Origin of the sequence: Pontibacterium sinense, from assembly GCF_015209595.1 — a bacterium.
In the GTDB taxonomy this organism is placed as follows: Bacteria; Pseudomonadota; Gammaproteobacteria; order Pseudomonadales; family Balneatricaceae; genus Pontibacterium; species Pontibacterium sinense.
In genome coordinates this window covers 1-57,671 of sequence record NZ_JADEYS010000023.1, presented here as the reverse complement: position 1 = coordinate 57,671, position 57,671 = coordinate 1, and the positions used below count along the sequence as shown (strand labels likewise).

The 57,671-nt window shown below is 50.4% G+C and carries 53 protein-coding genes; 23 read left to right on the top strand and 30 right to left on the bottom strand.

Annotated elements, in window-relative coordinates:
* The first annotated feature begins 3 nt into the window (after nucleotides 1-3).
* Complete coding sequence (locus IOQ59_RS18250; RefSeq protein ID WP_193954905.1) at nucleotides 4-165, top strand: hypothetical protein; 162 nt, start codon at nucleotides 4-6, stop codon at nucleotides 163-165.
* Between the two features lie 23 nt (nucleotides 166-188).
* Here the strand turns inward: IOQ59_RS18250 and IOQ59_RS18245 are convergent, their stop codons facing one another.
* Nucleotides 189-956, bottom strand: coding sequence for a ParA family protein (locus tag IOQ59_RS18245; RefSeq protein ID WP_193954929.1), 768 nt, complete (start codon nucleotides 954-956; stop codon nucleotides 189-191).
* 365 nt (nucleotides 957-1,321) lie between these two features.
* Between IOQ59_RS18245 and aroQ the strand changes: the two genes are divergently transcribed.
* From aroQ to IOQ59_RS18200, 9 genes are all read left to right on the top strand, one after another.
* Complete coding sequence (aroQ, locus tag IOQ59_RS18240; RefSeq protein ID WP_193954904.1) at nucleotides 1,322-1,759, top strand: type II 3-dehydroquinate dehydratase; 438 nt, start codon at nucleotides 1,322-1,324, stop codon at nucleotides 1,757-1,759.
* A gap of 36 nt (nucleotides 1,760-1,795) precedes the next feature.
* Nucleotides 1,796-2,254: an acetyl-CoA carboxylase biotin carboxyl carrier protein gene (gene accB / locus IOQ59_RS18235; RefSeq protein ID WP_193954903.1), complete on the top strand. Its 459-nt coding sequence runs from the start codon at nucleotides 1,796-1,798 to the stop codon at nucleotides 2,252-2,254.
* A gap of 33 nt (nucleotides 2,255-2,287) precedes the next feature.
* Nucleotides 2,288-3,631 (top strand): acetyl-CoA carboxylase biotin carboxylase subunit, encoded by a 1,344-nt coding sequence (gene accC, locus IOQ59_RS18230; RefSeq protein ID WP_193954902.1) that lies wholly within the window; start codon nucleotides 2,288-2,290, stop codon nucleotides 3,629-3,631.
* Nucleotides 3,632-3,791: 160 nt separating this feature from the next.
* On the top strand, nucleotides 3,792-4,685 hold the full coding sequence (gene prmA / locus IOQ59_RS18225; RefSeq protein ID WP_193954901.1) for a 50S ribosomal protein L11 methyltransferase: 894 nt from the start codon (nucleotides 3,792-3,794) through the stop codon (nucleotides 4,683-4,685).
* A 248-nt stretch (nucleotides 4,686-4,933) separates the two neighbouring features.
* A complete protein-coding gene (gene dusB, locus IOQ59_RS18220) occupies nucleotides 4,934-5,917 on the top strand; it encodes a tRNA dihydrouridine synthase DusB (protein WP_193954900.1) in 984 nt (327 codons plus the stop codon).
* A 20-nt stretch (nucleotides 5,918-5,937) separates the two neighbouring features.
* Complete coding sequence (gene fis / locus IOQ59_RS18215) at nucleotides 5,938-6,222, top strand: DNA-binding transcriptional regulator Fis (RefSeq protein ID WP_371871895.1); 285 nt, start codon at nucleotides 5,938-5,940, stop codon at nucleotides 6,220-6,222.
* Nucleotides 6,223-6,270: 48 nt separating this feature from the next.
* Nucleotides 6,271-7,848 (top strand): bifunctional phosphoribosylaminoimidazolecarboxamide formyltransferase/IMP cyclohydrolase, encoded by a 1,578-nt coding sequence (gene purH, locus IOQ59_RS18210; RefSeq protein ID WP_193954898.1) that lies wholly within the window; start codon nucleotides 6,271-6,273, stop codon nucleotides 7,846-7,848.
* A 67-nt stretch (nucleotides 7,849-7,915) separates the two neighbouring features.
* Nucleotides 7,916-9,205 (top strand): phosphoribosylamine--glycine ligase, encoded by a 1,290-nt coding sequence (gene purD, locus IOQ59_RS18205; RefSeq protein WP_193954897.1) that lies wholly within the window; start codon nucleotides 7,916-7,918, stop codon nucleotides 9,203-9,205.
* Nucleotides 9,206-9,375: 170 nt separating this feature from the next.
* Nucleotides 9,376-10,788, top strand: a complete 1,413-nt coding sequence (locus IOQ59_RS18200; protein WP_193954896.1) for a tetratricopeptide repeat protein — start codon at nucleotides 9,376-9,378, stop codon at nucleotides 10,786-10,788.
* A 78-nt stretch (nucleotides 10,789-10,866) separates the two neighbouring features.
* On the opposite strand, the gene IOQ59_RS18195 is transcribed toward IOQ59_RS18200, so the two are convergent.
* Nucleotides 10,867-12,075: a L,D-transpeptidase family protein gene (locus IOQ59_RS18195; protein WP_193954895.1), complete on the bottom strand. Its 1,209-nt coding sequence runs from the start codon at nucleotides 12,073-12,075 to the stop codon at nucleotides 10,867-10,869.
* A 328-nt stretch (nucleotides 12,076-12,403) separates the two neighbouring features.
* Between IOQ59_RS18195 and IOQ59_RS18190 the strand changes: the two genes are divergently transcribed.
* From IOQ59_RS18190 to IOQ59_RS18155, 8 genes are all read left to right on the top strand, one after another.
* Nucleotides 12,404-13,444 carry a Leu/Phe/Val dehydrogenase gene (locus tag IOQ59_RS18190; RefSeq protein WP_193954894.1) on the top strand — a complete coding sequence of 347 codons (1,041 nt, stop codon included), beginning with the start codon at nucleotides 12,404-12,406 and terminating at the stop codon, nucleotides 13,442-13,444.
* A gap of 21 nt (nucleotides 13,445-13,465) precedes the next feature.
* On the top strand, nucleotides 13,466-14,557 hold the full coding sequence (gene pdhA, locus IOQ59_RS18185) for a pyruvate dehydrogenase (acetyl-transferring) E1 component subunit alpha (RefSeq protein ID WP_193954893.1): 1,092 nt from the start codon (nucleotides 13,466-13,468) through the stop codon (nucleotides 14,555-14,557).
* Complete coding sequence (locus IOQ59_RS18180) at nucleotides 14,547-15,533, top strand: alpha-ketoacid dehydrogenase subunit beta (protein WP_193954892.1); 987 nt, start codon at nucleotides 14,547-14,549, stop codon at nucleotides 15,531-15,533. Before pdhA ends, IOQ59_RS18180 begins: the two co-directional genes overlap by 11 nt.
* Nucleotides 15,530-16,663: a dihydrolipoamide acetyltransferase family protein gene (locus tag IOQ59_RS18175; RefSeq protein WP_193954891.1), complete on the top strand. Its 1,134-nt coding sequence runs from the start codon at nucleotides 15,530-15,532 to the stop codon at nucleotides 16,661-16,663. Before IOQ59_RS18180 ends, IOQ59_RS18175 begins: the two co-directional genes overlap by 4 nt.
* Nucleotides 16,664-16,824: 161 nt before the next feature.
* Nucleotides 16,825-18,747 (top strand): PrkA family serine protein kinase, encoded by a 1,923-nt coding sequence (locus tag IOQ59_RS18170; protein ID WP_193954890.1) that lies wholly within the window; start codon nucleotides 16,825-16,827, stop codon nucleotides 18,745-18,747.
* Between the two features lie 120 nt (nucleotides 18,748-18,867).
* Nucleotides 18,868-20,157: a YeaH/YhbH family protein gene (locus IOQ59_RS18165; protein ID WP_193954889.1), complete on the top strand. Its 1,290-nt coding sequence runs from the start codon at nucleotides 18,868-18,870 to the stop codon at nucleotides 20,155-20,157.
* Nucleotides 20,154-21,671: a SpoVR family protein gene (locus IOQ59_RS18160; RefSeq protein WP_193954888.1), complete on the top strand. Its 1,518-nt coding sequence runs from the start codon at nucleotides 20,154-20,156 to the stop codon at nucleotides 21,669-21,671. The genes IOQ59_RS18165 and IOQ59_RS18160 overlap by 4 nt, the downstream gene beginning before the upstream one ends.
* Before the next feature lie 64 nt (nucleotides 21,672-21,735).
* Nucleotides 21,736-22,107, top strand: coding sequence for a histidine triad nucleotide-binding protein (locus IOQ59_RS18155; RefSeq protein ID WP_193954887.1), 372 nt, complete (start codon nucleotides 21,736-21,738; stop codon nucleotides 22,105-22,107).
* A gap of 105 nt (nucleotides 22,108-22,212) precedes the next feature.
* Here IOQ59_RS18155 and IOQ59_RS18150 read toward each other — a convergent pair whose 3' ends face one another.
* From IOQ59_RS18150 to IOQ59_RS18130, 5 genes are all read right to left on the bottom strand, one after another.
* On the bottom strand, nucleotides 22,213-22,680 hold the full coding sequence (locus IOQ59_RS18150) for a DM13 domain-containing protein (protein WP_193954886.1): 468 nt from the start codon (nucleotides 22,678-22,680) through the stop codon (nucleotides 22,213-22,215).
* 206 nt (nucleotides 22,681-22,886) lie between these two features.
* Nucleotides 22,887-23,921 carry a DUF2333 family protein gene (locus tag IOQ59_RS18145; protein WP_193954885.1) on the bottom strand — a complete coding sequence of 345 codons (1,035 nt, stop codon included), beginning with the start codon at nucleotides 23,919-23,921 and terminating at the stop codon, nucleotides 22,887-22,889.
* Nucleotides 23,922-24,060: 139 nt separating this feature from the next.
* A complete protein-coding gene (locus IOQ59_RS18140) occupies nucleotides 24,061-24,636 on the bottom strand; it encodes a GNAT family N-acetyltransferase (RefSeq protein WP_193954884.1) in 576 nt (191 codons plus the stop codon).
* Nucleotides 24,637-24,736: 100 nt separating this feature from the next.
* Nucleotides 24,737-25,993 carry a DUF2252 family protein gene (locus tag IOQ59_RS18135; protein WP_193954883.1) on the bottom strand — a complete coding sequence of 419 codons (1,257 nt, stop codon included), beginning with the start codon at nucleotides 25,991-25,993 and terminating at the stop codon, nucleotides 24,737-24,739.
* Between the two features lie 98 nt (nucleotides 25,994-26,091).
* Nucleotides 26,092-27,687, bottom strand: a complete 1,596-nt coding sequence (locus IOQ59_RS18130; protein WP_193954882.1) for a methyl-accepting chemotaxis protein — start codon at nucleotides 27,685-27,687, stop codon at nucleotides 26,092-26,094.
* Nucleotides 27,688-27,958: 271 nt separating this feature from the next.
* Here IOQ59_RS18130 and IOQ59_RS18125 point away from each other — a divergent pair, with 271 nt between their 5' ends.
* The 4 genes from IOQ59_RS18125 (at nucleotide 27,959) to IOQ59_RS18110 (ending at nucleotide 33,164) form a co-directional block, all read left to right on the top strand.
* Nucleotides 27,959-28,897, top strand: a complete 939-nt coding sequence (locus tag IOQ59_RS18125) for a bifunctional enoyl-CoA hydratase/phosphate acetyltransferase (RefSeq protein WP_193954881.1) — start codon at nucleotides 27,959-27,961, stop codon at nucleotides 28,895-28,897.
* A 4-nt stretch (nucleotides 28,898-28,901) separates the two neighbouring features.
* Complete coding sequence (locus tag IOQ59_RS18120; protein ID WP_193954880.1) at nucleotides 28,902-30,083, top strand: acetate/propionate family kinase; 1,182 nt, start codon at nucleotides 28,902-28,904, stop codon at nucleotides 30,081-30,083.
* Nucleotides 30,084-30,317: 234 nt separating this feature from the next.
* Nucleotides 30,318-31,391 (top strand): substrate-binding domain-containing protein, encoded by a 1,074-nt coding sequence (locus IOQ59_RS18115; RefSeq protein WP_228051000.1) that lies wholly within the window; start codon nucleotides 30,318-30,320, stop codon nucleotides 31,389-31,391.
* A 12-nt stretch (nucleotides 31,392-31,403) separates the two neighbouring features.
* A complete protein-coding gene (locus IOQ59_RS18110) occupies nucleotides 31,404-33,164 on the top strand; it encodes a sensor histidine kinase (RefSeq protein WP_193954878.1) in 1,761 nt (586 codons plus the stop codon).
* A gap of 150 nt (nucleotides 33,165-33,314) precedes the next feature.
* Here IOQ59_RS18110 and rlmB read toward each other — a convergent pair whose 3' ends face one another.
* The 21 genes from rlmB to rpoE form a co-directional block, all read right to left on the bottom strand.
* A complete protein-coding gene (gene rlmB, locus IOQ59_RS18105) occupies nucleotides 33,315-34,052 on the bottom strand; it encodes a 23S rRNA (guanosine(2251)-2'-O)-methyltransferase RlmB (RefSeq protein ID WP_193954877.1) in 738 nt (245 codons plus the stop codon).
* A 2-nt stretch (nucleotides 34,053-34,054) separates the two neighbouring features.
* Entirely contained in the window at nucleotides 34,055-35,065 is a 1,011-nt protein-coding gene (gene hemH / locus IOQ59_RS18100; RefSeq protein WP_193954876.1) for a ferrochelatase, read from the bottom strand.
* A gap of 168 nt (nucleotides 35,066-35,233) precedes the next feature.
* Nucleotides 35,234-35,890 carry an adenylate kinase gene (gene adk, locus IOQ59_RS18095; protein WP_193954875.1) on the bottom strand — a complete coding sequence of 219 codons (657 nt, stop codon included), beginning with the start codon at nucleotides 35,888-35,890 and terminating at the stop codon, nucleotides 35,234-35,236.
* Between the two features lie 326 nt (nucleotides 35,891-36,216).
* Entirely contained in the window at nucleotides 36,217-38,826 is a 2,610-nt protein-coding gene (gene ppc / locus IOQ59_RS18090; RefSeq protein ID WP_193954874.1) for a phosphoenolpyruvate carboxylase, read from the bottom strand.
* Nucleotides 38,827-39,044: 218 nt separating this feature from the next.
* Entirely contained in the window at nucleotides 39,045-39,422 is a 378-nt protein-coding gene (locus tag IOQ59_RS18085; RefSeq protein ID WP_193954873.1) for a hypothetical protein, read from the bottom strand.
* 11 nt (nucleotides 39,423-39,433) lie between these two features.
* Nucleotides 39,434-40,255: a nucleoside triphosphate pyrophosphohydrolase gene (gene mazG / locus IOQ59_RS18080; RefSeq protein WP_193954872.1), complete on the bottom strand. Its 822-nt coding sequence runs from the start codon at nucleotides 40,253-40,255 to the stop codon at nucleotides 39,434-39,436.
* The gene (gene relA, locus IOQ59_RS18075) at nucleotides 40,255-42,516 is read right to left on the bottom strand and encodes a GTP diphosphokinase (RefSeq protein ID WP_193954871.1); all 2,262 of its coding nucleotides are present in this window, start codon (nucleotides 42,514-42,516) and stop codon (nucleotides 40,255-40,257) included. Before relA ends, mazG begins: the two co-directional genes overlap by 1 nt.
* 259 nt (nucleotides 42,517-42,775) lie before the next feature.
* Nucleotides 42,776-43,675 carry a cysteine synthase CysM gene (gene cysM / locus IOQ59_RS18070; protein ID WP_193954870.1) on the bottom strand — a complete coding sequence of 300 codons (900 nt, stop codon included), beginning with the start codon at nucleotides 43,673-43,675 and terminating at the stop codon, nucleotides 42,776-42,778.
* A 198-nt stretch (nucleotides 43,676-43,873) separates the two neighbouring features.
* Complete coding sequence (locus IOQ59_RS18065; protein WP_193954869.1) at nucleotides 43,874-44,290, bottom strand: universal stress protein; 417 nt, start codon at nucleotides 44,288-44,290, stop codon at nucleotides 43,874-43,876.
* 173 nt (nucleotides 44,291-44,463) lie between these two features.
* Nucleotides 44,464-44,841 carry a holo-ACP synthase gene (gene acpS / locus IOQ59_RS18060; protein WP_193954868.1) on the bottom strand — a complete coding sequence of 126 codons (378 nt, stop codon included), beginning with the start codon at nucleotides 44,839-44,841 and terminating at the stop codon, nucleotides 44,464-44,466.
* Complete coding sequence (pdxJ, locus tag IOQ59_RS18055) at nucleotides 44,838-45,611, bottom strand: pyridoxine 5'-phosphate synthase (RefSeq protein WP_193954867.1); 774 nt, start codon at nucleotides 45,609-45,611, stop codon at nucleotides 44,838-44,840. The genes acpS and pdxJ overlap by 4 nt, the downstream gene beginning before the upstream one ends.
* Nucleotides 45,612-45,672: 61 nt before the next feature.
* The gene (gene recO / locus IOQ59_RS18050) at nucleotides 45,673-46,365 is read right to left on the bottom strand and encodes a DNA repair protein RecO (RefSeq protein WP_193954866.1); all 693 of its coding nucleotides are present in this window, start codon (nucleotides 46,363-46,365) and stop codon (nucleotides 45,673-45,675) included.
* The gene (gene era / locus IOQ59_RS18045; RefSeq protein ID WP_193954865.1) at nucleotides 46,365-47,306 is read right to left on the bottom strand and encodes a GTPase Era; all 942 of its coding nucleotides are present in this window, start codon (nucleotides 47,304-47,306) and stop codon (nucleotides 46,365-46,367) included. The genes recO and era overlap by 1 nt, the downstream gene beginning before the upstream one ends.
* Nucleotides 47,306-47,965 (bottom strand): ribonuclease III, encoded by a 660-nt coding sequence (gene rnc / locus IOQ59_RS18040; RefSeq protein ID WP_193954864.1) that lies wholly within the window; start codon nucleotides 47,963-47,965, stop codon nucleotides 47,306-47,308. Before rnc ends, era begins: the two co-directional genes overlap by 1 nt.
* Nucleotides 47,966-47,985: 20 nt before the next feature.
* Nucleotides 47,986-48,363 (bottom strand): DUF4845 domain-containing protein, encoded by a 378-nt coding sequence (locus IOQ59_RS18035; protein ID WP_228050998.1) that lies wholly within the window; start codon nucleotides 48,361-48,363, stop codon nucleotides 47,986-47,988.
* 13 nt (nucleotides 48,364-48,376) lie between these two features.
* Nucleotides 48,377-49,189, bottom strand: a complete 813-nt coding sequence (gene lepB / locus IOQ59_RS18030) for a signal peptidase I (RefSeq protein ID WP_193954862.1) — start codon at nucleotides 49,187-49,189, stop codon at nucleotides 48,377-48,379.
* Nucleotides 49,190-49,198: 9 nt separating this feature from the next.
* Nucleotides 49,199-50,998 carry a translation elongation factor 4 gene (lepA, locus tag IOQ59_RS18025; protein ID WP_193954861.1) on the bottom strand — a complete coding sequence of 600 codons (1,800 nt, stop codon included), beginning with the start codon at nucleotides 50,996-50,998 and terminating at the stop codon, nucleotides 49,199-49,201.
* A 153-nt stretch (nucleotides 50,999-51,151) separates the two neighbouring features.
* A complete protein-coding gene (locus IOQ59_RS18020; protein ID WP_193954860.1) occupies nucleotides 51,152-52,564 on the bottom strand; it encodes a DegQ family serine endoprotease in 1,413 nt (470 codons plus the stop codon).
* A gap of 37 nt (nucleotides 52,565-52,601) precedes the next feature.
* Complete coding sequence (locus IOQ59_RS18015) at nucleotides 52,602-53,036, bottom strand: SoxR reducing system RseC family protein (protein ID WP_193954859.1); 435 nt, start codon at nucleotides 53,034-53,036, stop codon at nucleotides 52,602-52,604.
* Between the two features lie 3 nt (nucleotides 53,037-53,039).
* Complete coding sequence (locus IOQ59_RS18010) at nucleotides 53,040-53,885, bottom strand: MucB/RseB C-terminal domain-containing protein (RefSeq protein WP_193954858.1); 846 nt, start codon at nucleotides 53,883-53,885, stop codon at nucleotides 53,040-53,042.
* A gap of 40 nt (nucleotides 53,886-53,925) precedes the next feature.
* A complete protein-coding gene (gene rpoE / locus IOQ59_RS18005; RefSeq protein ID WP_193954857.1) occupies nucleotides 53,926-54,513 on the bottom strand; it encodes an RNA polymerase sigma factor RpoE in 588 nt (195 codons plus the stop codon).
* A gap of 270 nt (nucleotides 54,514-54,783) precedes the next feature.
* Here rpoE and nadB point away from each other — a divergent pair, with 270 nt between their 5' ends.
* Nucleotides 54,784-56,379, top strand: a complete 1,596-nt coding sequence (gene nadB / locus IOQ59_RS18000) for an L-aspartate oxidase (protein WP_193954856.1) — start codon at nucleotides 54,784-54,786, stop codon at nucleotides 56,377-56,379.
* Nucleotides 56,380-56,386: 7 nt separating this feature from the next.
* Here the strand turns inward: nadB and IOQ59_RS17995 are convergent, their stop codons facing one another.
* Together IOQ59_RS17995 and IOQ59_RS17990 are read right to left on the bottom strand one after the other, a co-directional pair.
* A complete protein-coding gene (locus IOQ59_RS17995; protein ID WP_371871894.1) occupies nucleotides 56,387-56,836 on the bottom strand; it encodes a protein YgfX in 450 nt (149 codons plus the stop codon).
* Nucleotides 56,820-57,074 (bottom strand): FAD assembly factor SdhE, encoded by a 255-nt coding sequence (locus tag IOQ59_RS17990; RefSeq protein WP_193954854.1) that lies wholly within the window; start codon nucleotides 57,072-57,074, stop codon nucleotides 56,820-56,822. The genes IOQ59_RS17995 and IOQ59_RS17990 overlap by 17 nt, the downstream gene beginning before the upstream one ends.
* Nucleotides 57,075-57,671 lie beyond the last annotated feature (597 nt).

Here is a 57,671-nt window from a genome sequence, read left to right as displayed (position 1 = left end):
ATCATGACGGAAGTCGTCATTCTGGTCGTATCGACCGCTCTGCTCTTTCTCTGGCTGATCAGTTTACGAACGAAAGCAGCCGAACTACGTCGTCAGCGTCTATTGCAGACGGGGTATGCAGACAACCAGCAGAACTACCGCGAATCAGACCAACACTCAGCCTGACTCGCGACCTGCTGCGTCAGACGTTATTTCTGTAGATCATCAAACAGCGCAAGGAACTCTTGGGTCATCTTGTGTTTTGGCGCTAGGTGAATCAGCGGAATGCCTTCGTTATGAGATTCTTTCATCTTAACAGATGATGAAATCTTAGACTCCAGCACCGGTAGATCATCCGCCAGCAATTCATCCACTATGGCCTGCGGCAACGTGGCACGTGGCTGAAACTGGTTCACCACAATACCTTCAATCTGTAACGCTTCATTGTGATCCATCTGAGTTTCCTGGATATTCGCCAGTAGGCTGTATAAAGCCTGGCGGGCAAACTCATCACAATCAAATGGGATCAGGCAACGCTCTGCCGCTACTAATGCCGATAAGGTAAAGAAGTTAAAAGCCGGTGGGGTATCGATATAAACTGCATCGTAACTCGCTTCCAGCTTTTTCAATGCATCACGAAGCTTATAGATCTTGTGCTTGGATTCCAGCTTGGATTGCAGGTCGCCCAAATTGTAGCTGGCCGGCAACATATGCAGATTTTCGTAGCGCGTTTCGTGAATGAAATCCTGCGGATCAGCAGGATTAACCTGAAAGCTCAAGGTCTGTTCAAAGAAGTCCCGAACCGTCGGCGACAGATCCATATAATCATCGCCCATCAGATAGTGACTGGAGTTGCATTGCGGATCCAGATCCACAACCAATGTGCGTAATCCACGGGCTGCACTGATCGAAGCCAGGTTCACGGCGATGCTGGATTTACCCACGCCCCCTTTCTGGTTAAATACAACGCGTCGTATCATCGTAATCGCTCCTTTCCGTTGCCTGTCCGTCACTTGCTACAGCCAGTTCACCGAACTGCCTTCAGAATCAGGATATTGCAGTGCAATATCCATAATATTGAAGCGAACGTCAATCTTTATGTCTGGAATGAGCAGCAAACTTCCAGAAAACAACCAGTTAGAGCGCCGTAATATAAATTGCTGCAAAAACAACCAAGACTTTAGTCAAAACAAGTGGGGAAATCGCGGCGAAATTCGGGAAAGTTGATAGAAAACAACTAAAACTTGCCCACATATAGACAACCCTTTCTGAGTTGTGCAAACTATACCGCTAAATCACTCTCTGTGGTGCTATTCAGCGCGTTTGCATTAAGGCTGCATCGATGGCAAAAATTCTTGTATTACATGGTCCAAACCTGAACCTTCTCGGCACTAGGGAACCCGAAGTGTACGGTTCAACTACGCTTGCGGACATCAATCAGGAACTCAGCCAGACAGCCAGCAACGCAGGCCACGACCTCGACAGTTTTCAGAGTAACGCCGAATTTGAACTGATCGAACGCATTCACCGGGCGCAAAATGAAGGCGTTGCCTTCATCATTATCAACCCGGCTGCATTCACTCATACCAGTGTTGCTTTGCGCGATGCCTTATTAGGCGTTGCCATTCCTTTCATCGAGGTTCATCTCTCAAACGTGCACGCACGTGAGGCATTCCGCCATCATTCCTACTTCTCGGATAAAGCCGTAGGCGTGATTTGTGGTTTGGGCGCCCAGGGATACCAATTTGCACTGCAATCTGCTTTTACGCAGCTTGCGTGATACCGAACAGCAACAGTTAAAGAGACAAGACCCAGAATGGATATTCGCAAAGTTAAAAAGCTTATCGAACTGCTTGAAGAATCCAACATCAACGAAATCGAAATTAAAGAAGGCGAAGAGTCTGTTCGCATCAGCCGTGGTACCAGCGTAGCAGCAGCACCTGTTGCATACGCTGCACCTGCCGCGCCTGTTGCAGCGGCTCCTGCTGCACCTGTTGCAGCGGCTGCACCTGCTGCAGAAGTAGAAGCACCTTCACATACAGGTCACGTTGTAACGTCTCCAATGGTAGGTACTTTCTACCGCTCCCCATCTCCAAGCTCTCCAATGTTCATTGAAGTTGGACAGACTGTAAAAGTGGGTGACGTTATCTGTATCGTTGAAGCGATGAAGATGATGAACCAGATCGAAGCGGATAAAGCCGGTGTTGTGGAAGCAATTCTGGCCGAAGACGGTCAGCCGGTTGAGTTCGACCAGCCGCTGGTTACCATCGTTTAAGTGCTCCCACAGACCTGATTCAAGGACATCCAGATGCTGGAAAAAGTAGTCATTGCCAACCGGGGTGAGATCGCACTGCGTATCCTGCGTGCCTGCAAAGAGCTGGGCATCAAGACCGTAGCCATTCACTCCACGGCTGACCGCGACCTGATGCATGTACGTCTTGCAGATGAAGCTGTCTGCATTGGTCCGGCGCCATCCCCACAGAGTTACCTGAATATCCCTGCCATCATTGCTGCAGCCGAAGTCACCGACGCTATGGGTATCCACCCAGGTTACGGTTTCCTAGCGGAAAATGCAGATTTTGCTGAGCAGGTTGAGCGTTCAGGCTTCCAGTTCATCGGCCCTCGTGCTGAAACGATTCGCCTGATGGGCGATAAAGTTTCTGCAATCGAAGCGATGAAGAAAGCAGGCGTACCAACTGTACCGGGCTCTGATGGCCCGCTGCCAGTTGATGATGGCCCGGCAATGCAGAAGATCGCCCAGCGTATCGGCTATCCGGTGATCATCAAAGCTGCCTCCGGTGGTGGTGGTCGTGGTATGCGCGTTGTGCATTCCGAAGCCTCTCTGTTGAACTCCGTACACATTACGCGCTCCGAAGCTGCCGCAGCATTCGGCGACGATACCGTGTACATGGAGAAATTCCTGCAGAACCCTCGCCACGTTGAAGTTCAAGTTCTGGCTGATGGACAGGGTAACGCTGTTCATCTGTATGATCGTGACTGCTCCATGCAGCGCCGTCACCAGAAAGTGGTAGAGGAAGCTCCAGCACCTCATCTGGATCCTGCTGCGCGCGCAGAGGTTCTGCAATCCTGTGTCGATGCATGTATCGAAATCGGTTACCGCGGTGCAGGCACGTTCGAGTTCCTATACGAAGATGGTGGTTTCTACTTCATCGAAATGAACACCCGTGTGCAGGTTGAGCACCCGGTGACTGAGATGATTACTGGCGTTGATATCGTTAAAGAACAGCTTCGCATTGCGTCTGGCCTGCCGCTGTCCCTGAAACAGGAAGATATCGTCGTACAGGGCCACGCTTTCGAGTGCCGCATCAACGCGGAAGACCCTAAATCATTCCTGCCAAGCCCGGGTAACGTGAAGCATTTCCACGCACCGGGTGGTCTGGGTATTCGTGTAGATTCTCACTTGTACTCGGGTTACACCGTACCTCCGCACTACGATTCACTGATCGCTAAACTGATCAGCTACGCGGAAGACCGTGAAACCTCGTTGATCCGTATGCGTAACGCACTGGACGAAGCAGTGATTGATGGTATTCGCACCAATATCCCACTGCATCAGGAAATCGTACGTGATACCCATTTCCAGGAAGGTGGTGTAAACATCCACTATCTGGAAAAGAAACTGGGCCTGTAATCAGACCCGTTTCCATCACACTATAAAAGCCCGCCCACGTGCGGGCTTTTTTGTGCCTGCTCACTATCTGCGTTTTTTCTGCCTGATCCTCTGATCGCCATCTCCCACCTCAACGTATAAGTCGATATACTGGCATCTCTCTCGTGAACTGGAACACATCATGCCTTGGCTACAGATAAAACTTACTACGACCCCTGAGCACGCAGAACAGTACGAAGATCTGCTACTTGCTGCGGGCTGCGCGTCTGTCACTTATCAGGACAACAAAGACCAGCCAATCTTTGAACCCGAGCTGGGCACAACACCCTTGTGGGATAGCACTATTGTGACGGGCCTGTTCTCTGCCGACCACGATCTGGACGCCACTCATCGTTTTATCCGCCAGGCACACGAGCAGCTATTCCCAGACGCACCCTTTCCCCCTATCAAAGCAGAAATTCTGGAAGATAAGGACTGGGAACGGGAATGGATGGATAGCTACCACCCGATGCAATTTGGCAAACGCCTTTGGGTCTGCCCAAGCTGGCGCGAAGCCCCCGACCCTGATGCCGTCAATATGATGCTGGACCCGGGTTTGGCCTTTGGTACGGGCACCCACCCGACAACCGCACTGTGTCTGGAATGGCTCGATGCACAAGATCTGGATGACTGCGAGGTTGTCGATTATGGTTGCGGCTCCGGCATCTTAGGCATTGCCACCCTGCTACTTGGGGCGAAACATGTCACGGCCGTCGATATTGATCTGCAAGCACTACAGGCAAGCAAAGATAACCTGGCACGCAACAAACTGGCTGAAAACCGCCTCAACGTTTTCCTGCCGGAACATACGCCAGATATCGAAGGCGATGTGATCGTGGCCAACATTCTGGCCGGCCCACTGGTTGAACTGGCACCGACAATCGCCAAACACGTGAAGTCGGGTGGTCGCATGGCACTGTCTGGTCTGCTGGAAGATCAGGCTGAAGCTATCAACACCGCCTATGCACAATGGTTTGACCTCGAGCCACCTGCTGAGCGTGAAGGCTGGATTCGCATCTGCGGCATCAAACGCTGATCAATCTCTGTACAGCAACAAAAATTATTAGGGACGACACCTATGTTGTCCCTGATCCCAGCTATGACGCGCCCTGCGACAAGACCAAAAGACAAATACAGTCAAGCCAAAATCGTACAAAAAACCATCAAAAACGGCTTGGACCTATGCGTCTGAAGCGTTATCATTGTCCGCCTTCCTTGTTTTAAATCTGCTTTGGGGCTCTGTGCAGCTTCATGGTGTTTTTTTACCCAAAATTAAGGTAATCCATGTTCCGAATCGGACCTTATACCATTGATAACCAGACTATTCTGGCGCCAATGGCAGGCGTCACGGACCGACCGTTCCGGCAACTTTGCCGGCAGTTTGGTGCGGGCTTGGTTGTGTCCGAGATGGTTACCTCTGATACCCGTTTATGGAAGTCTCGCAAATCCAGCTACCGTCTTAATCATCAGGGTGAAACCGAGCCTCGATCTGTACAGATCGCTGGCGGAGACGCACATATGATGGCTGAGGCTGCGCGGATGAACGCAGAACGGGGGGCCCAAATCATCGATATCAACATGGGTTGTCCTGCAAAGAAAGTGTGTAACAAAGCCGCTGGTTCCGCCTTACTGCGGGATGAAGCTCTGGTTGCCGACATTTTGCAGACAGTGGTTGCGGCGGTCGATGTACCTGTCACGCTTAAATTCCGTACCGGATGGGATCATGAAAGTCGTAACGCGCTCAATATTGCGCGGATGGCTGAAGACGCCGGTATAGCAGCACTGGCATTACATGGCAGAACCCGCGCCTGTGGATACAAAGGCGACGCCGAATACGACACAATTGCAGCGGTTAAACATGCCGTGTCTATTCCGGTATTCGCTAACGGCGATATCGATACACCCCAAAAGGCCAAACAGGTCATCGCACACACCGGTGCCGATGCCGTGATGATTGGCCGAGGCGCACAGGGACGCCCCTGGTTATTCAGGGAGATCAACCATTACCTGGCAACAGGTGAATTAATGGAAGAACCCTCACTGGAAGAGATTAGAAAAATTCTGCTGGGGCATTTGCAGGAGCTACGAACCTTTTACGGCGACTACCTAGGCGTTCGGATCGCAAGAAAGCACGTAGGGTGGTACCTGCAAGCACGGCCGGAAGGAAAATCCTTCCGCAAGGAATTCAATGTATTGGAAACAGCAGAAGAGCAAACGTCAGCGATCGAGCGTCATTTCGATCGTCTGTCCGACCCTCTGGCTGCATGACAAACTGGATACGTAATACTGTGGAATATAAAGAAATCACTCAGCCGACTCTCACTCAGAACGCAACTGCAGAGACCGGAAGCACCCTTCGGGATAGCGTGCACCTGGCACTAAACAACTACTTCCGTCAGCTCGACGGACAGCCGGTAACCGACGTATACCAGATGGTATTGTCCGAGATCGAAGCACCTTTGTTCGAATCTGTAATGGCATATACCAAAGATAATCAGACCAAAGCTTCTCAGGTTCTTGGCCTGAACCGCGGTACGCTGCGCAAGAAGCTGAAACAATACGGTCTGCTGTAACCGCTTTTTATTAGTGCTTTTTACTAGTTAATGGGAACTCCAATCACCATGGCAGAGAACACCACTCCTGTACGCCGCGCGCTGATCAGCGTGTCAGACAAAACCGGCATTGTAGAATTTGCTCAGGCACTGAACGCTCAAGGTGTTGAAATTCTTTCCACCGGCGGCACCTATAAGCTGCTGAAAGAAAACAACATCCCTGCAGTTGAAGTATCTGACTACACCGGTTTCCCGGAGATGATGGATGGTCGTGTTAAGACCCTGCACCCGAAAGTACACGGCGGCATTCTGGGCCGTCGCGGTACCGACGATGCAGTCATGAACGAACACGGCATCACACCAATCGATATGGTTGTTGTAAACCTGTATCCGTTTGAACAGACCATCAACCGTCCTGATTGCGATCTGCCTATGGCGATCGAAAACATCGACATCGGTGGTCCTACCATGGTGCGTTCTGCAGCTAAAAACCACAAAGATGTGGCGATTGTTGTGAATGCATCGGACTACGACGCAGTCGCAGCAGAACTGGGTAACGGTGGTCTGAGCCACAAAACCCGTTTCGACCTGGCAGTAAAAGCGTTCGAACACACCGCTGCATACGATGGCATGATTGCCAACTACCTGGGTGCGATTGTTGAAGGTGAAGAGGAGGAGCCAGCAGACTTCCCTCGTACGTTCAACACTCAGTTCCTGAAAGCACAGGATATGCGCTACGGCGAAAACCCACATCAGCGTGCAGCATTCTACGTAGAGGCCAACCCGGCTGAAGCCTGCGTAGCAACCGCTCGCCAGATGCAGGGCAAAGCACTGTCTTTCAACAACGTTGCTGATACAGATGCAGCGCTGGAATGCGTAAAACCATTCAAAGAGCCAGCCTGTGTCATCGTTAAGCATGCCAACCCTTGTGGCGTAGCGATTGGTGCAGACATTCTGGAAGCCTATAACCGCGCTCACCAGACTGACCCAACCTCCGCATTTGGCGGCATCATCGCGTTCAACCGTGAGCTGGACGCTAAAACCGCACAGGCCATCATCGAACGTCAGTTCGTTGAAGTCATCATCGCACCTTCTGTATCTCAGGAAGCGTCTGATCTGGTTTCAACGAAGCCAAACGTACGTCTGCTGGAATGCGGCGAGTGGGACGCTAACCGTGCCCACGGTTTCGACTACAAGCGCGTGAATGGCGGCTTACTGGTTCAGGACCGTGATCTGGGAATGGTTGATGCATCTGCATTGAAAGTCGTATCTCAGCGCCAGCCAACTGAACAGGAAATCCGTGATCTGCTGTTCTGCTGGGAAGTGGCTAAGTTCGTTAAATCCAACGCAATTGTATACGCGAAAGATGGCCAGACTATCGGTATCGGTGCAGGCCAGATGAGCCGCGTATACTCTGCGAAGATTGCTGGTATCAAAGCGGCTGACGAAGGTCTGGAAGTCAAAGGCTCCGTCATGGCATCTGATGCATTCTTCCCATTCCGTGATGGTATTGATGCAGCTGCTGCTGCGGGTATCAATGCGATCATCCAGCCAGGTGGCTCTATGCGCGACGAAGAAACTATCGCCGCCGCTGACGAACATGGCATGGCAATGGTCTTCACGGGTATGCGTCACTTCCGTCACTAAGATGTGATCAGCGAATACACCTGTAGCCCGGCATGTCCGGGCTATTCTGTGTTTAGAGGATATATACATGAAAGTACTGATTATTGGTTCCGGCGGCCGCGAACATGCTCTGGCATGGGCGGCAGCACGCGACAACAAAGTTACCGACATTTTTGTAGCACCGGGTAACGCTGCAACCGCACAAGAAGACAAGATGCAGAACGTTTCACTCGACGTGATGGATCTAGATGGCTTGCGCGATTTCGCAAAAGATAATGCGATTGATCTGACCATTGTCGGCCCTGAGGCACCATTGGTTGCGGGTGTTGTGAACCACTTTCAGGCTGAAGGCCTGCGCATTTTCGGCCCAACCGAAGGCGCTGCGCAGCTGGAAGGTTCCAAAGCTTTTACCAAAGATTTTCTGGCACGCCACAATATTCCAACCGGCGAATACGCTAACTTCACTGAAATCGAGCCTGCACTGACTTACGTACGTGAGAAAGGTGCGCCGATCGTGATTAAAGCCGACGGTCTGGCAGCAGGCAAAGGCGTTATCGTTGCGATGACGCTGGAAGAAGCAGAAGATGCCATCAAGGATATGCTGGCGGGTAACGCATTTGGTGATGCGGGTAGCCGTGTTGTTATTGAAGAGTTCCTTGACGGTGAAGAAGCGTCTTATATCGTCATCGTTGACGGTGACAATGTACTGCCAATGGCCACCAGCCAGGATCATAAACGTGTTGGTGATGGCGATACTGGCCTGAACACAGGCGGCATGGGTGCGTACTCCCCTGCTCCGGTTGTCACCGCAGAGATCGACCAGCGTGTTATGGATGAAGTGATCATGCCTACCGTTAACGGCATGAAAGCTGAAGGCAATGAATACACCGGCTTCCTGTACGCGGGTCTGATGATCGGTTCTGACGGTACACCTAAAGTGATCGAATACAACTGTCGCTTTGGTGATCCTGAAACCCAGCCAATCATGCTGCGCCTGAAATCCAGCCTGGTTGATATGTGCAATGCCGCGCTGGATAAGAAGCTGGATCAGACCACTGCAGAGTGGGATGAGCGTAAATCTGTCGGCGTTGTTATGGCTGCAGGTGGTTACCCAGGCAGTTACGGTAAAGGTGACGTGATCAGCTTGCCGGCGACATGCCCGGAAGGCACCAAGATTTTCCACGCGGGTACTCAGCTGGATGATGCAGGCAACGTTGTAACTGCAGGCGGACGTGTCCTGTGTGTAACGGCACTGGGTGATACAGTAACGGAAGCGCAACAACGTGCTTACGAGCTGCTGAAGGACGTCAGCTGGAAAGACGCGTACTTCCGTAACGACATTGCGTACCGCGCAATTGCGCGCGAACAGGGTGAATAACCTGTCGTTATAGCGTTGAAAAAAGCCTCCTTATGGAGGCTTTTTTGTGGGCGCAACTGGAAGGTTGTGGATTTTTTTTAATCAGCTGATCCACATACCCTGCCTTTGCTCGCCGAGATGTTTATAATGTCGGCTTCCGATATTTTTCTTCTGACTAGTACTGAACATACATGGCTTCGTTACAAAACGCTCCTGGAAAGAAAAGATGGCTTCCACTCGCAATTGCGGCAGTAATTGCCGGTGTCGTTGCGTACAGCGTAATGGACAGTTCGGACAACAGCTCCTCGCCTGCGCCTCAAGTAACATCTGATGCGACCGACCTGCAGAGTTTACAGCAGGCCAACCGTTACCTGCGCAACGGCCAATATCAGAATGCGATGACTGCAGTCGATCAGGTACTGGCGGCCGATGAAGACAACATGGATGCTCAACTGCTCAAAGCCACATTGCTGTCAAAAACGGGGCGCTCCGCTCAAGCAGAGACATTGCTGAACGAGCTGCGAGAACAATACCCTGATCGGCCGGAACCGCTCAATAACCTTGCTGTGATGTATGCAGAAGCAGGCGACAACAGCCGCGCGATCCAAACATTGCAAAGTGCATTCAAAACCCATCCCAGTTATGCACAGGTATACCAAAACCTGAGTGACATGTACGCGGTACTGGCAGCAGAAGCCTACAACAAAGCTCTGGGGGTATCCGGGACCGACCGAGGGCCACAGCTGGTCTCCCTGAGTCAGTTTGGCTACCCAACGGCCATCGGCATGCATTCAGCGCCTCTATTTGAGCCAAAACCTGAATTGCAGGCACAGGAAGAAACGCCCGCGCCTGAAGTGGCAACTGTTGTAGACATTCCCTCAGCTGCCCCGGAACAAGAACCAGAAAATATCGAACTCAATATTCAGGCGGCAGAGAACCTGACAACAGACAATGACCTTGCAACGGAAGAGCTTGCCGTCGCTGAAGCAATCGGTATTTCAGAGGCAACACCAGCCACACCATTGCCTTACACAAACGTGGTGATGAACCAGGCCGATTCTGAAGCAATTTCAGCAGCACAAAATCCAGCACAGACCGACCGTAATGATGCTGGCACCGATACAATGGCACTTAGCGCTTCCCCTGAAGAGCTTGCTATTGCCCGCGAGACAGAGCGTGCAGCAAAACTTCTGGCGAGCCTCGAAGCAGATCAGCTATCTGAGCGGGAGAACGAGCGTACAGCGGTAAAGGAAACACCTCCAGCGCCAGAAAAAATCATCGAAGGTCACCTGAAAAGCTGGGCGAAAGCATGGTCTGAACAAAACGTTCAAGCGTACGTTCGCGCCTACGTTGCCGGTTATAAACCGAATAACGGAGTATCTCACAAGCAATGGGTACAGACCCGTACCAACCGTCTGACTAGCCCTGACTACATTAAGGTCGCCCTGAGCGATATTGATGTGGTGATGCTATCCGACAGCCGGGCCGAAGCCACTTTCCGTCAGAGCTACCGTTCCGACCGTTACCGTGATGTCGCTCGTAAACGGATAAGTCTGATGCGCCGTTCTTCAGGTTGGAAAATTGTCCAGGAAGGCTCTCTCTAATCTTAACGGAGTGATCCCTTTTCCAAAAAAAAGCTCTTCATATGAAGAGCTTTTTTTTATCCGTCAGCAGTATTCTACTTAAGGCTTTCCACGCGACGGCGCACCTTCATAGGCGATCTTCCAGCCACTGTTTTCCCTTACCCAGTACTGACGCTTAACCGAGTCACCTTTATAGTTGCTGCTTTTATACGACTGACGGAATGTCGCAACTAACAACTCTGGCTGGTCGGGATAGGTAAACAGGCTTAGCTGATCGATACCAACCTTTATGTATTTTTTGCCCGCATTTACGCGGCGTTTATGGGAAGAAAAACGCTGATAGTCCCAGTTTCCATTTTTGTAATCGGTCGAGTAGTGAGCTAAATACCGATCACTGTTTTTACTCTCCCAGTCACTGCGCCAGCGATCAATCAACTGACGATATCCAGACTGCTGCTGCAACCAGTCGTTACGCTTCATCCAACGGACATTGTGTCCCACCAACACTGGGGTGTTGCGAATATCCACCATATCGTCCAGTTCAGTGAAATCGATATTACTCAGGGATATACAACCTTCACTCGCTTCCGGTGGACGGCTGTAGGTTTCAAAAGGAGATCCATGTACCCAGATACCATTGCCGGTGCGACCATGACGCTCATCCCATACATTCGGGTAGTTCAGCGGTAAAGCACCGGTGCCATAACGCTCCGGTAGCTGGGCATCGGAGAAACGGCCGGTGACAAAGTATACGCCTAGCGGAGTTTTCAGATCACCACGTCGCTCTTTCCCTACACCACCACGCCCATAAGATGCGTAATAGTCCTTAATCAGCGTTGGCACTCCCATCTTATTCTCAAATAAGAACAGTCGGTGCAAACGGGTATCCATGACCACCGCATACTTCTGTGACGGTGCGAGCTGAATCATAGAAGCTGGCACCATATCCAATGCTGGCTTCTCTTTCTCAATCAGTAAACGTGCCTTCGCTTCTGAAATAAGACCCGACAGTTTTTTATCATCAATAGCACGGTTGCGGCCAACATCCTGCAATGGCGCACCCTGTGCAGCCATCAAATCCGCATAAATTAACTGTGCAAGGCGGAAATCGGGTTGCTGATTCGTAAGTGTACGCAAATCCTGCAGTGCCGAATCAACCCGCTTTTCTCGCAGGTGCCGCAAGCTGCTAAGCAGCAACGCTTCATTGTCTGGCTGCAACTGCGCAGAGGCACTCACCGGCGACTCGGCATGCAGCGGCTGAGCTGCAATCGCGCTGGCTAACAGTATCCCTGAAAACAGCTTATACATGATTCGATGGACCCAGTCTGATGATGATAAAGAAAACGATTATAACCGCATCTGCGCAAACACCCCAGATCAAAATTTGACCCGGATGCCGCACTGCCAAAAGCAGTGATCGGCTACCGCCTTATGACCGTAACTTGTTAGAAAAATTCGTAAAAATTATCTGAACTTTGCGAAAACCTGTGCTATCCAAAATAGGAGGATACGCTTTGAAGCACTAGGTAAAAACCCTACAAAATCAGAGTTATTTACCCGATCACTCTGGCAGGAATAACCACTTTGGTGCTTCGCGTTCAGGTTTTCCAAGACAACGAGTACGGAGGATCCCGTCATGTTTGAACAGATGGAAAACGCGGGCCTGGAGAGGCTGCATTTTGCCTGCGACCCAGAAACCGGGTTACGTGCCATTATCGCAATACATTCCACATTACGTGGACCTGCCATTGGTGGTTGCCGCTTTATTACTTACCAAAGTGAAGCCGACGCGATTACCGATGCAACTCGTCTTGCACGGGGAATGAGCTATAAAGCGGCTCTGTCCGGCTTACCCCACGGCGGGGCAAAAGCAGTATTGATTAAACCCAGCCACAACTTCGACCGCAAGGCGTTGATGGAATCTTTCGGCCGCTTTGTACAGGATCTGGGAGGCCGTTACATCACCGCGATGGACAGCGGCACCCTGACCAGTGATATGGATTCAATCGCCCACACCACCAAGTGGGTCACCTGTACAAGTCAGATAGGGGATCCCTCCCCATATACCGCTATGGGAGTTTTCGAAGGCATAAAAGCCGCGCTTAAACATCTGAACGGCAGCGATTCCCTGCAGGGTACTCATGTCGCACTGCAAGGACTGGGACACGTTGGTTATGCGGTCGCCCAGATGCTGTATAACGACGGCGCTCACCTCACGGTTTCCGATATCGATCAGGTAAAGGTTCTGAAAGCCGTGAACGAACTTGGGGCAAAGGCTGTCGCCACCGATAAGATATACAGCGTAGAGGCAGATGTGTTTTGCCCCTGCGGACTGGGTGCAATCATTAACGATCACAGCATGCAGCAGCTCCGCTGCCGTATCGTTGCGGGTTCCGCCAATAACCAGCTAGAGCGCGAAGAACACGGGGAGCTGTTGCGCAGACGCAACATTCTGTACGCCCCGGATTATCTGATTAACGCAGGTGGTCTGATTTTCGTCGCGATGCAACATGCGGGTCAAACTGACGCTGCCATTTCCGCCAAGGTCAGACAGGTTGGTACCTCACTCAGCCAGCTATTCCAGCAAGCCGATCAGGAAGGACGAAGCACACACTGCATCGCCAATGAGCGGGCTGAGACAATTATTGCCCGGGCAGCGCTGCATTCCGCGGCCTGATCGAGACCAGGAGAACACCCTATGGACACTGTATTTGAAGGCGAAATTCGTTACCGCCAATATCTCAGCAGCCAGGGCGATCCACTGAGCGCATTACCCGTCTGGGCACAGCAACCCGAATGGCTCACCCACTGCTACCGGAATATGGTACTGGCACGCACGATGGACAATAAAGCCGTTGCCCTACAACGCACCGGCCAGTTGGGCACTTACGCCTCACTGCTGGGTATTGAAGGGATTGATGTACCCTTAGGCCTGCTGATGCATCCTGAAGATGTGTTGATACCTTACTATCGAAATCACGCCTGCCAGATGCTCAGGGGCATGCCAATGGAAGAGATATTGCTCTATTGGGGTGGCGATGAGCGGGGCAATGCTGCTGAACAACAAGGTGAAGATTTTCCTAATTCGGTCCCCATCGCAACCCAATCGATGCATGCTTGCGGCGTTGCCACCGCACTAAAAATACGTAATGAAAAACGGGTTGCCGTCACCCTCTGTGGTGATGGAGCAACATCTAAGGGCGACTTTCTGGAAGGCCTTAATGTCGCAGGTGCCTGGCAACTACCGGTCGTTTTTATCGTCAACAATAACCAATGGGCGATATCTGTTCCCCGCGCCCTGCAAAGTGGCGCACCAACCTTGGCGCAAAAAGCGATCGGCGCGGGTATCCGGGGCGAACAAGTTGACGGAAACGACGCGATTGCGATGCGTGAAGCGATCGAAATAGCACTGGAGCGCGCCCGAGAGGGGAAAGGGCCGTCACTGATAGAAGCGATCAGTTACCGTCTGTCTGATCATACAACTGCCGATGATGCTACGCGCTATCGCAGTAATGATGAGCTGAAGAAAGCCTGGGAGCATGAACCGGTGAAGCGTTTACGCACCTTCCTGCACAAACAGGGTTGGTGGGATGAAACCCAGGAAACCATCTGGCAGGACGAGGTCAACAGCATGGTGCAATCGGCTGTTGAACGCTATTTGGCCACGCCACCTCAACCGGTTGAGTCTCTCTTTGATTACCTCTATGCCGAACTTCCTGAGCAGCTGCGCGAGCAACGCGAATGGGCGATGGTCAAAGCGATGAAAGGAGGCACTCACCATGAATCATGAAGCAATCACTCTACTTGAAGCGGTGAATCTGGCGCTCGCACATGAGATGGAACAGGACGAAAACGTTGTGATCCTTGGCGAAGATGTGGGTACCAACGGGGGTGTTTTTCGTGCAACAGCCGGTTTAAAAGAACGTTTTGGCAACCGTCGCGTGATGGATACGCCGCTGGCTGAAGCCATGATCGGTGGTTTAACCGTGGGTATGGCAGCGCAAGGCCTGAAGCCGATCGCTGAAATTCAGTTTATGGGATTTATATTCCCCGCGCTGGAGCACATCATATGCCACGCAGCTCGGATGCGTAACCGCACCCGTGGCCGTCTCAGCTGCCCGCTGGTGATCCGTGCACCTTTTGGTGGCGGTATTCATGCACCAGAGCACCATTCAGAAAGTACCGAGACCCTACTCGCCCACATTCCGGGATTGCGTGTGGTCGTACCCTCCTCTCCAGCACGCGCCTATGGCCTATTACTGTCAGCCATTCGCAACCCAGATCCTGTCATTTTTCTGGAGCCTAAGCGGATCTACCGCGCCAGCAAACAGCCGGTTCTGGATAACGGCGCCGCACTGCCGCTGGATACGTGCTTCACCCTTCGAGAAGGCTCTGACATCACGTTGGTCAGCTGGGGCGCGATGATCAAAGAAACACTGGAAGCGGCTGAGCAACTGGCCGAGGATAACATCAGCTGCGAGGTCATTGACGTCGCCACCATCAGTCCACTGGATATGGACACCATTCTTGCATCGGTCGCCAAAACCGGCCGCTGTGTCATTGTTCATGAAGCATCCCGTCACCTTGGCGTAGGCGCAGAGATTGCTGCGACACTCGTCGAGAAGGCGTTGATGGATCTACAAGCCCCGCCTCTGCGTATCACGGGATATGACACGGTGATGCCCTACTTCCGATTGGAAAATCACTTTATGCCCAACACCGCCGACATTAAGGATGCGGTCAGACAGACACTGGAGTTCGTATGAAATACTTCAAACTGCCGGACCTGGGAGAAGGATTACCCGAGGCCGAAATAGTGGAATGGCATATCAAGGAAGGCGATGAGGTAAAAATTGACCAGATATTGGTATCGGTTGAAACCGCAAAAGCCATTGTCGAAGTCCCTTCCCCCCAAGATGGCGTTATCGCTCACCTCTTCGGTGCAGCGGGAGACACCATCCATACCGGCGAGCCTCTGATCGAGTATATCAGTGAAGAGGATGACGACACCGGGACGGTGGTCGGAGAAATTCCGGACGCCGAGGGCAACGAAGCCGGAGATGACTTTATTATCGGCGCAGCTCCCAGCACCCGCGCCCATCAGTCGGCACGCGCAACACCCGCAGTCAGAGCGCTGGCACGGCGGTTAAATGTCGATCTCAATGGACTGCAGGGCAATGGACGAAATGGCGCCATCACCCCGGAGGATGTAGAACAAGCCGCCAGCATGAATAAAGTGCACGGCCACGCAGAACCCTTGCGCGGCGTACGAAAGCAGATGGCCAAAACCATGGCGCTGGCGCACGCTGAAGTGGTTCCTGTGACGCTATGTGAAGATGTGGACATCCACAACTGGCCCTCCGGTACCGATGTAACCATGCGATTGGTCAACGCCATTGCCGCCGGATGCAAAGCCGAACCGGCGATCAATACCTGGTTTGATGGCGCAAGCCTGAGTCGGCGTCAGCACAGCAAGATTCATTTGGGTGTCGCGGTTGACACTGATCAGGGACTGTTTGTGCCCGTTTTAAGAGACATTGGACAACGCAGTACCGAGGAGCTACGTAAAGGCCTGGATAAGATGCGCGCAGACGTCAAAGCCCGCACAATCCCACCCAAAGAGCTTCAGGGCGCCACCATTACCCTGAGTAATTTTGGCACCATCGCCGGTCGTTATGCGTCTCCGGTTGTTGTTCCACCGCAAGTCGCCATTCTTGGGGCAGGTGTTATCCGCGACCAGGCCGTGGCTGTAGATGGCGAGGTTGTCGTTCGCAGAGTGCTGCCTCTCTCGTTGACATTTGATCACCGGGCAGCCACTGGCGGAGAAGCCGCACGTTTTATGCGAGAAATCATTCGGGTTCTTGAACAAGATTTCTCTGAAGAATCAACTGGTTAAAAAACAAGCAGACTTATCGAAAAAATCACTGTCCAAACGTTATAGAAGCCATCGACACCCTGAAATGTGAACTACACTAAAACACGAAACAAGCAGAGAGTACGAAATGATGAGCCCCTAAGCACTTGAATTTAAAGGATCTCACGAGGAAGGTGACCACAATGAGTATTTTTGAGCATTATAGAGCCCGTTACGAGTCCACGAAGCAAGAAGAGATGTCTCTCAATGAATATCTCGCGCTGTGTAAAGAAGACCCGTCGGTATATGCCGATGCTGCTGAAAGGATGCTAGAAGCAATTGGAGAACCGGAGTTAGTTGATACAGCCTCCGATCCAAGACTTAGTCGCATCTTCTCAAATAAACTGATCAAACGTTACCCTGCGTTCAGCGAATTTTATGGAATGGAAGACGCTATTGAAAATATCGTCTCTTACTTCAAACACGCAGCCCAGGGATTGGAAGAACGCAAACAGATCCTTTACCTCCTTGGCCCGGTGGGCGGCGGTAAATCCTCATTGGCCGAACGTCTGAAGTTTTTGATGCAGCACGTACCGTTTTACGCCATCAAAGACTCGCCTGTATTCGAATCGCCACTTGGCCTGTTCAATCCGGAAGAAGATGGCCAGATTCTGGAAGAAGAGTACGGCATTCCTCAGCGCTATCTGAAGGGTGTTATGTCACCGTGGGCTGTAAAGCGCTTACATGAGTTCGGTGGTGACCTGTCTAAATTCCGCGTCGTCAAACAGTACCCGTCTATCCTCGATCAGATCGCTATCGCGAAAACTGAACCGGGTGATGAAAACAACCAGGATATTTCCAGCCTGGTGGGTAAAGTTGATATCCGTAAACTGGAAGAGTTCGCTCAGCACGACCCTGATGCCTACAGTTTCTCCGGCGCTCTTTGCCGTGCAAACCAAGGTATGATGGAGTTTGTAGAGATGTTTAAAGCACCGATTAAAGTGCTGCATCCTCTGCTGACAGCCACACAGGAAGGTAACTACAACAGCACCGAAGGCATGGGAGCAATCCCGTTCAACGGTATTCTGTTGGCCCACTCAAATGAATCTGAGTGGCAAAGCTTTAAGAACAACAAAACGAATGAAGCCTTCATTGACCGTGTATATATTGTAAAAGTACCGTATTGCACCCGCGTCACTGAAGAGATCGAGATCTATGCCAAACTGCTGGAACACAGCTCTCTGGCTGAATCCCCTTGTGCACCTGATACGCTCAATATGCTGGCACAGTTCTCTGTACTCTCCCGCGTTAAGTCACCTGAAAACTCCAGTGTTTTCTCAAAAATGCGGATCTATGACGGAGAGAACCTGAAAGACACCGATCCAAAAGCCAAGTCTTTGCAGGAATATAAAGATTCAGCCGGTGTCGATGAAGGGATGGATGGCCTGTCGACCCGCTTCGCATTTAAGATCCTGTCTAAAGTATTCAACTTCGACTCTTCCGAAGTCGCGGCCAACCCCGTTCACCTGATGCACGTTCTGGAAAAAGAGATCGAACAGCAACAGTTCCCGGCTGAAGTACATGAGCGCTACATCGGCTTCCTGAAAGAATTCGTGATGCCAAAATACATCGAGTATTTAGGCAAAGAAATTCAGACAGCCTATCTGGAATCCTATTCAGAGTACGGCCAGAACATTTTCGACCGCTATGTCACTTATGCCGATTTCTGGATTCAGGATCAGGAATACCGTGACCCTGAAACCGGTGACATCCTTGACCGGGTAGCGATCAGTGAAGAACTCGAGAAAATTGAAAAACCTGCTGGTATCAGTAATCCAAAAGATTTCCGCCATGAAATCGTGAACTTCGTTCTGCGCGCACGGGCCTCCAATCACGGCAAGAACCCGGCCTGGTCCAGCTACGAGAAAATGCGTACTGTGATTGAGAAGAAAATGTTCTCTAACACAGAAGATCTGCTTCCAGTGATCTCCTTTAACGCCAAAGCCTCCAGCGACGATCAGAAGAAGCACAGCGAATTTGTTAAACGCATGATTGAACGCGGATACACCGAGAAACAGGTTCGCCTGCTTTCTGAGTGGTATATCCGGGTACGTAAGTCGCAGTAAGCGCTGTATAGCGCGCTGCCCAGAGAGCCGGAGTGCTCTCTGGAGATTACGGATCAATTAGCTGGTCGCTGTTTACGCACGCAGTAAGCGAGGCATCGGCCCTTCATGGGGATCGGAAGTATGAGCTATATCATCGACCGCCGCCAAAACGCGAAGAAAAAGAGCACGGTAAACCGCCAACGCTTCCTTAAACGCTATAAAAAACACATTAAGGAAGCCGTTGAAGATGCGGTAAATAGTCGCTCCATCACCAATATTGATCAGGGTGGATCAGTCACGATTCCGCGCCGAGACATCTCTGAACCAATATTCCATCATGGTCCTGGCGGCAAAACGAAGCGGGTATTCCCCGGCAATAAGGAGTTTATTGTCGGCGACGAATTTCAGCGCCCATCAGGCGGTGGTGGTGGCGGTGGTTCCGGAGACGGTAGCGCCAGCAATCAGGGTGAAGGGATGGACGACTTCACGTTCCAGATCAGTCAGGAAGAGTTCCTCGACTTTATGTTCGACGGTCTCGAGTTACCTTATCTGGTCAAAAAACAGCTGAAGAACACCACCCAGTTTGAAACCCGTCGGGCAGGTTTCACCAACTCGGGTGCTCCTGAGAAAATCCATATTGTACGCTCTCTTCGGTCGGCTCAGGCACGTCGCGTCGCCCTCTCGGGAAAAGAGCGACGTGAGATCCGCGAGCTGGAGCAAGAGATAGAGACGCTGAATTCACGGTTACCTGATACGGAAGCCGAACAGCAGATTCTGTGCCTACAGGAAAAAATCGAAGCTCTGCAGGCACGCATTAAGCGTATCCCATGGATCGACGACTTCGATATCAAATACAACAACACAATCAGAGTGCCGGTCCCATCCAGCAAAGCGGTGATGTTCTGCGTGATGGATGTTTCAGGCTCCATGACCCAGAGCATTAAAGACATTGCCAAACGCTTCTTTGTACTGCTGTATCTGTTCCTGAAACGTAACTATAAACAGATAGAAGTCGTGTTTGTACGCCATCATACCCACGCGAAGGAAGTGGATGAGCAAGAGTTTTTCTATTCGCGTGAAACCGGCGGTACGATTGTCTCCAGCGCCCTGAAACTGACGGGAGAGATTCTGGAAGAACGCTACCCTGCGGGCGACTGGAATATCTACGTTGCTCAGGCATCTGACGGGGATAACTGGGATGGTGACTCCAATATCTGTGGCGACCTGCTACAGAGCAAGATCTTACCGAATGTACAGTATTTCTCGTATGTGGAGATCACTACCGGACCTCATCAGAACCTATGGGTGGAGTACGAAAAAGTACATTCAAGCTGGAACGACAGTTTTGCGATGCATCAAATAACAGACGCATCAGAAATTTATCCTGTCTTCCGCAAGCTGTTTGAGAAGAAGACGGAGGGGGCCGCATGAAGAAGGAACCTATTTCTACCGGCGCAGAGTGGACCTTTGAGCTAATCCAGCGGTATGACGCAGAAATTTCGCGTATCGCAGATAGCTATGGTCTGGACACTTATCCTAACCAGATTGAGATTATTACCTCAGAACAGATGATGGATGCATATTCGTCTGTGGGTATGCCTCTCAACTACAATCACTGGTCTTTTGGTAAGCAGTTTGTTGAAACCGAACAGAACTATAAGCGTGGCCGCATGGGATTGGCGTATGAGATCGTCATCAATTCTGATCCCTGTATCTCCTACCTGATGGAGGAGAACACGATGACCATGCAGGCGTTGGTCATTGCCCACGCCTGCTACGGACACAACTCATTCTTTAAAGGTAACTACCTGTTCCGTACCTGGACAGATGCTACTGCGATTATCGATTACCTGCTGTTTGCCAAAAACTACATTCGTAAATGCGAAGAACGCCACGGTGCTGCCGAAGTCGAAGAAATTCTGGACTCCTGCCACGCCCTGATGAATTACGGTGTCAATCGATATCAAAGACCCCAGCCACTGACTGCTGCCGAGGAACGCGAGCGCCAGCAGGCCCGTGAAGAGTATATCCAGCGTCATGTAAATGAACTATGGAATACGATTCCTCAAAAAGAGGAAGATGCGTCACACAAAGAGATCCATTTTCCGGCAGAACCTGAAGAGAATATTCTGTACTTTGTGGAAAAAAATGCCCCGTTACTGGAATCCTGGCAACGAGAAATTATCCGTATTGTGCGGAAAGTCTCACAGTACTTCTATCCTCAGAAGCAAACTCAGGTGATGAATGAAGGCTGGGCCTGTTTTTGGCATTACACATTACTTCATGGGCTCTACGATGAAGGACTGGTCAACGACGGGTTTATGATGGAGTTTCTGCATTCACACTCCAGCGTGGTGTATCAACCTCCGTTCGACAGCCCCTACTTTAGCGGTATCAACCCCTATACCCTTGGCTACAACATGATGAACGATATTCGTCGCATCTGTGAACATCCTACGGCAGAGGATCGCGACTGGTTCCCGGAGATCGCTGGCAGCGACTGGAACGAAACACTGCATGATGCCATGCGCAACTATAAGGATGAGAGCTTTATCCTGCAGTTCTTGTCACCGGCTTTGATTCGCGAACTGAAACTGTTCACCATCATGGACGATGCAGAAAGACCGACACTGGGTGTTTCCTCTATTCATGATGAACTGGGGTATCAGCAGATCCGTGAAGATCTGGCGGCACAATACAATCTGGGGAACAGGGAACCCAATATTCAGGTATACAACGTCAATGTGCGCGGAGACCGTGCACTCACATTGCGTCACTATGTACACAGCGGCCAGCCATTAGCAGACGACGGAGAAGAGGTTTTACGTCATCTCCATCGACTATGGGGATTTGATGTACATCTCGAATCGGTCCTGCCGGACGGGACGGTCACTAGCGCAATACATTGCCCTGTATTGCAAAAGGACATGATCGAACAGATGTAATCGTCCCCTTCGCAACGCTATACTGCTGTCATTACAGCCGTATTCATCAATGAAGGGTATCGTTATGGACTGTTTGTTCTGCAAAATACTGAACAAGGAAATTCCGGCAGATGTCATCTATGAAGATGATCAGGTCATCGCATTCAATGACATTAATCCTCAGGCACCAACTCATGTGTTGGTGATCCCGAGGAAACACATCGCCACCACCAATGAGATCGCTGACGAAGACACTGCGCTGGTTGGTCATATGGTACAAGTGGCAGGCAAGATTGCTAAAGAACAAGGATTTGACGAAAGCGGCTATCGTACAGTTTTCAACTGTAACGACCATGGTGGGCAAACGGTCCACCATATCCACCTGCATCTATTAGGCGGTAAGCCACTGGGCTGGCCGCCGTATTTTGATGAAAACCTGAAAAAACCTCTTTCATAATTACGGTCAGATTTTACACGTGCAACTGACAAAAAACGGGCCATATTTCAGGCCCGTTTTTTGTTACTTGACGATCAACAATGAATTGATCGACGCTGAGCGAGCTTAACGATACTGTGCGGCCGTAATAAACTCACCAAACGTTTCACACCAAACCACCACGGTCGTATAGTCTTCAGGGTTGATGGATTCCGGCAGGTTAACCACAAAATTATCAAAGGTTTTGATATCCCCGACCTGAACAGAATACCGCTTCAGTTGCAGAAACTGATCTTCCGTTTCAACAAACTCTGGCGCCAGATACAGTTTGTAATCCGGGCCTGGGGAAACCTCTCCCATCAACGATACCGCACCTTTACTGATAGACACCGTACCTTCCCCCCAGTGAAGAAGATCACTGCCAGCCAGGTCACGTTTAAACTCGGCTTTGTACAAAGAGCTAGACGCTAGTTTTTCGACTTCAACTATTGAAGGCCCCTGAGGCTCAGTCAGAATCGGTAACATATAGATACCGAGGGCAAAGCCCAGTGCAATCGCGCCCAGATGGGTAATAATGAGAAAGATCCGCTTCATAATGTCCTCCAGAATCGTGCTGGGAATAGCTCAACTGTTCCCTCACAGAACGTTATATAGATAGTGTAGGCAGAGATAGCGTCTTCTGGGGCATACGAGCCGGATGGCCGACTGTCACTCCCTCGAAACTATTCATCACACCTATAAAAAACCCACAAAAAAAGCAGCCATCGAGACTGCTTTTAGATCGTACGTCGCACTATGAATCAACCACGGTTCAGCAATTCACGCAGATCAATGATCGCCGCGTTCGCACGGGAGATGTAATTCGCCATCACCAGAGAGTGGTTAGCAAACAGCCCGAAACCACCACCGTTCAGGATCATTGGACTCCAGACAGTATCTTGCGCAGCTTCCAGTTCACGAATAATCTGGCGCAAACTTACACGCGCGTTCTTCTTATCCAGTGTCGGTCCAAAGTCAGCTTCGATGCCACGCAGGATGTGCAACAGAGCCCACGTAGAGCCGCGCGCCTCATAGAACACATCGTCAATTTCCAGCCAGGGCGTTTTCACTTCCTGCTCTGAAGCCGTTGCCGTCGACTGGGTCGCATCCGCTTCACCTGCCAGATCCGTGTTCAGGCGTTTTTGCCCGACACTCGCACTCAAGCGTTGGGACAAACTACCCAGACGGGTCTGTACATCCGCGAGCCAGTTATTCAGATTATCCGCACGTGCATAGAACTGTGCATCACTCTGACCACCATCAGCCAAAGCAATGAGATAGCTTTGCAGCGCTTCCAAGCCTTCTTTGTACTGAGATTCAGAAGACGGCAGTAGCCAGCTGCTGCTATCGAAGTTGAACTGAGGTTCAGCAACCGTCAGCGCAGGATATTCAACCGACTGAGACTGAGAACGGCTAAAATCTTTACGCAGTGCCCGGCTCAGATCTCGTACCTGTACCAGTGCACCAAACTCCCAATTGCCGATATTATCCAGCCAAACACCCGGTGGCATGCGGTCGTTACCGATATAACCACCCGGTTTTTGCAACAGTGTATCCATCACACGATGCAGCGTATACACCGTGGTATAGCCAGTGGCAGGTTTCACGCCACGCGCTTCAGCATCTTCCTGGGCTCCAGCAACAGGGTCAAACTGTGCAGGGGCCATGCTCCAATACATACCTACCGGTATCGACAGCACCAGATAGGCGCCCAGAGCCGCCAGAGTCATGCGGACCAGTTTACCACCCGGTGTGGCATCCCAAAGATCCACACACCAATCAATTAGTCGTCCCATCAGTCTTCCCTAAGTACTTGGTATGGAGCTGATTATGCCCGATCCACCGGCAACTGGACAGCACTCAACATTGACGCTCATCGGAAAAACATCAGACTAAAATGAAGAACAGAGACAAGAGGCACAGAAGCGATGAATTTCAGATAGATTTAACCATCATTAACCAGTCTCCGTTATGTTTAAGACTTCCAAAACGGACAAAGGTCTCACGGGCGACCGGTTCAAAACCAAAGTTTTCCACCAGACGACAGGCTTCCGGATTTTCACTGGCAACAGCAATACTCAGCTGCCTGATCTCTAGCGTCTTAGACAGACGTTCCGCTGATTCAAGCAACTGCGTTGCTAATCCGCGCCGGGTATACTCCGGATGCACCGCCAACGCGGTAATATTCCAGCTACCACGCACTTTAGCTTCCAGTTTGATGAGCGAACGGATAAACGGCAAGTATTCATCCAACATCACGGGCAGATTGGTATCCAACAAATGACGTCCGGATATCAATGCTAGAACCTCGTGGTTATGCTCCTGTACAGCGGTATTATGGTAGCTAAAAATACCATCACCTTTACTGATAAGACGTGCGCCTGCATGAAGAGGTGTTTCATCCCCCTTCGCCAGATGCTCCCAGATACATTCTGACAAACCTTCTGATGACAAATTGGTTAAATACGCCAAAGCATCAGCATCGGTTGAACGAGCCGGCCTGATGTTCATGCCGATGACCCTCCCACTGCCCTTTATATACAGTAAGAATAGCCACAATTTTCACGCTGTCATGCCCATCGCCGAGCTATTCCGGAGAGCAGGTGTCCTATTATTCGTGCATGTCACGAAAGACGTACCAGTCTTGCTGTACACAGCGCGCATAGTGGGGTGCAACGGCTCTCAACAGTCGGACAAAGGTTTTCTTCTCTGGTATCAGCTGATCACGCACAAACTCAACAAAAGCAGCTTCCGGTTCCTGCATACAGAATGATCCCCTGGCATGTTCTTGCCCTAAAACCTCACCCCAGATTGAAGCCATTTCCAGATACTCATCGGCATCCAGTTTGTGGGCCGGATAATCCTTCTTGAAAGGAGAACGTTCACGGACTGAATAGAGCTGATCATGAATACTGAGCCACCCCAACCAACTGTCAGGATGCTCAGCAATGGCCTTATAGGCGTCCGCATGTCGTCGTCCTTCATGGGTGAAGGTTTCACGATACCAGTACCGTTCCGGCTTCGGCATAGCCGCCACAGAAGCGGGTTCACGCTGCTGTTTAATATCCAGTATCACATTCTCATCAGCAGAACGGCCTTCCATGAGTACGTAGTACCTGTGGTTACCCAGTGATCCCGTCCCGGCCTTCGTCCGACGCGAAATATCTAATACCTGTGGGATCTCCTCCGGCACTGGCATACGTGTCTGATGATAGCTGTCTACCGCAGATTTGATCGCCAGAAAAAGATCACCATCCACGGTTTCCAGTTTCTCATGCTGATTATCGAAACGACAAAACCCATCCACGGTCCATTTGCTTAACATCTGCTGCCGAGTATTTTTCTCGTGTACTTTCTGTAGAAACTTCCGAATCGGTTTTGGCGCAGTATCCATACGAACGGCTGGACAGTCAGGCCCAGCACTTGCCACCGCTTGCAGATAGGCATTACCGAGTTTCTTAACCGCCTTATCCACCAGCTCGTCATTGCAGAACTCTCGCTCCTGCAGATCCAACACCATACTGGTCGCCAGACGCCAAAGGTCAAACTGAAAATCAGCCACCACCGCGTCATCAAAGTCATCCATACCAAAATAGATACGGTTCTGATGATCATGCAATGCGCCAAAATTGTAGATATGGGCATCACCTTGTAACCAGATCTGGCTTTCTGACCGGCCACCAAACAGAGAGATACGCCAATCACGAGAAACGTCATGCCAGTAGAGATGACTGCTGCCTCGAAAGAAAATAAACGGCGACTGTGCCATCTTTTCAAACTTCAGCGCCAAGTCAGTTTCGGGAAGTCCTGCGTTAAAGCGTTCTATCTGCTCCCGTACCTGCACCGCCCGTGTATGGAGTACCTTCATCGATCCGTCCTACCCTATCCGTTACTTTCACACTGACAATAAAAAAGCCTGATTGCAATGCAAACAGGCTTTTCCGAAGCTATCAGAACAGTGATGGGTCAGAGCTTAAATTTCTGTACCAACACGTTCAGTTCATGAATCTCACGACGAATCTCTTCGGTCGACTGAACAACACGTTGCGTGTCGTCTTTGGTTTCACCTGCGACGTTGGACACGTTAACCAAACGTTGGTCAATATCACCAGCCACCGCACTTTGCTCCTCCGCCGCGGTAGAAATCATCGTATTCATAGATGAAATCGTTTCAGTCGAGCCAATAATACCTTGAAGCGCTGCAGCACCGGCCTGAGACAACTCGTTACTCTCAACCGCTAACTGAGTACTTTTCTTCATCGCTGACACAGCTGTCTGTGACTGCGTTTGTAAGCGTTCAACAATATCCTGAATCTGGTGAGTCGATTGCTGGGTGCGTTGCGCAAGTGTGCGAACTTCATCTGCAACCACAGCAAACCCGCGCCCCTGGTCTCCCGCACGTGCCGCTTCGATCGCGGCATTCAATGCCAGTAGATTAGTCTGTTCAGCAATGTCATTAATCACCGACGTCACCTGATCAACAGCCTGAGTTTCCGTTTCCAGCTGTAGCAACATATCTTCGGTTCCTTCCAGCATTCTCAACATCTCGGTTGCCTGCTGTTCAGAGCGCTCGACAACCTCTCCCCCCTGATGAGCCTGTTTATCCGTTTCACCGGCCGCGCGTTCCGCTTCAATAGCATTACTCGCCACTTCTTGCACAGTCGCCGACATTTCGGTCATCGCAGCAGCAATCTGTTCCAGATCATCGTACTGACGTCCGACCCCTCGCTCAGTATCCGCTGTCGCACTCACGACCCGGCTAACATGCTGATCAGTGTTTGAAGCGACCTGCTGGACTTTAGACATCAACTCGCTGACATGCTGAAGCATATCGTTGTAACACTTAAAGAGTTTTCCAATTTCGTTGTCGGCCCGGATAATATCGAAGCGGTGACTAAAATCACCATCACCCACCTGAATCATACGACGCTCTAGTCGAGTGATGTTGTCCATCAACATACGCAGACCAAACATCCGTCCCATGATCACCAGGAACAAAATCGCGACGACACAGACAAAAGAGATCATCAGCTGCATACGGGTGATGCTGCCCGACTCCTGGGTCATCATCACAACTGCTTTATTCATCTCCTTCAACACAATAGGAGATTGCTTATGAATCTGCGCCAGGGTTTCAGGCGTCGCACGCTCAATATGTAGCAGCAACATAGACTTGTAGGTCATCCACAAGCCATTGACCTTCTGCATTTGCGCCAGAATATCCGGATTGGATATCGGTTTCATATTCTGCGCAGCATCGCCTGCCACTATTGCATTGTGAGAGCGTTCGAACAGCTTGATGGTTTTTTCCAACACTGCACGCTGCTCAATTTTAGCTTCAACCAACATTGCTTCTTTAGCAATTCGCTGACTGAGCATACGCTGTCGACCCGCCACGTTAATGGTATTTGGATCAATTGCCATACTCATATAGAGCGAAACACCTGACATAGCCGCTAGCAGGAAGATGATTGCATACGACAGGAGAAACTGCTGGTTCAACGTACGACAACCTAGACCACTCAGAATACTGTCGATGAGTCGGGCCATACCGTTTTTCATAATGAAGATCTCCGTTTACAACAAAACCCATCCAACACTGGCTGGCTCAAGGTTATTAGCTTAGTAGCAATACTGCTGAGTACCAATACTCATGTATATCTCGGCAGAGATGCCGGAGAGTTAAGCGACAGATTTATATCAATAAGTGTTAATGTTGCACTGCGTCATAATCATTTAATAGAATTTACCTAGCCTTACGTCCATTCACAGACAAAGGCAAGCCGGGCAACAGCAGCAATAGCTCCCCCAGAAACCAAGGAAACCGTGTACGATGATTATTAAAGAGAAGCCTCCCCTTCATGATCAGCTGGAGTTCTTCATCGAACAGGCTATAAAAGCCACCCCCATTCGTACAGCCGTTGCGCATCCTGTTGATCACAACAGTCTGGTTGGTGCTGTTGAAGCCGCAGAACAAGGCTTGATCGAGCCTATTCTGGTCGGTCCTGAAAGCAAAATAAAAGCTGCTGCCGAGGACAATAACCTCGATATTTCACCCTATGAAATCATCGACACGCCACACAGCCACGCTGCCGCTGAGGCCGCTTGTGATCTTATCCGTGTCGCCGACGCCAGCGCCTTGATGAAAGGCAATTTAGGCACGGCAGAACTGCTGAGTGCTGTTGTTCATAAAACAAAAGGTATTCGCACCGAACGCCGCCTAAGCCACGTTTTTGTGTTTGACGTACCAAATTATCACAAACCGATTATCATTACTGATGCAGCGATCAATATCGCTCCCGACTTACTCACCAAACGTGATATCACCCAGAATGCGATCGATTTTTGTCACGCATTAGGTGTGGCAGTGCCTAAAGTTGCCATTCTATCTGCAGTCGAGAAAGTAAAGCCGAACATTCAAAGCACCATCGATGCTGCTGCGCTCTGTAAAATGGCTGATCGAGAACAGATTATTGGCGGTATTCTGGATGGCCCTCTGGCATTTGATAATGCGATTTCCCAGCAGGCTGCGATAGATAAACATATCAAATCAGTGGTATCGGGAGATGCTGACATTTTATTGGCACCGGATCTGGAATCAGCCAACATGATCGCCAAGCAGCTGGTCTATCTGGCTGATGCAAAAGCCGCCGGTATCGCACTGGGCGCCAGAGCCCCCATTATCCTGACCAGTCGCTCGGAAAAAACTCTGGGACGCCTTGCCTCCTGCGCGTTGGCATCTCACATGGTTCTGCACCCGAACGGCCTATAAAACAATGAAAACAGTACTTACCGTAAACGGCGGCTCATCCAGTCTCAAATGCGCGCTCTTCGCTCAGCAGAAGGATGGTCTGAAATGCCGTTTCATTTTTAAGCTCAGCAATATCCTGGGCGATGCTCGCTGCAAGATTAGCGATGCGGATGGCCAATTAGTTGAAAAAGCACCGCTGGATCTGTCCACTACCTTTCGAGACAATCGCCATCAGGCGGCATTGCAGTTTGTGTTATCCTGGATCGAAACACATGTCAGCAAGAGCGAACTCATCGCGTTTGGCCATCGCGTAGTCCATGGTGGCGAACAGTTCAGCAATCCGGTACGGGTGAACTCACAGTTACTGATGGCACTGGAACAGTACGTTCCCCTTGCCCCCCTGCATCAGCCGTATAATCTTAAGTTGATTCGTGCCTGTCAGATTCTGGAGCCATCACTGCCCCAAATCGCCTGCTTCGATACTATGTTCCATGTTGGACAACCCAAAATAGAGCGCAGTTATGCGCTGCCACGACGCTTTACCGACGATGGGGTTCATCGTTACGGGTTCCATGGGCTGTCTTATGAATTTATCCAACGGCAGCTAGAAAGCGCGAATACCGGCGGGCTGAACACTGTTGTTTGTCACCTCGGTGCCGGTGCCAGTATGTGTGCCGTAAAAGACGGACAATCTATTGCATCCTCGATGGGCTTTACCGCAGTAGACGGCCTGCCGATGGGAAGCCGCTGTGGCAGTATTGATCCGGGTGTGCTGATCTATCTGGCACGTCACTACGATATGGATCTGGATGCGCTGGAACAACTGATCAACAAAGAAAGCGGTCTGTTGGGCGTCTCTGGTATCAGCGCCGATATGCTGGAGTTGCATCAGGCTGATCACCCCCATGCGGAAGAAGCGATTGAGATGTTTGCTTACCGCATCGCTCTGGAGCTAGGTCGCCTGAGCGCCACACTAGAAGGCTTGCAGCAATTGGTATTCACGGGCGGTATCGGTGAGAACGATGCAAACCTTCGCCAACGTGTGCTGGAACGCAGCCGCTGGTTAGGGATACAGATCGATAACGCTGCCAACGATCGTGGCGACGCATTGATCAGCACCCTCAACTCGAACGTGGAGGTCCGCGTGATCCCAACCAACGAGGAAGCGATGATCGCCACCCATGTTGAGGAAGTGCTCAACGGCTGAGGCAATCATTTCTTATCAGGGGCGGAAAGCTTCTGGACAGTTTTCCGAAATGGGGCTAATCGTTTAAGGGTTAGCCCCATTTTATTTTGCGTATACATAAACCTTAATCAGTATTATCTGACACACTATAGGCCCCATAACATCAAGTCTCAGCACGCGGGTTTGCGGATGTTCTTATTTCAGTGTTCGCAAGCACCTCACATCAGAAGGAGAACAACATTGGTCAGATTACTCATGACTGTATTTCTGATACTCAGTGATATCAGCGTGGTTGGGGCAGGGAAACTTACCGATTACTGGAAATATGATGAGTACTACGAGTTTCATCCGATACAAAAACAAGCCTCCAACGAGCTGATCGAAGCGGTCCGAAACGATGCGGTGCCCATCACAGAGCAGACGAAGAAGATAAAAGTCGGCATCATCTACCCATCCTTTCAGTACTCCGGTTACTGGCTACGCAGCGTGACCTCATTTGAGCATCGCATGAAAGAACTGGGAATCGACTATGAACTGAAAACTCGTTATACCAAGCCCTATACCGAAGTATCCAAGCAAGTGAAGCAGATTGAAGAGATGCTTGAATGGTCACCGGATTATCTGGTTTACACTCTGGACTCCGCCCGCCAAAAGGCGATGGTCGAACGCCTGATTCGAGGCAGCGATATCAAGCTAATTCTTCAGAACATCACGACCCCGATAAAGGACTGGGGTAAGAAACAGCCCTTTATGTATACGGGCTTTGATCATACCGAAGGGGCTAAACGTTTAGCCCGTTACTTTAAAAGCCGAATGCCACTAGGTACCCCGTATGCGGTGATCTTCCGTAACAAAGGGCTTGTCAGTGAAATGCGCGGACTGACCTTTATTCAGGAAGTCGGCAACTACCACACGCTGTTGTCCAGCTACTATACCGATTCAACCCGTGAAGGCGGCTACAAGGCAACTCAACAGATTCTGGCAGAAACACCCAACGTTAAGTACATCTATGCCTGCGGAACTGACACGGCGATTGGCGCCCTTGACGCGCTCCAGGAGGCCGGACGTCCAGACATTATTATCAATGGCTGGGGCGGTGGATCTGAAGAAATTCAGGAACTGGTCAATGGCAACCTTCAGGTTGTACTGATGCGGATGAATGACAGTAATGGTGTATCGATGGCTGAAGCCATAAAGCGAGATCTGGAGGGGAAAGCGGTGCCTCTGATCTTCTCAGGGGGCTTCACCATCCTGGATGACAGGATGTCGTTGGACGAGATAAAACGCATGGAAAACAAGGCCTTCAGATACTCTAACAAGGATATGTAAAAGGGCATCCGCATGTACGCCAATTTACGGTTCAAAACAATCACATTCATGCTGTTGCTGTTGGCAACCTGTACCTTCCTGATCGCTTTTCTGATCCATGCCTTCTATGACTCAAAAGAGATCATCGGTCGGCAAATTGACACGCATAACAGCGCGATGGCAATCCGTCTGGAAGACGGTTTACGCAACTATCTCGACGGCGTTGAGGAAAACTTCCTGACCATCCGCTCCAACGACAGGATGGTGGAATCTTTTTACCACGGAGATCTGGATAACTTTCTCAACACCTTGTCGAACTGGGAAGAGGAGTTCGAAAAGGTGCGCTATGACTTCATCGCCGTATCCTTCCTCAACTCGGACAAATGTTTTCTGTTCGGTGGCTATTTTACCAAGCTGCAGCATCTGTCCTGCACCGATCTGATCATTCGAAGTGGCGGCACGGATAGCTATGGCTGGAACACCATAAAGGTTAACGATACGACATTGGGGGTTTATTCCACCTCTCTGGACATCAAAAGCTCTGGCAAGGTCATAGGTCAGCTGGTTGGCGGCATTAAACTTTCAGACAATCAATATCTGTTAGAAAAACTATCCTACTCCGATCAAAACGACCTGCATCAGATTAGCTTTCAGTTCGATAACGCGAACATCAGCACCTTAATGTATCCCTCCAGCCGTACCAAAAGTTGGCTGGATAAATTTCTGGAGCAGGAAGAAAGCCCCCCTGTCACCTCACAAGGTGAAACCGCTTTAGGTCAGCAATTCACCATCAAATTTCATCCCGATAATTATGCCAGTCAAGACCTCCGTACTCAGTTCTGGGAAACCATGATATTCGGCTGTGTCGTTGCGTTGCTCATTTCAGTGCTGATCACCTTCACCCTTTCCCGCTCGGTTGATACGCAGCTGCAATCCCTAATTCTGTTTGCACGCAAAGCACATATGGACAAACGCACCACATGGCGTAAAACCAACATCACCGACTTTAACGATATTGGCGAAGAGATCGTCGAAATCATGAAAGACCTGAAACAAAAAGAGGAACTACTCGAACACGCGAATATTGAACTGACCGCGATTAACGAAGACAAACGCCGCATTCTCCATCACCTCATCAAGTCACAGGAGCATGAACGTTCAAGGATTTCGAATGACCTGCATGATGATATGAGCCAGTTGCTTGCCGTCGTCCATATCAATTTGATCACACTCAAAGATCAACTGAGAAATGATCAGACGTCAACTGACACGGTCTCCAACTGTATCAATATCATTAACCTGATGTATGACAAGGTATACAGCCGTATCGAGTCATTGCGCCCATTTGAGATGGGTAATTTTGGTCTGAGTGTCAGCATTCCCAAGATTCACGCGATTAAGCAGCTAGAAAAGCAGGACTATGGAGTTTTAATGGAGTTTGAGCAGGAGAAAAAACTCAACGACGATATCAAGTCCAATCTTTATCGTATTGCCCAAGAAGCTCTAACCAATATTATGAAACATGCTAACGGCACCCTCGCCACGATTAAGCTCCAGGATGAAGCACAGGGTGTAAGACTGATAATAGAAGACGACGGTGTGGGATTGCCTGTCACTGTAAAGCCTGCAACGGAAAGGGGCGGCTTTGGTTTGATGAGTATTCAGGAAAGAGCCGACTACATGAACGCCGAACTCAGTATAGGCGCGGGTACTGATAATGAAGGGGTCGCAATTAATATCTTTGTGCCCGCAGTGTACGCCTATGCAGCGGGTGAAAAAGACGAAACGCCTTAAGTCTCACTGCGGTGCTTTTGGTGTGGCCTTGCACACTCAGCGAAGGAATCGTTAGCGGTTAGCACCTATATCCGCCGCCAACGCCCTTCTCAGCACGTATGTCTGAATAAGATACAGATGGCGATGAACACCCGTCCGTATCATTAATCACTAGCTGCGCTGTCTCACCGCCTCAAACAGACATACGCCGGTGGCAACCGATACGTTCAGACTACTAACTTCACCTGCCATCGGAATTTTCACCAGCTGATCACAATGCTCGCGGGTCAGGCGGCGCATACCTTTACCTTCTGCCCCCATGATCAAAGCCATAGGTCCGGTCAGATTGGCATCGTATACATTCAGATCAGTTTCACCAGCCGTTCCAGTGGTCCAGATTCCCTGTTCCTGCAGACTTTTCAGCGTGCGCGCAAGATTGGTTACCAGCACATAAGGCACGGCTTCAGCCGCGCCACAGGCGACTTTAGCCACAGTTGCATTCAGTGGTGCCGATTTATCCTTAGGCGCAATAACCGCATGTACACCGGCTGCATCGGCTGTGCGCAGGCAAGCCCCTAAATTATGCGGATCGGTCACGCCATCCAATACGAGCAGGAAAGCAGGTTCATCCAGATTAGCCAGCAACCTATCCAGATCCTTTTCGTTATGCGCCCGGATCGGCTCACATTCCACCAGCACACCCTGATGAACGCCGTTGCTGGTCAGCTCATCCAACTCGTGACGGCTCAGCCATTGCACACGGATACCTTGCTGCTGCGCCAGTTCCAACACTTGCTGGATGCGTTCGTCCTTACGGCCTTTTTGTGCTTTTAATGCACGTACGCGCTTAGCATCACGCTGTAACGCAGTTTTAACCGCATGGATTCCGAACAGTATTTCGTTTTGCAAACTTATCGCTCCTGTACCCAGTCACCGGCCTGTTCTGCAACCAGATCGGCAAGCAAGGTAATAAAACCTGCGGAGGCGTTTAATGCCGGAATATAGGCATAATCGTCACCACCCGCTTCGTTAAAGACATCACGATTTTCTATCGCAATCTCTTCCAGTGTTTCCAGACAATCAGCAGAAAATGCCGGGCAGGCCACCTGTATCTTTTTCACGCCCTGAGCCGGCAGCGTCTCTAATGTCTTGTCAGTATAGGGTTGTAACCACTCTTTAGGCCCAAAACGGGACTGGAAGGTGGTCATCCATTCGGTATCCCCCAACCCTAAGGCCGCGGCCAACAACTCTGAGGTCTGATGGCATTGCTCGGGATACGGGTCGCCCTTGTCGGCGTATTCTTTAGGAATACCATGGTATGAGAGCATTAGCTTATCTGCATCACCCTGCTCTGCACGATATTCCCGGATGCTGTCAGCCAGCGCCTGAATATAAGACGGATGACTGTAGTACGACTTCACAATACGTACATCCATCACTTCACGTTGCGCCATCTGAAAACGGGCAACCTGATCGTATATCGGTGCGGTGGTTGTCGCAGAATACTGAGGGTAGAGCGGCACAATTAACAGCTGCGTATACCCGTTCGCAGACAACTCATGCAATAAGGGAGTCAATCCCGGCTGACCGTAGGTCATCGCAGCATATACTTCTGGAGCTCGCGTCTCAAAACGCTCTTGTAACACCAACTTCAGTTCAGCCACCTGTTGGTTAAGAATCTTGCGCATCGGCGAATCATCTTCCCAGATGGACGCATACGCTTTTGCCACACGTTTCGGGCGCACGGTCAGAATGATCCCTTTTAGCACGGCAAGCCAAAGCAGACGGCGTAAGCCTTTTCCTTCTACGACTCGCTGATCAGAAAGAAACTCATCCAGGTAACGACGTACGGCACCGGCTTCTGCTTTATCCGGGGTACCGAGATTGGCGAGTATTACGGCTGTTTTCTGCTCTTTGCGCATGTTCTTGGCTGTCCTATCCATTCAGGGGGCTGATTATACGTGAAAAAGCGAGATTCGGTGCATACGCACTTTCTGACATAGTCAGTTTTTTCCTGCCAGATTGCAGACATAAAAAAACCGCGCTGGAAAAGCGCGGTTTTAGCAGTCTTGGTGGTAAAAAGCGTTAGCTTAGTTACCCAGACCTTCGAATACTTTGTCTCGGATATCTTCGACAGAACCCACACCTGGCACATATACGTATGTAGGTGCTGTGGATGCGTCTTCTTCTTTCCAGCCTTTGTAGTAGCTGATCAAAGGCGCTGTCTGATCATGATAAACGTTCAGACGGTCACGTACAGTTTCTTCGTTGTCGTCAGCACGCTGTACCAGGTCTTCACCCGTTACATCGTCTTTGCCTTCAACCTTAGGTGGGTTGAAAGTAACGTGATAAGTACGACCAGAGTTTGGATGTACGCGACGACCGCTCATGCGCTTGATGATCTCTTCATCAGCCACATCAATTTCAACCACAGCGTCAATTTGCACGCCAGCATCTTTCAGTGCATCAGCCTGTGGAATTGTGCGAGGGAAGCCATCAAACAGGAAACCTTTCTCACAATCAGCTTCAGCGATACGCTCTTTCACCAAACCGATGATAATTTCATCAGAAACCAGCTGACCGGCGTCCATTACCTCTTTCGCTTTCACGCCCAGAGGCGTGCCCGCTTTAACTGCCGCACGCAACATATCGCCCGTGGAGATCTGCGGAATGTCGTACTTCTCAGTAATGTATTGAGCCTGAGTACCTTTACCGGCACCCGGTGCGCCCAGAAGAATGATACGCATACAGGAAAACTCCTAAGTCCAAATTTAAAAATTGTTATAAATATAAAACTGCTGTCCGCCCCGTTTTAGTGCCACCGGGCAGAAAAATTCTTTCTGAAAACGAAAATCAAATTACACCTGAACAGGACAATACCACGCGCCTTTAGCCGAACAATTCGACGTTAGGACTAACACCATTACCAATAGGACCTGTTCGCAAAAGGTTTCTGAGATTACGGCAAAGCCTGCAACTGCTCAACCCCTGCGTGACCAATGGATTAGTTATAGCGGCTATAAGAAAGTAATACAGGCGCCAGAGCGCCTGTATTTAAAGGGCCAGAGAAGCCCTAACCGGTGTTACGCATACCGGCCGAAATTCCGGCCATCGTTACCATTAATGCTTGCTCTAGGCGTTGATCGGGTTGTGTACGATCCCGATTCAGCAGTTCAGCCTGCAGGAAGTGCAGCGGATCAATATAAGGGTTACGGACATCAATCGACTGACGAATAATCGGATGATCCACCAGCAATTCATCCTGCTGTTTTATCTCGTTCACCAGATCCACTGTCGTCTGCAAACGACCACGCAAACTGGAACCCAGTACCCCCAACTCGTCAGATACCAGTTGTTGATCATAGTAAGCCGCAATACGCGGATCACTCTTCGCCAACACCATCTCAAGCATGTTCACGTAAGAGCGGAAGAACGGCCAGTCTTTATACATCGTACGTAGCAGCGATGCCTGACCACCTTTCACCGCTTCACCTAACGCGGTATCGGAACCCAACCATGCCGGCAGCATCAAGCGGATCTGCGTCCAGGCAAAGATCCACGGAATCGCTCGCAAACTTTCGACACCACCGTCCTGACGCCGTTTCGCTGGGCGGGAGCCCAGTGGCAGTTTGGCAAGTTCCTGTTCCGGTGTCGCCGCCCGGAAATAGGGTACAAATTGTGAATCATGGCGCACAACATCACGATAGGACGCCAGGCCTTGCTGGGCCATATGCTCCATCTGCTGACGCCACATCTCTTCTGGACCCGGCGAAGGATCCAGTGTCGCTTCCAACACCGCACCGGCATACAGTTCCAAATTGCGTACAGCAATTTCCGGGATACCAAACTTAAAGCGAATCATCTCACCTTGTTCGGTAACCCGCAGACTCCGATCTACCGACCCCGGTGGCTGCGCCAAAATTGCCGTATGACTTGGACCACCCCCGCGACCGACTGTACCGCCACGGCCATGGAACAATGTCAGATGTACCCCACGCTCTTTACACAGTGCGGTCAGGCCCTCCTGCGCTTTAAACTGCCCCCAGGCAGCGGCCAGCTGTCCCGCATCTTTTGAACTGTCAGAGTATCCGATCATCACCTCCTGATGACCTTCGGTGTACTGCTTATACCAGTCCACATCCAACAATGCCGTGATACAGTCACGGGCGTTATCCAGGTCATCAAGGGTTTCAAACAGCGGTACCACGCGCATGTTATGGCCGATACCCATGTCTCTCAGCAACAGGATAACGGCTAATACATCCGAGGGCTGACTGGCCATAGAGATCACATAGGAACCGAGATTATTTCGCTCTGCCTGTGCCACCACTTTGCAGGTATCCAGAACCTCCTGCACTTCAGCAGAGGGTTCCCAGTTACGCGGAAACAGGGGACGGCGGCTTTGTAACTCTTTCAGCAGGAAGTTCTGCCGCCCTTCCTCACTCCAGCCATTGTAGGAACCCAAACCGTAGAACTGAGACAGTTCTTCAAAGACTTGAGCATGTCGATCAGAGCTTTGACGAATATCCAGCTTAACCAGTGAAGTACCAAAGCACGCGATGCGACGGATGATATCTTCCAATGCCCCTTTTGCAATGATGCCCATACCGCAGTCCGTCAGCGACTTATGACACAGCATCAATGGTTCCAAAAGTTCCTCGCTGCAGTGATAGACCGGCGTATCCGGTAACGGATCACCTTTCAGCTTGGCATGAATCCATGTTTTAGTGTTTGCCAATCGGGCACGCACCTGCCCTAACATCTCTCGATAGGGTTCCGCACAGTCAGTACCAATCCAGCGGCGTAGTTCATCGTTCGCTTTCACCATAGAAAGCTCTGAGCGCAGTGCATCGACATCGCGGAAATACAGATCAGCCGCCATCCAGCGCGACAGTAGTAACACTTCTTCAGTGACTTTCGCAGTAACATTTGGGTTGCCGTCTCGATCACCACCCATCCAGGACGCGAAACGTACCGGCGATGCCTCCAGAGGCAAGCGTTCTCCCAATGTTTCATCAAGCTGTGCATCCAGCCGCTTTAGAAATTCCGGGATCGCTTTCCACAGAGAGTTTTCGATCACCGCAAAACCCCATTTGGCCTCTTCTACCGGGGTTGGGCGTTGCTGACGGATTTCATCGGTATGCCAGATCTGACTGATTAACTCGTTGAGGCGCTGTTCAGAGGATTCTCCCTGATCCAAACCCCGTAGGCAGTCGGCCACACCATCGTATTTCTGAATCAGAGTTCTGCGGTTCACTTCCGTTGGATGTGCTGTGAGGACCAGATCAACCTGCATCTCGCTCAGTGTGCTGGCGACGGTTTTCGCGTCGAATCCGCGCTGGTGCAAACGGGCGAACAAGCTACAAAGGGAATCTGGGGTACAGACATCTGTGATTTCCAGACGCCGGCGCACCCGGTGATGTTCTTCTGCGATATTGGCGAGATTAAGAAACTGGGTAAATGCCCGAGCAACCGGTAAAACCTCGTCATCACTTAGGTTATGCAGGACTTGGAGCAATGATTCACGTGCGGCATCATCTGCGCCACGGGCATTTTTCGCCAGTTTCCGTATCTGCTCCAGCCGGTCCAAAAATTCATCACCGCGCTGGCCACTGATCGTTCGTCCCAGACTTTCACCCAACGAGCGCACATTCTCTCGTAAGGCTTCGTGTAGATCAGACATCGCGTACCTCCGCAAACATTCCTTAAATATGCCTGTTGCAGATAACCCCAAAAACTGCGCGGGCTAAGCTCTGCAACAGTGGATCACTTTGATAGTAACGCTTTGATATAAAACCAACATACACCCTTTGATCTAATTATCAAAAGCCAAAGAGATTTCAGAATAGAGCCAAAGGATGAGCCTGACCACATAACGTGGCAAACCCACAACAAAAAGTGTTATGGCAGTATGGCGTGTAAACGATTGAGCTGATCTTGCGCCAGCCATTCGTTTTCGTAGTGAATTTCTAGTGGCGAAGCGCCATCTAAAAGAATATAGAGGTGGTAGTTTTCAGGCTGCTGTACGCCGTTTTCAAAACGCAGCTCGACACTTTGAACCCGGTCAAAGTGATAGCGCTGAAAACCTTTAGGCGTGACCACAGCCAGTTCGCGGGCCTGAATATCCACCAGCAGATTGGGTTGACCTTTCAAGTCCTCGGCCAGAGTAAAACCCTGCTTTTTCAGCAGTGACAACTGATTCTGGCTGTTCTGCCAGTTGTAGAAAGCGAGACCTGCGAGTAAAACAACAATCAGGATAAACCAATGCATTCCACCCACAGATACGCTCCTCAAAGACCTTTTGCTTTAGCTTCATCCCAGAATGCATCCAGCTCATCAAGGCTGAACATATCCCAGTCACGTCCCGATTCCTGAACACATTTTTCCACATGTCCAAAACGACGTTCAAACTTCTGGTTAGTGCCACGCAGTGCGACTTCAGGATTCACACTCAGGTGACGGGCCAGGTTGACCTGAGCAAACAAGATATCACCCATCTCATCCTGAATTTCCGCCTGACGACCATCACGAATGGCTTCGCGCAGCTCGTCGATCTCCTCAGCGATCTTATCCAGCACCAGTTCAGGATCATCCCAATCAAATCCCACCTGACTGGCACGCTTTTGCAGCTTGTTCGCCCGACTCAACGCTGGTAATGCTCGTGGTACATCGTCCAGCACACCGGAGCGCGCTTTTCGATCACGCTCCTGCTGCTTGATCGCTTCCCAGTTCGCCTTAATCTGCACCTCATCAATGCTGTCACCGCTACGCTCTGAACGCAGTGTACCTGCCGGGAACACATGTGGATGACGTCGTACCAGTTTCTCGATCAGGTTGCTAACAATCGCGTTGAAGTCGAATTGCTGAGCCTGATCTTCAATCTCATCGCCTAATTGCGCGTAGAAGATCACCTGAAACAGCAGATCCCCCAGCTCATCTTTCAGATGCGTCCAGTCCTGACGTTCGATGGTATCCGCCACCTCATACGCCTCTTCCAGCGTATGCGGCACGATGCTGGCGAAATCCTGCTTCAGGTCCCAGGGGCAGCCTGACTCAGGATCGCGCAAACGCTGCATCAGATAGATCAGATCATCAACGCTGTAATCCGCCATCAGAGGTTAAATCCACTGCGCTGGCGGTGTACGTCGATCACGTTTGGTACTTGGTTGATCTTATCCATAATACGCCCCAACAACTCCAGTCCCGCTATCTCAACCGTAATTGTCAGACATGCGGTATTGTTGTGTTTATCGGTGACCGTATTGGCGGCGGTGACGTTAATATTGTCCTCCGCCAGCAGAATCATCACATCACGCAACAAACCAGAACGGTCATAGGCTTCGATGTAAACATCCACCGGATAGGTCGCTTCACCCTCACGTCCCCAGTCCACTTCAATCACACGTGGGCCATCCGTTTCACGCAACTGCATCAGGTTTGGACAGTCATCCCGGTGAACAGAGACGCCGCGTCCTACGGTAATGTAGCCCGCAATAGGGTCACCCGGTACAGGCTTACAGCAGCTTGCCATAGTAGTAAGCAAATTACCGACACCCAGAATGCGAATATCGCCAAGCCCTGCGGGGCTGCGTTCTTCGGATGGCAACGCCAGATCCAGCTGTTCATCCGGATGTGCATGATCAACCTGACGTTGAGCGCCATTGATGATCTGAGACAAACGAACATCACCGGCACCCAGTGCTGCAAACAGGTCTTCAGGCGCTTTGAAGTTCAGGTCAGTGGCCATAACCTCAAAGCTGATATCTTCCTGATCCAACGCCAGACGTTTCATCTCGCGATTGATAATCTTCTGACCCGCCGCCGCGTTTTTCTCTTTATCCTGCTGCTTAAACCAGTGTGCGACTTTCGCGCGCGCACGCGATGAGGTCACGTAACCCAGGTTAGGGTTCAGCCAGTCACGACGCGGACGTTCTTCGTTGATGGTCATAATCTCAACCTGATCGCCGGTACGCAGGCGTCGGTTAAGTGGAACAATACGTCCGTTGATCTTCGCACCACGGCAACGGTGGCCGATCTCAGTATGAACGCGATAGGCAAAATCGACAGGGGTCGCTCCCTGCTGCATATCGATTACATGGCCATCCGGTGTGAAGATGTAGATACGGTCCTGCACAATATCTGCGCGCAGCATATCGCCAAAGGCTTCGCTTTCACCCAGATCTTCATGCCATTCGAGTACCTGACGCAACCAGGCGATTTTATCCTCATAGGCATCACTGCTGGTTTTTGTGTCCGTCCCTTTATAAAGATGGTGCGCGCAAACACCCAGCTCCGCTTCCTCATGCATCTCATGGGTACGGATCTGGATCTCAAGCACTTTGCCTTCCGGCCCGAAAACAGCGGTATGCAACGAGCGATAGCCGTTAGGTTTGGGCGATGCAATGTAGTCATCAAACTCGTGTGGAATGTTCTTCCACTGGCCATGCACAATACCCAGCACGGCGTAACAGTCTTTTATCTCCGGCACCAGAATGCGAACGGCACGCACATCGTAAACCTGGCTAAAATCGATGTTCTTGCGCTGCATTTTGCGCCAGATACTGTAGATATGCTTAGCACGGCCATTCACGTCGCCATCAATACGGTTTTCACCCAAACGGCGGTCGAGCAGATTAACGACTTCGTCGATAAATTCCTGTCGGTCAAGGCGTTTCTCATCCAACAGTTTAGCGATGTTTTTGTAGTCGTTTGGCTTGAGGTAACGGAAAGACAGATCTTCCAGTTCCCATTTGATATGACCGATACCCAAACGATGGGCCAACGGTGCGTAGATATCGAAGACTTCCCGCGCAACCAGATAACGCTTTTTACGGGAACCATCTTTGACAGCACGAATAGCGCAGGTGCGCTCGGCTATTTTGATCAGGGCAACACGGACATCGTCAATCATGGCTACCAGCATCTTGCGCAGGTTGTCCATGTGGGTGGCGCCACCCAGAACATTGTCTTCGGCCCGTGGACTCTTACGACTGCCGATAGCAGCCATCTGGCGAACTCCGTCCACCAGAGTGGCGATCTCCTTGCCAAATTGTTTACGTACACTCTCCAACTGGAGTTTACGTTCACGCACGGAGCGATACAGAATTGCTGCGACAATGGTCGGCTGATCCTGTTGTAACTCCGCCAGAATTTGAGCCATCTCCAGACCGGTCAGGTAACTGCCAGAGGAGTTCTCGGACCAGACATCCTCTTCTGTTCCCGCACGTTCAAACGCCTGCTTTGCTAACTCACAAGCACGGCGTATCTCTTCTATATCGTCAATCTCGACCTGCTCGGCTAATCGCTCGAGCCACAGGTCCAGATCCACAGTTCCATCCTTACGAATGGGGTGATCTTCTCGAACCTTTACCATGGCAAATTGCCACTCCTTTCTTGTACGACTCTGCCGCGAAGCAACGGTGTTTTTATTCTTATTTATCAGAGCGGGTACCTAATACGCTCCGTTGACACCTTATAACGGCAAGCACCCACACCCCTTTAAGGGGTCGGGCGCACATTCTAGACTTTAAGACAGACAATCGCGAGCAAGTTCCATGCTCATTGCGCTTATCCTTGATTTTGATGCACAAAAAAGGGAGCCCAGGGCTCCCTTTTTATCGGTCTTTTACGACTTACTCGCCATTGAAGACACCGGTAGAAAGGTAGCGATCTCCGCGATCACAGATAATGCAGACAATCACCGCATTTTCGACCTGTTCAGCCAGGCGTAGCGCGCCAGCGACCGCGCCACCTGAGGATACGCCACAGAAGATACCTTCCTTCTGAGCCAATGCACGCATGGTATCTTCCGCTGACTGCTGATCAATATCGATCACCTGATCAACCCGGGAGGCATCAAAAATCTTCGGCAGGTACTCTTCCGGCCAGCGACGAATGCCAGGAATTTGCGCACCTTCACAGGGCTGCAGACCCACTATCTCTACCGCACTATTTTGTTCTTTCAGGTAACGCGAGGTCCCCATAATAGTGCCGGTCGTCCCCATAGAACTCACGAAATGGGTGATAGAACCGGCTGTCTGCTGCCAGATTTCAGGTCCTGTACCACGGTAATGGGCTTCAGGATTATCCAGATTGGCGAACTGATCCAACACAATCCCTTTACCTTCGCTTTGCATCTTGTGCGCCAGGTCTCGCGCGCCTTCCATGCCCTCTTCCTTGGTCACCGTAATCAGCTCAGCACCGTATGCCGTCATCGACGCTTTACGTTCAGCACTGCTGTTGTCTGGCATGATCAGGATCATCTTGTAACCCTTGATGGCCGCTGCCATCGCCAGTGCGATACCGGTATTACCCGACGTAGCTTCGATCAAAATATCACCGGGCTTGATCATGCCACGCTCTTCCGCCAACTGAATCATACTCAGTGCGGGACGATCTTTTACCGAACCTGCCGGGTTATTGCCTTCCAGCTTACAAAGAATGGTGTTACCCCGTCCTTGCCCGATACGCTGTAAACGCACCAATGGAGTCTGACCGACGTAATCTTCAATGGTCGGAAAATGAACGCTCATAGAATCACCCGAGGGTTACAAGGTAGTAACCAAAAGAAATAAAAAAACGAATTTATATACCTTACAATATCAGTCGGAATAATACCTTCGACGAACGCAAAGCTCAAGAAGGCCAAATGCCTGCAAGGGAAGGAGCCAGTTGCCCTATCAGACGCTCAGCATTTACTGCAAATAGGGCAACTCAATGCTTACAGTCAATCAGCGCGTAGGGACAATCAATACAGGACACGTTGCTTCCTTTAACACACTCTGACTAACATCCCCCATAAGCACACCTAAAATAGCACCATGCCCATGACTCCCCATGACAATAATGTCTGCATCCAGACGACGAGCTTCATCCAGAATACGCTGTGAGGCGACACCTTCAAGCAACAACGCATGCGTATCAACGTCTTGATCGCGCAACTGGTTCGCTAACTGATTGATGGCAACAGATTCATCCGCAAACTCGCTTCCCGCCTCTTTAGCGGAGGCGTTATCACAGTCCTCATTCGGTAACACAACATGGATCAGATAAACCTGACTATGGAAAGCTTGAGCCAACTCCAGCGTTTTCTCATACAGCAAGTGGGTACTGGAGGAGAAATCCACCGGCAACAATATTGTTTTCATTATTTACCCCCTGACAGTGGCTGTAGTCGAGCAAGTAACCACTTACTCTTACTACTTCCAGTTTAGTTGAGGGCAAAAGAGGAATGAGACGAATCAGCACTTAGCTGCGGCTGGTCAAATAAGGCGGGACAAATGACAGGTGGACTCAATCAGAATATCAGGCACCGATATCATCAGCAGTGCTCAGCGATGACAAAAGCCACAACGTACTCCTGCTCATCGCTGTACGATAGATGGAACCGCCCCAAGCCATGCTGATCAGCCCGGTCTTTGGCATTCCCCGACAGATTCATAACAGGTCTTCCCAACTCATCGTGGGAGATTTCAAAATGCTGCCAGCTAATACCGCGACCGATTCCTGTACCCAGCGCTTTAACCGCCGCTTCTTTGGCGGCAAAACGTTTGGCCAGAAAGATATCGGGATGTTTACTGACACGGAATTTTTCCAGCTCAGCCGGGGTCAAGATACGCTCAGGCAATCTCGGCGTACGTTCCAGAGAAGCTCTGATCCGGCTGATCTGTAAAATATCCGTGCCAATACCGAAAATCATTTTCGGATAGCGTCCCGCTGAGGCTGAACACGCGCTTGGGTTTCCATCATCAGACGACGCATTTCAGCAATCGCTTCTTTCAGCCCCACAAACACCGCACGGGCAATAATGCCGTGACCGATGTTCAATTCGTTCAGCTCAGGGATCTCTGCGATCTGCTCTACGTTGTGATAGTGCAAACCATGCCCTGCGTTCACGATCAAACCTTTCTCGAACGCATACTGTGAGGCTTCTCGGATACGCTTCAGCTCTGCTGCTTGTTCTGCCGCATTTTCAGCATCCGCATAACCACCCGTGTGCAGCTCGATAACAGGCGCACCACAACGAATGGTGGCATCGATCTGTGCCGGTTCAGGATCGATAAACAGAGAAACCTCTACGCCCGCTGCGGACAATCGATCACAGGCCTCTTTAATACGCGCTTCCTGACCCGCAACATCCAAGCCCCCTTCAGTCGTGAGTTCTTCACGTTTTTCCGGTACCAGGCATGCGTGCCCCGGTTTGACCTTTTCAGCGATGCTGATCATCTCATCCGTGACCGCCATCTCAAAGTTCATACGGGTCTGCAGTGTCTCCGCTAGCATATAGATGTCACGATCCTGAATATGGCGGCGATCTTCACGCAAATGCACGGTAATACCATCAGCACCGGCCTCTTCTGCCAGTGCGGCAGCCTGCACCGGATCCGGGTAACGGGTGCCACGGGCCTGGCGCAGCGTTGCTACATGGTCAATATTTACACCCAGCAACAGACGGCTTGGTTCAATCACAGCGTACTCCTTCAATGTATGTTCACCGGTGTTTTTTTCATCGCACCGACTGTTGGCAGCGTTAACGCTTCTGGAACAGTTCACGGCTGCGTAAGGGCTTATCCCCCAACAACTGATCGATCAACAAACGCATCAAACGCTTTGCCGCCTGCCGTACTACCGGCTGATCATAACTGTCCTGCTCTATCGCCTGCAGATGACGGCCATAGAAACATCGCATTCTATTCCGATCTGTCGGTTGTGCAATACGTTGCAGGCCCTGTTCAGGTTCGCACAGATAGATTCCATCAGGATCAAGCCCGGTCAAATCCGGGGTGTGTCCCAGTTCGATCAGCAGGCGACGCTCAAACGTGCGTAACGCGCCTTCGATATCCTGCCCACTGCGCAATTCATTAATCACATATTGATAATAGACATAGAGGTGTGGATGCGGATCTAACGGCTGCAACAAACGTGTCATCAACTCATTGAGATAAAGGCCACACATCAGGGGGGTGCCGGTTAGAAAGGGGTTAGCATCTACCGGTTCAGCCAGCGTGAGATTCTTCAAATCCTGACGACCACGCCACCCTACCTGCAACGGCAGAAAGGGCTGTATCACGGGGCGTAGTTTGGAATTGGGGCGTTTGGCGCCTCGGACCACGACACTGACTTTGCCATGTTCGAGGGTAAAGAAGTCGACCAGCAGGCTGGTATCCCGGTAAGGCCGGCTATGCAGTACATAAGCGGCCTGACCATCAACAAGGTACTCCATCAGTCTCCGTCGTTATAACCGAGACTGCGCAGGGCACGGTCATCGTCGGCCCAGCCGCGACGCACTTTTACCCAAAGATTGAGCATAATTTTGCTTTCGAAAGCACGTTCCATATCCAGCCGCGCGTCACGACCGATGGTTTTCAGGCGACTGCCTTTTTCACCGATCACAATACGTTTCTGGCCATCGCGCTCAACCAGAATCAAGGCGCTGATGGTGGTGAGCTTTTTCTGCTCGTCGTATTTGAATTCTTCAATTTCGACGGTGGTACCGTAAGGGACTTCATCCCCCAGGTTACGCATCAATTTCTCGCGCACCAGCTCAGCTGCCATAAAACGTGAGCTTTTATCGGTCACCTGGTCTTCTGGAAAGTGATGTACGCTATTCGGCATATGCGACGCGATCACTTTTTCCAACTGCTCCACATTATGCCCGTCAGTAGCAGACATCGGCATAATCTCTGCAAAATCCATCTTAGCCGAGAGTTCCTGCAAATGCGGTAACAGCTCCTGCTTGTCTTTCAGGCTGTCGATCTTATTAACCACCAGTACAACCGGACAACGGGCGTTCTGGACCTTCTCCAGTACCAACTGATCCTCTTCAGTCCAGGCAGTACGGTCGACCATGAACACCACCAGATCCACATGACGCAATGCGTCAGAAGCCGCTTTGTTCATGTAGCGGTTCAGGGCCTTTTTACCTTCGTCTTTGTGCAGCCCGGGCGTATCAACGTACACCACCTGCAAATCGCCTTCGGTTTTGATACCCATGATCTGATGACGGGTTGTCTGTGGTTTTTTAGAGGTAATACTCAGCTTTTGCCCCAGAATGTGGTTCATCAATGTTGATTTGCCCATGTTCGGGCGACCAACGATGGCGACAAAGCCACAGCGCTGATCAGGATTCTGCGGTTCAAGCAGATAGGAAAGATCTTCGCCCATCAGGACTTCTCCACCTGTAATAGTTCAATGGCTGCCCGTGCAGCTTCCTGCTCGGCCTGACGTCGGCTGCTGCCAATACCTTTCGTTGGCTGCTCCAGCATCTCCACATGGCAGAGGATATAAAATGTCTGATCGTGGGCTTCGCCCTCGACTTTAATCAATTCATACTGAGGTAACGCAATTCGACGCGACTGCAAAAATTCCTGCAGGCGGGTTTTTGAGTCTTTTTGACTCTTTTTAAGGTTAATCTGATCCAGACGCGCCTTATACCAGCCAAGGATGAATCCGCGCACGGTATCCATATCACTGTCGAGATAGATAGCACCAATGACAGCTTCTACGGAGTCGGCCAGGATTGAATCACGGCGAAATCCGCCACTTTTCAATTCACCGGAGCCCAGACGCAGATAATCGCCAAACCCCAGCTCGCGGGCAATTTCAGCCAGCGTTTCGCCTTTCACCTGTCCGGCACGCAGACGACTGAGTTCGCCTTCTCGTGCTTGCGGGAAACGCTCATACAGGTCTTCAGCGATGACAAAGTTAAGGATAGAATCGCCCAGAAATTCCAGACGCTCGTTGTTGCGCTTACCGCAGCTGCGGTGCGTTAGAGCAAGCTCACACAAACTCGGATCGTTAAAATCGTATCCCAGTTTACGCATTAATTCGGCTATTGGTTTGATCAAGGTTTTACGGCTTCGTATTGCTTATTAAACGAGACAACAGCGTCTACGTTGTAGAACATAGGCACACGTACTTCATAATCCAAATCGAAGTAAATCATGCCCTTCTCCTGCCGAACAACGATTGAGTCTTTTTGCGGCAGTTTTACCTGGTTGATACGAAATTTCTTCGCCAGATCCTGACGCAGACGTATCAACGGTTTGGAGAGCTCATCCTGATCAGTGCTCACATCGGTCAGCACTGAATCAACCAGTTTGTAATCAAAGTACGCGGGGTAAAGCTTAAATCCCACAGAAAAGAAAACACCGCCAATGATCAGGACGATCATGATGGAGAGCAGAGAAGCACCTGTCTGTCGGTTACGCATCTTACTCATTCCATCCTCCTTGTTAATTAATCGCTCGGGCATCACCGAAGTCTGGAATGCTGAGGAAAGATTCCCAATGCATCCATACTGCAAATGCTTTACCTACCAGTAGTTCATCCGGCACAAACCCCCAGTAACGACCATCATTACTATTGTCACGATTGTCGCCAACCATGAAATAATGACCTTCTGGAACAACCCATTCTCCCACAATGCCCTTACGGTTCACATCGCGGAAAATCTGGTGCTGCACATCACCCAGGCTTTCCTGCATCACCAAGCGTTGAGGCCGGTTCGGCGGTAACTGAGCTAACAGTTCCTGAGACTGAGCCTCACCGTTGATGTAGAGGGTTTTGTTCACATAAGCAACCCGGTCACCCGGCAGGCCGATAACCCTCTTAATATAGTTAATATTTGGCTGTTTGGGATAACGGAATACCGCCACATCACCGCGCTTTGGATCGTTCAGCGACATCACTTTGGTATTCGAGACGGGTAAACGAATACCATAGTGGTATTTGTTGACCAGAATAAAGTCGCCAATCTGCAGCGTGGGCAACATAGAACCTGACGGAATCTGAAACGGTTCGACGAGGAAAGAACGTAAAACCAGCACTATAAATAGCACAGGAAACATCGACCGTCCGGTATCAACCCAGCCGGGTTCATGGGTGATCTTTGCGACTACGTCTTCCGGTAATGCACCTGCCGCCTGAGCTTCTGCTTTTTCCAGCGTCACCCGACGCTTCGGTGCCAGAAGAACCTTGTCGTACAGCCATATAATTCCACAAACCGCTGTAGCAATAACGAGCAGCAGTGCAAAATCGAAATCCATGAGATGTCCTTAATTGTCCACTTTCAGCACGGCCAGGAACGCATCTTGTGGGATTTCTACACTACCCACCTGCTTCATACGTTTCTTACCTTCTTTCTGCTTCGCCAGCAGCTTTTTCTTACGGCTGACGTCACCACCGTAACATTTTGCTAATACGTTTTTACGCAACGCTTTAACGGTAGTACGTGCGATAATTTTGCCACCCAATGCCGCCTGAATCGCAACATCGAACATCTGACGTGGAATCAATTCTTTCATCTTTTCGCACAATTGACGGCCACGATACTGAGAATTATCCCGGTGCAAGATGACGGCCAATGCATCGACTTTGTCACCATTAATCAGAATATCCATGCGTACGAGTTTAGCCGATTCAAAGCGCACAAAGTTATACTCCAGTGACGCATATCCCCGGCTGACCGACTTCAGGCGATCGAAGAAATCCAGTACCACTTCTGCCATCGGCAGCTCATAGGTCACCTGAACCTGATTACCGACATACTGCATATTTTTCTGCATGCCGCGTTTATCTACACACAAGCCAATAACCGGTCCCAGGTAATCCTGCGGAACCAGTATATTCGCCTGAACGATTGGCTCCCGCATATCAACAATCGAACCCGGGTCCGGCAGTTTAGAAGGGCTATCTATATGAACCACATCGCCATTTTGCATCTCTACTTCGTAGATTACAGTAGGCGCAGTAGTGATCAGATCAAGGTTATATTCACGTTCCAAACGTTCCTGGATGATCTCCATATGAAGCATCCCCAGGAAGCCACAACGGAAACCGAAACCCAGCGCATCAGACGTTTCCGGTTCGAAGAATAACGAAGCATCGTTCAACGTCAGCTTATCCAGCGCTTCACGGAAATCGTTATAGTCATCAGAACTGGTTGGGAACAACCCGGCATAGACCTGGGGCTGAACCTTCTGGAAACCCGGCAACTCTTCTACATCAGGGGTTTTGTTATGTGTCAGTGTGTCACCAACCGGTGCACCGTGGATATCCTTGATACCCGCAACAACATAGCCTACTTCACCTGCCTGCAGAATGCCGGTTTCCTGGCGTTTTGGCGTGAAGATACCTACAGAATCGATACCGTAGTTCTGACCTGTAGACTTCACCAAAATTTTGTCTTTCTTACGCAAAGTACCTTGTACCACACGTACCAGAGAGACAACGCCAAGATAATTATCGAACCACGAATCGATGATCAACGCTTGCAACGGTGCGTTAACATCACCTTCTGGCGCAGGAATGCTCTCTACCAACGCCTCCAGAACGTCCTCAATACCTAAACCACTTTTAGCGGAACACGCCACCGCTTCGGTCGCATCGATACCGATCACTTCTTCGATCTCTACACGTACGCGGTCTGGATCGGCCTGAGGCAAGTCCATCTTGTTAAGGACCGGCAGTACTTCCAAACCTTGCTCAATTGCGGTGTAACAGTTAGCAACCGATTGCGCTTCAACACCCTGCGCAGCATCAACAACCAACAGCGCGCCTTCGCACGCCGCCAAAGAACGGGATACTTCGTACGAGAAGTCCACGTGCCCCGGTGTATCAATGAAGTTCAGCTGATAGGTTTTTCCATCCTTAGCATGGTAATCCAGAGTCACACTCTGAGCTTTGATGGTGATGCCTCGTTCGCGCTCCAGGTCCATTGAATCGAGAACCTGAGCCTCCATTTCACGGGCGGACAGGCCACCACAGGTCTGGATAAAACGATCGGCCAAGGTAGACTTACCATGGTCGATATGGGCGATGATGGAAAAATTTCGAATGTGATCGAGGTTGCTCACGTGTTGGCTACCATTGCTGTTCAGAATCGCTTGAAAGGCGGCAAGTTTACCGTATTTACCGCACTGCGGCCATTAATCTTCAAAAACGTAAAAAGGGGCCCAGAGCCCCTTTTCCTTAGTGCTTAAATCTGGCTAAGGCATCAGCCCTAGTGGCTACTGCTGAAGCTTTAACGGAATAAACAGTGGGCTTCCACGACGAACTATCCGCATAGGTACTGCCCTGTTCTCTGGCAAGCTGCGTGTCGCTTCTTCAAAGTCGGAAACTGTCTCGATCTGCTGCCGATTAAGCATAGTAATAATATCACCCACCATCAGGCCCGCATCTGATCCTGCGCCTTGCATAACACGACGCACAACAACACCACTGCTCAAGTTCCACTTCTGCTTACGGTTATCGTCCAGTTCCGAAACAACTAAGTTCAGGCGATTAGAATCATCACGTTCTTTCTGTGACGTGCCAACTTTTGCCAAATCCTTTTCACTGGGTAGTTCACCGATGGTCACCCAGATATTGCTCAGTTTACCGGCACGCATCACATTCACTTTCACTTTTGCGCCCGGCTTAACCCGACCGACCTGGTGAGGCAGATCAGATGACAAAATTACAGGTACATTGTTGAACTTGAGAATGACATCACCCTCTTGTAGCCCAGACGACTCAGCAGGGCTTTCAGGCAGTACTTTTGCTACCAGCGCACCTGCTGGCTTGTCCAGGCCGAAGGATTCCGCAAGGTCTTTGTTCACTTCCTGAATAATCACTCCTAACCAGCCTCGAGTCACAAAACCTTTCTCTTTCAGCTGATTTGCAACTTCCATGGCCACGTCAATTGGTATAGCAAAGGACAACCCCATGAAGCCACCGGAGCGGGTATAGATCTGCGAGTTAACCCCTACAACTTCACCATCCAGATTGAACAGCGGGCCACCTGAGTTACCCGGATTGATTGCCACATCCGTCTGAATAAAAGGCACATAGGTTTCATTGGCCAGTGCACGTTCTTTCGCACTGACAATGCCCGCAGTCACACTGTGATCAAAGCCAAACGGAGAACCGATAGCAAGCACCCACTCACCAACCTCGATCTTGTCGGAATTTCCCAACCTAACCGTAGGCAAATGATCGGCGTCTATTTTTAATAACGCGATATCTGCACGTTTATCAGAGCCAACCACTTCAGCTTCCAATTCACGTCGGTCAGACAAACGCACAATAACTTTATCCGCCCCATCCACTACGTGGTGATTAGTCAGAATGTAGCCATCATCACTGATGATAAAACCCGAGCCCAAGGATTGCGGCGTTTTACGTCGAGGTCCTTTGTCCATGTCAGGCATCTGAAAGAAATGCCGAAAAATTTCAGGAATCTCTTCACCATTAGGCCCACGGAACTGACCCAACGGTCCCTGTCCACGTTCAGAAGCGGCCTGAACAGTACTGATATTCACTACCGCAGGGGACGTGTCTTTTACCAGATCCTTGAAGTCAGGCAAGCTGGCGGCCTGTGCCAGCGATGTCCAGAAAAAAGCAACAAATGAGATCAGAAAAATGCGAGTAGAATGCGTCATAACAATGACCTTTCCTTAACAAATAACAGAGGCGGGTTCAGACAACTTTCAGTAGCACCGGATGGTACTTGCAGGATGTCATATACGTCCGGCTGATATAACGAACCACTACCAGACCTACAGTTAACCCCAACAATCCACACCCGATCACCACCGGCTCCCCCAGAGAGAGAGAACTGGCAATCGCGGCACCGGCAAAGAGTGCCAACAAAGGAAGAAGGTATATCAACAATGAGATTCGCATAAACGCGTTCTCACCAATGCCAATAACAACATTATCATCGGCCGCAACATGCAACCGGTTTGGGTTATCCACACAGATGACCGAGCGCTTCCCTTGCCCGACAGATGCCAGCAATGACTGACCACATCCGCTGCGGGCGGTGCAGGATGCACAGGCACTCATCTTGATTGTTTCAACCCAGACGCCATCGCTATCAACATCAACGACGCGTCCTGATTCTTCAAGCATAAATTACAGCCGTTTCGGTGATACAGACGACGCTATACGTTCTGCAATCATCAGTGGCACATCGCCAACAACAGTAACAAAGTGACTGTCCATACGCTTGGCTACCGCAACCATAGTATCTGACTGCGCTACACCTTGTGGCACAGACTCACGACCCAACCGTTCCACACAAACAGAGAACGAGTTTCGGCCGTCGGAAAACACCATCACTTCCGCATCGGGCATCACTTCGTGACGCACATTGCTGAAACCTTTTGGCAACCACTCGGCGTTCCATACAGGCTTCTGCGACGTCAGCATATGCTTGTGCTGATTAATATACCGAGACAACCCTTGCGATAAACGGATGATTTCCGGCTCTGTTGTTTCACGATTATTGGTCAACGAAACACGATTACCCAACTGCGCTCGCACATAGTCACCAGAGTTTACTGCACCAGGCAGTACATAATCTGGTCGGTTATCAACCAATTGCGCCGGAGCTGTTTGGCCAAAGTTCTGTGCGCCAAAAATCACCGCTGCAGTGACTGATGCAGCCACGGCCATGCTGGTTAACGGCTTCCAGAACAACTCGTGTGTTCTGGAGGTTTTCTGTTCAGTTGTAGTCGCAGGTACTTCCGGTATCAGTGGCTCTTCTTCATCAAGCGCTGCCATAACAGAACTGCTGAGATCAATCTCAGTTGCAGTAACTGTTTCGCCTCTCATTGCTGAGCGTGCGATATGGTATCTACGCCACCGTTCAGATGCTTCAGAATCCTCAGCAACTTTATCCAGCGTGCGCCTTAACTCAAAGTCTGCCACCTCACCGTCCATCAATGCGGACACTGATTCGATGGATCGATCAGTCATAAACCCTACCTCAAACTTTCCCAGTCTCTACCCCAAAAACCTACATTGCCATTAATGGCACAATCTCCTTATCAATTGCCTCTCGGGCACGGAAGATACGTGATCTTACCGTTCCCACCGGGCAGTCCATTACGCTGGCGATATCCTCATAGCTGAGTCCCTCAAACTCACGCAGAGTTAACGCCACACGCAGATCTTCCGGCAGTCGGTCCAACGCCTTTTTCACGACGCGTTCCAGCTCATCACGATAAAGCTGATTCTCGGGATTCTCGATATCCTTTAAATCGTTCGCGCCTTCAAAGTGATGTGCATCTTCAACAGCAACATCCACATCAGGTGGACGCCGACCTTTTGCAACCAGATGATTTTTCGCCGTATTGATTGCTATGCGGTATAACCACGTATAAAACGCACTGTCTCCACGGAATTTTGGCAATGCCCTGTAAGCTTTAATAAACGCTTCCTGAGCAACATCCAACGCTTCGTGCTGGTCATACACATAACGACCGATCAGCCCTACAATCTTGTGCTGATACTTTTTCACCAATAGGTCGAAAGCTCTCTTATCACCGGCCTGCACACGGGCAACAAGCTGTTGATCTATTTCTGCCTGGCTTTCGTTCGACACTCTCGGTCCTTATCTCTGTTAATATTTCCTTGTTGAGGCTAAATGTAGCCTGTTATCCCGACTACAGATACTTAAAGTATTTTTTACCTACTACTTCATTGCAACCTCATATCCACAGAGTGTTCCGAACTACACTCTATGAACACCTTAAAAAAGGTTAGTTCCCAATGCCGTAAAAAAAATTGAAATTGAGGGAAAATCCCCAATTATCAAAGATTCAGGCATAATTGAAACCAAAGTATTAGTTACGATAAAGGAAGCTCACCGAGCATGGCAATTACTCACCAATACGACGTACTTATTGTTGGCAGCGGCGCTGCAGGTTTGACCCTTGCGTTACACCTGGCCCCTGAGATGAAAATTGCCGTGCTGAGTAAAGGTGATCTTAAAAGTGGCTCAACCTGGCTAGCCCAAGGCGGCATAGCCGCAGTACTTGATGACAAAGACTGTGAGCAGCAACACAGTGAAGATACGATGATCGCCGGTTCCTGGTTAAGCCACCCTGACGCCGTCGATTTTACGGTTCAACACGGACGTGAAAGTATCGAGTGGTTGATTGAACAGGGCGTCCCTTTTACTAAAGCAGATGGTGAACATCACCTGACTAAAGAGGGCGGCCACTCCCATCGTCGCATCATTCACGCAGCTGATGCGACCGGCAAAGCGATGCAACGTACACTCATCGAAAAAGCGATGGCGGCTGAAAATATTAGCCTTTTCGAACACTACACCGCCGTCGACTTAGTCACTCGAACCAAACTGCGTCTGGCAGATAATCGCTGCATCGGCGCGTACGCTCTCAACTGCAAAAGCGGGCACGTTGAGGTCTTTGAAGCCCAAAATGTCGTACTAGCAACTGGCGGTGCCTCAAAAAGCTATCTCTACACAAGCAATTCAGATGGGTCAACGGGTGATGGTATTGCGATGGCCTGGCGTGCAGGTTGCCGGGTGGCCAATATGGAGTTTAACCAGTTTCATCCGACCTGCTTGTACCATCCTCAAGCCAAATCGTTTCTGATTACTGAAGCGGTACGCGGTGAAGGCGGAAAACTATTGCTGCCTGATGGCACCCGTTTTATGGACCGTTTTGATCCCCGTGAAGAACTGGCACCCCGTGATATCGTAGCCCGTGCGATCGACCACGAGATGAAACGCTTAGGAGCAGACTGTCTGTTTCTTGATATTTCACACAAGCCGGCTGACTTCATCCGCTCCCACTTTCCAACCATCTATAAACGTTGTATGAAATTGGGTATCGATATCACAGAGGAGCCTATCCCTGTCGTACCGGCAGCTCACTATACCTGCGGTGGTGTCATGACCGATGAGACAGGTATGACCGATCTACCAGGGCTATATGCCATTGGAGAGACCGCGTTCACCGGACTCCATGGGGCAAATCGACTTGCGAGTAACTCACTGCTGGAATGTCTGGTATACGCACGTTCTGCCGCTATTCATATCGGTGAAACATTCTCAAACACCAGAGAGCAGATCCATATTCCGGATTGGGATGAAAGCCAGGTAACCGACTCAGATGAAGACGTTATTATCTCCCATAACTGGGATGAGCTACGTCGCTTTATGTGGGATTACGTGGGTATCGTCCGGACCAATAAGCGCCTGCAGAGAGCCAAACACCGCGTAGATCTGCTGCTTCTGGAGATCAGTGAGTACTACAGCAACTATAAAATCAGTAAAGACCTGCTTGAACTCCGAAACCTGGCAATGGTAGCAGACCTGATCATCCGCTCAGCCATGTTGCGTCAGGAAAGCCGCGGCCTTAACTATACACTCGACTACCCGGACGAAGCACCCGAAGCCCGGGATACGATTCTCACTCCTGTTAACTTTCAGTGGCGTTAAGCGTAGCTTAGACTCCATCAGGGGCTTTAACGTAAGCCCCGTGCAAGGCAAGCACTCTCAAGCGTCTAAATTCAGCCTCTGGTAACCCATCGAACATCACCACTAACGATTGCGGCAATAGATAACCTTCTGTCTTCAACCGCAATACGACCGCGTAGGGCAGAACCACTGCGCTATCTATTTTATCCACAGCCAACCACCGCTCATCCCGCCTGAAAGAGATCTCCTGCCGATCCGCATTCCATCTAAGTGCGTTGATTCGATTACGGTAATTACTCGAACCGTATCTGTGGACATGCAACGCCAATGACAACAACGTGAACGCTATCAGCATCGTCCGGACAAACGGCTCTAATTGAGCGAGGTAGAGGCTAATCAAGACAAGAGTATGGCTCCCTAATATCAGATATATCAGAGAGCGCGAGGGAGTGAGGTTAAACTCAATGGGGCTGAACACGGTCCAGAATAATTCGAACGATGCGTTGAATATCTGGGTCAGCAGGAACTTCCCGTTCCATCAACCAGAGAAACAGGTCCTGATCTTCACATTCCAGCAGTTTAACAAACCGGTCCTGATCATCGGACGCCAAGTCACGAAAAGCTTCCTTTACGAACGGTACAAACAGCACGTCCAGTTCAAGCATGCCTCGACGGCTTTGCCACGCCAAACGACGAATATCTTCTTCGCTATACATTTACACTAACCTTCCAACATCAGCAGTTACATCAAAGGTCGATCCGGATACACAATGCCAATAGATACGACATAGGTAAATGACGATTGTCATACCTATACAGATAAACCTTTGTCACGCATCGCAGGGCGCATTTTAGCAGATTTTCTGACCATTGTTGCTCCCTGACAACGAATCGATAAACGGGACATTGGTAGGGGCGCCATGTATTCGTTTGGGACTATCCAAGCAACTGAGGCGTAACATCAGAACCTTATACACAGCAGGCGCTGACCAGCTTATCCCCACCCATCGATCTCTGCGAATCACAACTGTTGTAATGTTGCAGCTGAGGGTACGGAAGATTGATGACCTACACAATAAGAGCTTAGCAAGCTTACCCTGCAGGGTTGTCTTTAGGCGATCAGCGCTTTAGTTAAGCGCGGATGACTTGTTCGAGTTCAGAAGTAAGGTGATTGGCAGAAGGCATGCTGACGCCTGCCTGGTTGCCTGAAGACAACCCTACATTAAGATGGGAGCACGCAGTGCGCGGCCGTTTTGATCTCCGGCCATAACGAAAAAACCCCAGCTGCATCGCAACTGGGGTTCTCTCTCATA

Coding starts and splice junctions, on each gene's coding strand:
- IOQ59_RS18250 (WP_193954905.1), top strand. CDS start 4: ATGACGGAAGTCGTCATTCTGGTCGTATCGACCGCTCTGCTCTTTCTC.
- aroQ (WP_193954904.1), top strand. CDS start 1,322: ATGGCAAAAATTCTTGTATTACATGGTCCAAACCTGAACCTTCTCGGC.
- accB (WP_193954903.1), top strand. CDS start 1,796: ATGGATATTCGCAAAGTTAAAAAGCTTATCGAACTGCTTGAAGAATCC.
- accC (WP_193954902.1), top strand. CDS start 2,288: ATGCTGGAAAAAGTAGTCATTGCCAACCGGGGTGAGATCGCACTGCGT.
- prmA (WP_193954901.1), top strand. CDS start 3,792: ATGCCTTGGCTACAGATAAAACTTACTACGACCCCTGAGCACGCAGAA.
- dusB (WP_193954900.1), top strand. CDS start 4,934: ATGTTCCGAATCGGACCTTATACCATTGATAACCAGACTATTCTGGCG.
- purH (WP_193954898.1), top strand. CDS start 6,271: ATGGCAGAGAACACCACTCCTGTACGCCGCGCGCTGATCAGCGTGTCA.
- purD (WP_193954897.1), top strand. CDS start 7,916: ATGAAAGTACTGATTATTGGTTCCGGCGGCCGCGAACATGCTCTGGCA.
- IOQ59_RS18200 (WP_193954896.1), top strand. CDS start 9,376: ATGGCTTCGTTACAAAACGCTCCTGGAAAGAAAAGATGGCTTCCACTC.
- IOQ59_RS18195 (WP_193954895.1), bottom strand. CDS start 12,075: ATGTATAAGCTGTTTTCAGGGATACTGTTAGCCAGCGCGATTGCAGCT.
- IOQ59_RS18190 (WP_193954894.1), top strand. CDS start 12,404: ATGTTTGAACAGATGGAAAACGCGGGCCTGGAGAGGCTGCATTTTGCC.
- pdhA (WP_193954893.1), top strand. CDS start 13,466: ATGGACACTGTATTTGAAGGCGAAATTCGTTACCGCCAATATCTCAGC.
- IOQ59_RS18180 (WP_193954892.1), top strand. CDS start 14,547: ATGAATCATGAAGCAATCACTCTACTTGAAGCGGTGAATCTGGCGCTC.
- IOQ59_RS18175 (WP_193954891.1), top strand. CDS start 15,530: ATGAAATACTTCAAACTGCCGGACCTGGGAGAAGGATTACCCGAGGCC.
- IOQ59_RS18170 (WP_193954890.1), top strand. CDS start 16,825: ATGAGTATTTTTGAGCATTATAGAGCCCGTTACGAGTCCACGAAGCAA.
- IOQ59_RS18165 (WP_193954889.1), top strand. CDS start 18,868: ATGAGCTATATCATCGACCGCCGCCAAAACGCGAAGAAAAAGAGCACG.
- IOQ59_RS18160 (WP_193954888.1), top strand. CDS start 20,154: ATGAAGAAGGAACCTATTTCTACCGGCGCAGAGTGGACCTTTGAGCTA.
- IOQ59_RS18155 (WP_193954887.1), top strand. CDS start 21,736: ATGGACTGTTTGTTCTGCAAAATACTGAACAAGGAAATTCCGGCAGAT.
- IOQ59_RS18150 (WP_193954886.1), bottom strand. CDS start 22,680: ATGAAGCGGATCTTTCTCATTATTACCCATCTGGGCGCGATTGCACTG.
- IOQ59_RS18145 (WP_193954885.1), bottom strand. CDS start 23,921: ATGGGACGACTAATTGATTGGTGTGTGGATCTTTGGGATGCCACACCG.
- IOQ59_RS18140 (WP_193954884.1), bottom strand. CDS start 24,636: ATGAACATCAGGCCGGCTCGTTCAACCGATGCTGATGCTTTGGCGTAT.
- IOQ59_RS18135 (WP_193954883.1), bottom strand. CDS start 25,993: ATGAAGGTACTCCATACACGGGCGGTGCAGGTACGGGAGCAGATAGAA.
- IOQ59_RS18130 (WP_193954882.1), bottom strand. CDS start 27,687: ATGAAAAACGGTATGGCCCGACTCATCGACAGTATTCTGAGTGGTCTA.
- IOQ59_RS18125 (WP_193954881.1), top strand. CDS start 27,959: ATGATTATTAAAGAGAAGCCTCCCCTTCATGATCAGCTGGAGTTCTTC.
- IOQ59_RS18120 (WP_193954880.1), top strand. CDS start 28,902: ATGAAAACAGTACTTACCGTAAACGGCGGCTCATCCAGTCTCAAATGC.
- IOQ59_RS18115 (WP_228051000.1), top strand. CDS start 30,318: ATGACTGTATTTCTGATACTCAGTGATATCAGCGTGGTTGGGGCAGGG.
- IOQ59_RS18110 (WP_193954878.1), top strand. CDS start 31,404: ATGTACGCCAATTTACGGTTCAAAACAATCACATTCATGCTGTTGCTG.
- hemH (WP_193954876.1), bottom strand. CDS start 35,065: ATGCGCAAAGAGCAGAAAACAGCCGTAATACTCGCCAATCTCGGTACC.
- adk (WP_193954875.1), bottom strand. CDS start 35,890: ATGCGTATCATTCTTCTGGGCGCACCGGGTGCCGGTAAAGGTACTCAG.
- ppc (WP_193954874.1), bottom strand. CDS start 38,826: ATGTCTGATCTACACGAAGCCTTACGAGAGAATGTGCGCTCGTTGGGT.
- mazG (WP_193954872.1), bottom strand. CDS start 40,255: ATGGCGGATTACAGCGTTGATGATCTGATCTATCTGATGCAGCGTTTG.
- relA (WP_193954871.1), bottom strand. CDS start 42,516: ATGGTAAAGGTTCGAGAAGATCACCCCATTCGTAAGGATGGAACTGTG.
- cysM (WP_193954870.1), bottom strand. CDS start 43,675: ATGAGCGTTCATTTTCCGACCATTGAAGATTACGTCGGTCAGACTCCA.
- IOQ59_RS18065 (WP_193954869.1), bottom strand. CDS start 44,290: ATGAAAACAATATTGTTGCCGGTGGATTTCTCCTCCAGTACCCACTTG.
- acpS (WP_193954868.1), bottom strand. CDS start 44,841: ATGATTTTCGGTATTGGCACGGATATTTTACAGATCAGCCGGATCAGA.
- recO (WP_193954866.1), bottom strand. CDS start 46,365: ATGGAGTACCTTGTTGATGGTCAGGCCGCTTATGTACTGCATAGCCGG.
- era (WP_193954865.1), bottom strand. CDS start 47,306: ATGGGCGAAGATCTTTCCTATCTGCTTGAACCGCAGAATCCTGATCAG.
- rnc (WP_193954864.1), bottom strand. CDS start 47,965: ATGCGTAAACTGGGATACGATTTTAACGATCCGAGTTTGTGTGAGCTT.
- IOQ59_RS18035 (WP_228050998.1), bottom strand. CDS start 48,363: ATGAGTAAGATGCGTAACCGACAGACAGGTGCTTCTCTGCTCTCCATC.
- lepB (WP_193954862.1), bottom strand. CDS start 49,189: ATGGATTTCGATTTTGCACTGCTGCTCGTTATTGCTACAGCGGTTTGT.
- IOQ59_RS18020 (WP_193954860.1), bottom strand. CDS start 52,564: ATGACGCATTCTACTCGCATTTTTCTGATCTCATTTGTTGCTTTTTTC.
- IOQ59_RS18015 (WP_193954859.1), bottom strand. CDS start 53,036: ATGCTTGAAGAATCAGGACGCGTCGTTGATGTTGATAGCGATGGCGTC.
- IOQ59_RS18010 (WP_193954858.1), bottom strand. CDS start 53,885: ATGACTGATCGATCCATCGAATCAGTGTCCGCATTGATGGACGGTGAG.
- nadB (WP_193954856.1), top strand. CDS start 54,784: ATGGCAATTACTCACCAATACGACGTACTTATTGTTGGCAGCGGCGCT.
- IOQ59_RS17990 (WP_193954854.1), bottom strand. CDS start 57,074: ATGTATAGCGAAGAAGATATTCGTCGTTTGGCGTGGCAAAGCCGTCGA.